Source organism: Variovorax sp. YR634, assembly GCF_900106655.1.
Classification (GTDB): domain Bacteria; phylum Pseudomonadota; class Gammaproteobacteria; order Burkholderiales; family Burkholderiaceae_C; genus Variovorax.
Window position 1 is genome coordinate 1 of the sequence record NZ_FNOL01000009.1, and the last position, 54,933, is coordinate 54,933.

54 protein-coding genes and 1 tRNA gene (1 of these 55 only partly in view) are annotated in these 54,933 nt (G+C 65.4%); 25 read left to right on the forward strand and 30 right to left on the reverse strand.

Going from position 1 to position 54,933, the window contains the following annotated elements; all coding sequences use genetic code 11:
* Nucleotides 1–132: 132 nt before the first annotated feature.
* Genes BLV60_RS16710 through BLV60_RS16730 form a run of 5 tightly spaced genes read right to left on the reverse strand, consistent with a single transcriptional unit; the run spans nt 133 to nt 3,540 of the window.
* The gene (locus tag BLV60_RS16710; protein ID WP_093056401.1) at nt 133–924 is read right to left on the reverse strand and encodes a M90 family metallopeptidase; all 792 of its coding nucleotides are present in this window, start codon (nt 922–924) and stop codon (nt 133–135) included.
* Between the two features lie 14 nt (nt 925–938).
* On the reverse strand, nt 939–1,715 hold the full coding sequence (locus tag BLV60_RS16715; protein ID WP_093056402.1) for a UDP-2,3-diacylglucosamine diphosphatase: 777 nt from the start codon (nt 1,713–1,715) through the stop codon (nt 939–941).
* A 19-nt stretch (nt 1,716–1,734) separates the two neighbouring features.
* A complete protein-coding gene (locus BLV60_RS16720) occupies nt 1,735–2,247 on the reverse strand; it encodes a peptidylprolyl isomerase (RefSeq protein ID WP_093056403.1) in 513 nt (170 codons plus the stop codon).
* A gap of 33 nt (nt 2,248–2,280) precedes the next feature.
* Nucleotides 2,281–2,889 carry a peptidylprolyl isomerase gene (locus tag BLV60_RS16725; protein ID WP_093056404.1) on the reverse strand — a complete coding sequence of 203 codons (609 nt, stop codon included), beginning with the start codon at nt 2,887–2,889 and terminating at the stop codon, nt 2,281–2,283.
* Nucleotides 2,890–2,949: 60 nt separating this feature from the next.
* Nucleotides 2,950–3,540 (reverse strand): tetratricopeptide repeat protein, encoded by a 591-nt coding sequence (locus BLV60_RS16730; RefSeq protein WP_093056405.1) that lies wholly within the window; start codon nt 3,538–3,540, stop codon nt 2,950–2,952.
* Between the two features lie 204 nt (nt 3,541–3,744).
* Between BLV60_RS16730 and cysS the strand changes: the two genes are divergently transcribed.
* From cysS to BLV60_RS16760, 6 genes are all read left to right on the forward strand, one after another.
* Nucleotides 3,745–5,121, forward strand: a complete 1,377-nt coding sequence (gene cysS, locus BLV60_RS16735) for a cysteine--tRNA ligase (protein WP_093056406.1) — start codon at nt 3,745–3,747, stop codon at nt 5,119–5,121.
* Nucleotides 5,122–5,138: 17 nt separating this feature from the next.
* Nucleotides 5,139–5,789 (forward strand): DNA-3-methyladenine glycosylase family protein, encoded by a 651-nt coding sequence (locus BLV60_RS16740; protein WP_093056579.1) that lies wholly within the window; start codon nt 5,139–5,141, stop codon nt 5,787–5,789.
* A gap of 16 nt (nt 5,790–5,805) precedes the next feature.
* Entirely contained in the window at nt 5,806–6,786 is a 981-nt protein-coding gene (locus BLV60_RS16745) for an acetyl-CoA carboxylase carboxyltransferase subunit alpha (protein WP_093056407.1), read from the forward strand.
* Nucleotides 6,787–6,801: 15 nt separating this feature from the next.
* On the forward strand, nt 6,802–7,779 hold the full coding sequence (gene tilS / locus BLV60_RS16750; RefSeq protein WP_093056408.1) for a tRNA lysidine(34) synthetase TilS: 978 nt from the start codon (nt 6,802–6,804) through the stop codon (nt 7,777–7,779).
* A 55-nt stretch (nt 7,780–7,834) separates the two neighbouring features.
* Nucleotides 7,835–9,103 carry an aspartate kinase gene (locus BLV60_RS16755; protein WP_093056409.1) on the forward strand — a complete coding sequence of 423 codons (1,269 nt, stop codon included), beginning with the start codon at nt 7,835–7,837 and terminating at the stop codon, nt 9,101–9,103.
* Between the two features lie 27 nt (nt 9,104–9,130).
* A tRNA-Ser gene (locus BLV60_RS16760) sits at nt 9,131–9,223 on the forward strand.
* A gap of 76 nt (nt 9,224–9,299) precedes the next feature.
* Here the strand turns inward: BLV60_RS16760 and BLV60_RS16765 are convergent.
* From BLV60_RS16765 to BLV60_RS16810, 10 genes are all read right to left on the reverse strand, one after another.
* Nucleotides 9,300–10,631, reverse strand: a complete 1,332-nt coding sequence (locus BLV60_RS16765) for an MFS transporter (protein WP_093056410.1) — start codon at nt 10,629–10,631, stop codon at nt 9,300–9,302.
* Entirely contained in the window at nt 10,628–11,767 is a 1,140-nt protein-coding gene (gene argE, locus BLV60_RS16770; RefSeq protein WP_093056411.1) for an acetylornithine deacetylase, read from the reverse strand. The genes BLV60_RS16765 and argE overlap by 4 nt, the downstream gene beginning before the upstream one ends.
* Entirely contained in the window at nt 11,764–12,867 is a 1,104-nt protein-coding gene (locus BLV60_RS16775) for a Leu/Phe/Val dehydrogenase (RefSeq protein ID WP_093056412.1), read from the reverse strand. The genes argE and BLV60_RS16775 overlap by 4 nt, the downstream gene beginning before the upstream one ends.
* Nucleotides 12,868–13,147: 280 nt before the next feature.
* Entirely contained in the window at nt 13,148–13,825 is a 678-nt protein-coding gene (locus BLV60_RS16780; protein WP_093056413.1) for a Rieske 2Fe-2S domain-containing protein, read from the reverse strand.
* Between the two features lie 12 nt (nt 13,826–13,837).
* Nucleotides 13,838–14,563: an alanyl-tRNA editing protein gene (locus tag BLV60_RS16785; RefSeq protein ID WP_093056414.1), complete on the reverse strand. Its 726-nt coding sequence runs from the start codon at nt 14,561–14,563 to the stop codon at nt 13,838–13,840.
* Nucleotides 14,564–14,586: 23 nt separating this feature from the next.
* Nucleotides 14,587–15,501, reverse strand: a complete 915-nt coding sequence (locus tag BLV60_RS16790) for a DMT family transporter (protein ID WP_093056415.1) — start codon at nt 15,499–15,501, stop codon at nt 14,587–14,589.
* A gap of 88 nt (nt 15,502–15,589) precedes the next feature.
* A complete protein-coding gene (locus BLV60_RS16795) occupies nt 15,590–15,883 on the reverse strand; it encodes a DUF1330 domain-containing protein (protein WP_093056416.1) in 294 nt (97 codons plus the stop codon).
* A gap of 25 nt (nt 15,884–15,908) precedes the next feature.
* Nucleotides 15,909–16,727: a hypothetical protein gene (locus tag BLV60_RS16800; protein WP_093056417.1), complete on the reverse strand. Its 819-nt coding sequence runs from the start codon at nt 16,725–16,727 to the stop codon at nt 15,909–15,911.
* 47 nt (nt 16,728–16,774) lie between these two features.
* A complete protein-coding gene (locus BLV60_RS16805; RefSeq protein WP_093056418.1) occupies nt 16,775–17,767 on the reverse strand; it encodes a class I SAM-dependent methyltransferase in 993 nt (330 codons plus the stop codon).
* 229 nt (nt 17,768–17,996) lie between these two features.
* On the reverse strand, nt 17,997–18,836 hold the full coding sequence (locus BLV60_RS16810) for an AraC family transcriptional regulator (protein ID WP_093056419.1): 840 nt from the start codon (nt 18,834–18,836) through the stop codon (nt 17,997–17,999).
* 279 nt (nt 18,837–19,115) lie between these two features.
* On the opposite strand from BLV60_RS16810, the gene BLV60_RS16815 reads away from it, so the two are divergent.
* On the forward strand, nt 19,116–20,828 hold the full coding sequence (locus tag BLV60_RS16815; protein WP_371127377.1) for an acyl-CoA dehydrogenase family protein: 1,713 nt from the start codon (nt 19,116–19,118) through the stop codon (nt 20,826–20,828).
* A 9-nt stretch (nt 20,829–20,837) separates the two neighbouring features.
* Here the strand turns inward: BLV60_RS16815 and BLV60_RS16820 are convergent, their stop codons facing one another.
* Nucleotides 20,838–22,781 carry a sensor histidine kinase gene (locus tag BLV60_RS16820; protein WP_176928816.1) on the reverse strand — a complete coding sequence of 648 codons (1,944 nt, stop codon included), beginning with the start codon at nt 22,779–22,781 and terminating at the stop codon, nt 20,838–20,840.
* Between the two features lie 220 nt (nt 22,782–23,001).
* Here BLV60_RS16820 and BLV60_RS16825 point away from each other — a divergent pair, with 220 nt between their 5' ends.
* Nucleotides 23,002–23,670: a hypothetical protein gene (locus BLV60_RS16825; protein WP_093056421.1), complete on the forward strand. Its 669-nt coding sequence runs from the start codon at nt 23,002–23,004 to the stop codon at nt 23,668–23,670.
* A 43-nt stretch (nt 23,671–23,713) separates the two neighbouring features.
* Here BLV60_RS16825 and BLV60_RS16830 read toward each other — a convergent pair whose 3' ends face one another.
* The 4 genes from BLV60_RS16830 to BLV60_RS16845 all read right to left on the reverse strand — a co-directional run bounded on the left by BLV60_RS16830 (nt 23,714) and on the right by BLV60_RS16845 (nt 27,167).
* On the reverse strand, nt 23,714–24,520 hold the full coding sequence (locus BLV60_RS16830) for a PPK2 family polyphosphate kinase (RefSeq protein WP_093056581.1): 807 nt from the start codon (nt 24,518–24,520) through the stop codon (nt 23,714–23,716).
* 64 nt (nt 24,521–24,584) lie between these two features.
* A complete protein-coding gene (locus BLV60_RS16835; RefSeq protein WP_093056422.1) occupies nt 24,585–25,022 on the reverse strand; it encodes an RNA-binding S4 domain-containing protein in 438 nt (145 codons plus the stop codon).
* Nucleotides 25,023–25,041: 19 nt separating this feature from the next.
* Nucleotides 25,042–26,487, reverse strand: a complete 1,446-nt coding sequence (locus BLV60_RS16840) for a sensor histidine kinase (RefSeq protein ID WP_093056423.1) — start codon at nt 26,485–26,487, stop codon at nt 25,042–25,044.
* On the reverse strand, nt 26,484–27,167 hold the full coding sequence (locus tag BLV60_RS16845; RefSeq protein ID WP_093056424.1) for a response regulator transcription factor: 684 nt from the start codon (nt 27,165–27,167) through the stop codon (nt 26,484–26,486). Before BLV60_RS16845 ends, BLV60_RS16840 begins: the two co-directional genes overlap by 4 nt.
* Nucleotides 27,168–27,303: 136 nt before the next feature.
* Here BLV60_RS16845 and BLV60_RS16850 point away from each other — a divergent pair, with 136 nt between their 5' ends.
* The 3 genes from BLV60_RS16850 to BLV60_RS16860 all read left to right on the forward strand — a co-directional run bounded on the left by BLV60_RS16850 (nt 27,304) and on the right by BLV60_RS16860 (nt 30,465).
* The gene (locus tag BLV60_RS16850) at nt 27,304–28,263 is read left to right on the forward strand and encodes a tripartite tricarboxylate transporter substrate binding protein (RefSeq protein ID WP_013541867.1); all 960 of its coding nucleotides are present in this window, start codon (nt 27,304–27,306) and stop codon (nt 28,261–28,263) included.
* 140 nt (nt 28,264–28,403) lie between these two features.
* Complete coding sequence (locus tag BLV60_RS16855; protein ID WP_093056425.1) at nt 28,404–28,940, forward strand: tripartite tricarboxylate transporter TctB family protein; 537 nt, start codon at nt 28,404–28,406, stop codon at nt 28,938–28,940.
* A 1-nt stretch (nt 28,941) separates the two neighbouring features.
* Entirely contained in the window at nt 28,942–30,465 is a 1,524-nt protein-coding gene (locus tag BLV60_RS16860; RefSeq protein ID WP_093056426.1) for a tripartite tricarboxylate transporter permease, read from the forward strand.
* A gap of 75 nt (nt 30,466–30,540) precedes the next feature.
* Here BLV60_RS16860 and BLV60_RS16865 read toward each other — a convergent pair whose 3' ends face one another.
* From BLV60_RS16865 to BLV60_RS16880, 4 genes are read right to left on the reverse strand one after another with little or no spacing between them, the layout of a single operon-like run.
* The gene (locus BLV60_RS16865) at nt 30,541–33,657 is read right to left on the reverse strand and encodes an efflux RND transporter permease subunit (protein ID WP_093056427.1); all 3,117 of its coding nucleotides are present in this window, start codon (nt 33,655–33,657) and stop codon (nt 30,541–30,543) included.
* A 21-nt stretch (nt 33,658–33,678) separates the two neighbouring features.
* A complete protein-coding gene (locus BLV60_RS16870) occupies nt 33,679–34,875 on the reverse strand; it encodes an efflux RND transporter periplasmic adaptor subunit (RefSeq protein WP_093056428.1) in 1,197 nt (398 codons plus the stop codon).
* A complete protein-coding gene (locus tag BLV60_RS16875) occupies nt 34,872–36,368 on the reverse strand; it encodes an efflux transporter outer membrane subunit (protein ID WP_093056429.1) in 1,497 nt (498 codons plus the stop codon). Before BLV60_RS16875 ends, BLV60_RS16870 begins: the two co-directional genes overlap by 4 nt.
* Nucleotides 36,368–37,072, reverse strand: a complete 705-nt coding sequence (locus BLV60_RS16880) for a TetR/AcrR family transcriptional regulator (protein WP_093175908.1) — start codon at nt 37,070–37,072, stop codon at nt 36,368–36,370. Before BLV60_RS16880 ends, BLV60_RS16875 begins: the two co-directional genes overlap by 1 nt.
* 138 nt (nt 37,073–37,210) lie before the next feature.
* Here BLV60_RS16880 and BLV60_RS16885 point away from each other — a divergent pair, with 138 nt between their 5' ends.
* The 12 genes from BLV60_RS16885 (at nt 37,211) to BLV60_RS16940 (ending at nt 48,843) form a co-directional block, all read left to right on the forward strand.
* The gene (locus BLV60_RS16885) at nt 37,211–38,737 is read left to right on the forward strand and encodes a sigma-54 interaction domain-containing protein (protein WP_093056583.1); all 1,527 of its coding nucleotides are present in this window, start codon (nt 37,211–37,213) and stop codon (nt 38,735–38,737) included.
* Nucleotides 38,738–38,855: 118 nt separating this feature from the next.
* Nucleotides 38,856–39,800, forward strand: coding sequence for a dioxygenase family protein (locus BLV60_RS16890; RefSeq protein ID WP_093056430.1), 945 nt, complete (start codon nt 38,856–38,858; stop codon nt 39,798–39,800).
* 55 nt (nt 39,801–39,855) lie between these two features.
* Nucleotides 39,856–40,119: a hypothetical protein gene (locus BLV60_RS16895; protein WP_093056431.1), complete on the forward strand. Its 264-nt coding sequence runs from the start codon at nt 39,856–39,858 to the stop codon at nt 40,117–40,119.
* A 156-nt stretch (nt 40,120–40,275) separates the two neighbouring features.
* Nucleotides 40,276–41,463, forward strand: a complete 1,188-nt coding sequence (locus BLV60_RS16900) for a substrate-binding domain-containing protein (RefSeq protein ID WP_093056432.1) — start codon at nt 40,276–40,278, stop codon at nt 41,461–41,463.
* Nucleotides 41,464–41,642: 179 nt separating this feature from the next.
* Complete coding sequence (locus tag BLV60_RS16905) at nt 41,643–43,094, forward strand: extracellular catalytic domain type 2 short-chain-length polyhydroxyalkanoate depolymerase (protein ID WP_093056433.1); 1,452 nt, start codon at nt 41,643–41,645, stop codon at nt 43,092–43,094.
* Nucleotides 43,095–43,142: 48 nt separating this feature from the next.
* The gene (locus BLV60_RS16910) at nt 43,143–43,907 is read left to right on the forward strand and encodes an ABC transporter ATP-binding protein (protein WP_093056434.1); all 765 of its coding nucleotides are present in this window, start codon (nt 43,143–43,145) and stop codon (nt 43,905–43,907) included.
* Nucleotides 43,904–44,632 carry an ABC transporter ATP-binding protein gene (locus BLV60_RS16915; protein WP_093056435.1) on the forward strand — a complete coding sequence of 243 codons (729 nt, stop codon included), beginning with the start codon at nt 43,904–43,906 and terminating at the stop codon, nt 44,630–44,632. The genes BLV60_RS16910 and BLV60_RS16915 overlap by 4 nt, the downstream gene beginning before the upstream one ends.
* On the forward strand, nt 44,629–45,612 hold the full coding sequence (locus tag BLV60_RS16920) for a branched-chain amino acid ABC transporter permease (RefSeq protein WP_093056436.1): 984 nt from the start codon (nt 44,629–44,631) through the stop codon (nt 45,610–45,612). The genes BLV60_RS16915 and BLV60_RS16920 overlap by 4 nt, the downstream gene beginning before the upstream one ends.
* Nucleotides 45,613–45,625: 13 nt before the next feature.
* Nucleotides 45,626–46,693 (forward strand): branched-chain amino acid ABC transporter permease, encoded by a 1,068-nt coding sequence (locus tag BLV60_RS16925; RefSeq protein WP_093056437.1) that lies wholly within the window; start codon nt 45,626–45,628, stop codon nt 46,691–46,693.
* Complete coding sequence (locus BLV60_RS16930) at nt 46,690–47,574, forward strand: alpha/beta fold hydrolase (protein WP_093056438.1); 885 nt, start codon at nt 46,690–46,692, stop codon at nt 47,572–47,574. Before BLV60_RS16925 ends, BLV60_RS16930 begins: the two co-directional genes overlap by 4 nt.
* 57 nt (nt 47,575–47,631) lie before the next feature.
* Nucleotides 47,632–48,138 (forward strand): DUF1993 domain-containing protein, encoded by a 507-nt coding sequence (locus BLV60_RS16935; RefSeq protein ID WP_093056584.1) that lies wholly within the window; start codon nt 47,632–47,634, stop codon nt 48,136–48,138.
* A gap of 141 nt (nt 48,139–48,279) precedes the next feature.
* A complete protein-coding gene (locus BLV60_RS16940) occupies nt 48,280–48,843 on the forward strand; it encodes a thioredoxin family protein (protein WP_093056585.1) in 564 nt (187 codons plus the stop codon).
* Nucleotides 48,844–48,858: 15 nt separating this feature from the next.
* On the opposite strand, the gene BLV60_RS16945 is transcribed toward BLV60_RS16940, so the two are convergent.
* Genes BLV60_RS16945 through hemH form a run of 3 tightly spaced genes read right to left on the reverse strand, consistent with a single transcriptional unit; the run spans nt 48,859 to nt 51,847 of the window.
* Nucleotides 48,859–49,959 (reverse strand): hypothetical protein, encoded by a 1,101-nt coding sequence (locus BLV60_RS16945; RefSeq protein ID WP_093056439.1) that lies wholly within the window; start codon nt 49,957–49,959, stop codon nt 48,859–48,861.
* Nucleotides 49,956–50,804: a class I SAM-dependent methyltransferase gene (locus tag BLV60_RS16950; RefSeq protein ID WP_093056440.1), complete on the reverse strand. Its 849-nt coding sequence runs from the start codon at nt 50,802–50,804 to the stop codon at nt 49,956–49,958. The genes BLV60_RS16945 and BLV60_RS16950 overlap by 4 nt, the downstream gene beginning before the upstream one ends.
* Nucleotides 50,801–51,847, reverse strand: a complete 1,047-nt coding sequence (hemH, locus tag BLV60_RS16955) for a ferrochelatase (RefSeq protein ID WP_093056441.1) — start codon at nt 51,845–51,847, stop codon at nt 50,801–50,803. The genes BLV60_RS16950 and hemH overlap by 4 nt, the downstream gene beginning before the upstream one ends.
* A gap of 15 nt (nt 51,848–51,862) precedes the next feature.
* On the opposite strand from hemH, the gene BLV60_RS16960 reads away from it, so the two are divergent.
* Nucleotides 51,863–52,594, forward strand: a complete 732-nt coding sequence (locus tag BLV60_RS16960) for an HAD family hydrolase (protein ID WP_093056442.1) — start codon at nt 51,863–51,865, stop codon at nt 52,592–52,594.
* A 4-nt stretch (nt 52,595–52,598) separates the two neighbouring features.
* Here BLV60_RS16960 and BLV60_RS16965 read toward each other — a convergent pair whose 3' ends face one another.
* Nucleotides 52,599–52,904 carry an NIPSNAP family protein gene (locus BLV60_RS16965; protein WP_093056443.1) on the reverse strand — a complete coding sequence of 102 codons (306 nt, stop codon included), beginning with the start codon at nt 52,902–52,904 and terminating at the stop codon, nt 52,599–52,601.
* Nucleotides 52,905–53,032: 128 nt separating this feature from the next.
* On the opposite strand from BLV60_RS16965, the gene BLV60_RS16970 reads away from it, so the two are divergent.
* The gene (locus BLV60_RS16970; RefSeq protein ID WP_093056444.1) at nt 53,033–53,674 is read left to right on the forward strand and encodes a LysE family translocator; all 642 of its coding nucleotides are present in this window, start codon (nt 53,033–53,035) and stop codon (nt 53,672–53,674) included.
* 12 nt (nt 53,675–53,686) lie between these two features.
* Here the strand turns inward: BLV60_RS16970 and BLV60_RS16975 are convergent, their stop codons facing one another.
* Nucleotides 53,687–53,995, reverse strand: a complete 309-nt coding sequence (locus BLV60_RS16975) for a hypothetical protein (RefSeq protein ID WP_093056445.1) — start codon at nt 53,993–53,995, stop codon at nt 53,687–53,689.
* Nucleotides 53,992–54,933 carry the 3' portion of a hydroxysqualene dehydroxylase HpnE gene (gene hpnE / locus BLV60_RS16980; RefSeq protein WP_093056446.1) on the reverse strand. It continues 321 nt past the right edge of the window, so 942 of the gene's 1,263 nt are visible here — the last part of the coding sequence; its start codon lies off the right edge, out of view; it ends in the stop codon at nt 53,992–53,994. Before hpnE ends, BLV60_RS16975 begins: the two co-directional genes overlap by 4 nt.

The window sequence follows — 54,933 nt, forward strand, 5'->3', positions numbered from 1 at the left end:
AAAACGCCCGATGAGGTCCATCGGGCGTCTCTGGCCGGCTTGAACAGGCCGGCTCTGTGTCCCTCATAGGTGTCAACCTATGGCAGGACGGGTCAGGCAGCAGCTGCAAATTGACTGCCCCCTGTTCAGGTGTCAGGGCCTTCTGGGCAGAAAGAATTCATCGAAGAGCGCGAGCACGCCGGGGAAGTCGCGAGCGAAGTTGGGACGGCTCACGAAGTAGGCCTCACAGGCTACCGCGAAGAATTCGCTGATCGACGTGGCGCCATAGGCGTCGAGCCACGGCGGCTCGGTGCCGAAGCGCTCAGCCTTGATGGTCTGCTCGCGGAAGTCGTCGTAGGCGGACTGCAGCACGGCGAGCCAGGCTTTGCGGGCCGCGCGCGCGTTGCGCTGGCCCGCAAAGCCGGGCGGCAGCGGCGGGCAGCCGTTGGCGTCGCCGCTGCGCATGTCGATCTTGTGGGCGAACTCGTGGATCACGACGTTGTAGCCGCGCTCACTGGTGACGCTGCTCGCCAGCACGTCGTCCCAGCTCAGCATGACGGGGCCACGCTCCATCGCTTCGCCAGCCACGACTTCGCCGTACTCGTGCACCACTTGGGCTTCATCAACCACTTTGCGCCGCGCTACTACCTCGGAGCGGTGCACGACGATGCCGACGAAATCGTCGTACCAGTTCAGCCCGCCCTTGAGGTGCAGCACCGGCAGCACGGCCTGGGCCGCGATGGCCAGCGCCACTTCGTTGGTGATGGTGAAGCCCTTGGCGCCGTGGAATTCCTTGTCGCGCAGGAACTCGGCCGTCAGCGTGCGAAGGCGTTGCCGGTCGGCGTCCGGCAGTGCGCCCAGGAAGGCGTAGCGCCTGAGCGCGGCCTGCCAGGCGGCTTCAGGAATCGGGGGCAGGGCGCGCAGGCGGCGCAGCCACTTGAACATTGCTGGCGGCGCGGCTAGCGCAGATCAACGCGCTGCGCGCCGGCAGTGGAGAGGCACAGCAACTGCGCGCGCGGCGGATGCGCGGCAGCATCCCAGTCGCTCAGCACGACGCGGCGCAGGCCGTTGCCCATGTCGTGATCGGCGGGGCGATGCGTGTGGCCGTGCACCAGCGTGGGGGCGTTTGCCTGTTGCAGCCACTCGCGTGCCGCTGCGGTGTCGACATCGGCCCAGACGGTCGACGGATTGCGCTTGCGGTCTTCGCTCTGCACACGCATGGAGCGCGCGAGCGCGCGGCGCTCTTCCAGCGGCCTTGCGAGGAACGCGGCCTGCCACTCGGGCGTGCGAACCTGCGCGCGGAACTTGAGGTACTCGGTGTCTTCCAGGCAGAGGATGTCGCCGTGGCTCAGCAGCCAGCGCTGACCGTGCAGCACGAGCACCGTCGGGTCGTCGAGCAGCGTGAGGCCGCACTGCGTCGCAAACGCCGGGCCGACGAGGAAGTCACGGTTGCCGTGCATGAAGAACACCGGCAGCCGCTGCGCGGTGCGGCGCAGCAAGTCGGCGCACTGAGCCTCGAAGCCGGGGAGGGTGGCCGAATCGTCGCCGACCCACACCTCGAACAGATCGCCGAGGATGATCAGTGCGTCGGCAGGCGTGGTCTGCAGATAGCCCTGCCAAGCCTCGAAGGTGGCGGGCTCGCCGGCCTGCAGGTGCAGGTCGGAAATCAGGTCGACGGTGCGCCACGCGGGTGGCGCCACCAGCTCGGTAAAAGCCGGGTTCGCCACAGTCGTCATGCCGCGTCGCGCCTGTTCGTCATTCAGCGGTGACAACGGCCTTTTCGATCACGACGTCTTCGAGCGGCACGTCGTCATGAAAGCCCTTGCGGCCCGTCTTCACGGCCTTGATCTTGTCGACCACGTCGGTGCCGTTGATGACCTTGCCGAACACGGCATAGCCCCAGCCCTGGGCCGAAGGTGCGGTGTGGTTCAGGAAGCCGTTGTCGGACACGTTGATGAAGAACTGCGCGGTGGCCGAGTGGGGCGCGCTGGTGCGGGCCATTGCCACGGTGTAGTTGTCGTTCTTCAGGCCGTTGTTGGCTTCGTTCTGGATCTCGGCGTCGGTGGGCTTTTGCTTCATGCCGGGCTCGAAACCGCCGCCTTGCACCATGAAGCCGGGGATCACGCGGTGGAACACCGTGTTGTCGTAGTGACCCTTCTTCACGTACGAGACAAAGTTCTCGACCGACTTCGGCGCCTTGGCGGCGTCGAGTTCGAGCGTGATCACGCCGTAGTTCTTGATGTGCAGTTCGACTTGGGGGTTGCTCATGAGGGCTCCTGCTTGAGAAAAGGGGGAAAGGGATTACTTCGCCAGCAGCGTGGCGGACTTGATGGTGACGGCTTCGAGCGGCACGTTCTGCATGCCGCCCTTGTTGCCGGTGGCCACCGTGCGGATCTTGTCGACCACGTCGGTGCCGGCAACGACTTTGCCGAACACGGTGTAGCCGTAGCCGTCGGGGTTGGGCGCGTTGAGCGAGTCGTTGTTCTTCACGTTGATGAAGAACTGCGAGGTCGCGGAATTCGGATTGCCGGTGCGGGCCATGGCGATCGTGTACTTGTCGTTCTTCAGGCCGTTGCTCGCTTCCAGAGGAATGGGCGCACGCGTGGGCTTTTGCTGCAGGTCGGCCGTGAAGCCGCCGCCCTGGATCATGAAGCCGTCGATCACGCGGTGGAACACCGTGCCGTCGTAGTGCTTGTCCTTGACGTACTGCAGGAAGTTCTCGACCGACTTGGGCGCCTTGGCTGCATCGAGCTCGACCACGATGTCGCCGGCCGAGGTGGCGAGCTTGACGCGCGGTGCCGCGGCCGTTTGTGCATAGCCCGTGGCGGCGAACGTGAGTGCGGCGGCCAGAACGAGGGCGCTGCGGCGGCTGAAACGGGAGAGGGTGTGAGTCGTCAAACGGGGCTCCATGTGCGGATGAAGGGACGGGGCTGCGCGGCAGGCACCCTGGGGCGCCCGTGCCGGCAGCGATTACTTGCTGGTGCGGCCGACCGGCTTGCGGATGACCACCGGCGGCGCGGGCAGGGCGGCCGCTTCGGCTTCGGCCTTCGAGCTGAAGATCTGGCGGATCAGCGCGAGCTTGGGCGCGACGCTGGCGTTGGTGCTGGCGAACTGCTGCGCGCGCACGTATTCCTGTGCCGCGAGGCGGGCGTACACGTCGCCGAGGTTCTCGTGCGCCGTGGCGTAGTTCGGGTTGAGCTTGAGGGCTTGCTCGAGGGCGTTGCGCGCCTGGTCGAACTTGCTTTGCGAAGCGTACAGCGCGGCCAGGTTGTTGTAGGGCTCGGACAGCTCGGGGAAATCTTGCGTGAGCTGCGTGAAGGCGGTGATGGCCTCGGCCTGCTTGTTCTGCTCGGTGAGGATCACGCCGCGCAGGAAGCGCATCTGCGGGTCGCGCGGCTTGCCGGCGATGTAGGTGTCGGCCTTGGCGAGCGCTTCGTTCGACTTGCCCTGGCGCAGCAGCGCGTTCACGTCGTCGTATTCGTTGGCGTGCACGGCGGAGCCCCACAGGCTGAACAGCAGTGCGAAGGCAATGGAGAGTCTGGAGAATGCGGCGTGCTTCATGAAGCCTCGGCGGAAATGGGGGGAGATGCAGGCTTGCGGGCTTGGGGAACACCCGAACGCTGCGCGGTGGCAGCCGTTTATACTTGGTTTCATTGTAGCCGAGGGGCCATGTCCAACCCCTCGCGACCACAGTCCCCGTCACCCCTGAAAAACACCGTCGTTCGCCCGTGCCGTACGTGCGCGAAGCGACGCTTTCCGAATCTCATGAGTCTGCGCATCTACAACACGCTGTCGCGTGAATTGGAGGAATTCTCCCCATTGCAACCGGGACAGGTGCGCATGTACGTTTGCGGCATGACGGTCTACGATTTCTGCCACATCGGCCACGCCCGCATGATGATGGCGTTCGACGTGGTGCAGCGCTGGCTGCGCGCCAGCGACTACGCCGTGACCTACGTGCGCAACATCACCGACATCGACGACAAGATCATTGCCCGCTCCGTGCAGCGTGGCATCACCATCCGCGAGCTGACCGACGAGGTGATCGCGGCCATGCACGAGGACATCGGTGCGCTCGGCATCGAGCCACCCACCATCGAGCCGCGCGCCACCGAATACGTGCCGCAGATGCTCGGCATCATCGAGAAGCTGGAGCAAAAAGGTCTGGCCTACCGCTCGGACAACGGCGACGTCAACTACGCGGTGCGCAAGTTCCCGGGCTACGGCAAGCTGTCGGGCAAGTCGCTCGACGAGCTGCATGCGGGCGAGCGCGTTGCCGTGCTCGACGGCAAGCAGGATCCGCTCGACTTCGTGCTCTGGAAGGCCGCAAAGCCGACCGAACCCGCCGACGCCAAGTGGGAAAGTGCTTACGGCACAGGCCGGCCGGGCTGGCACATCGAGTGCTCGGCCATGAGCTGCGCCACCCTGGGCGAGACCTTCGACATCCACGGCGGCGGGGCGGACCTCCAATTCCCGCACCACGAGAACGAAATCGCCCAGAGCGAAGGCGCCAACGGCAAACCGCTGTCGCGCTTCTGGGTGCACAACGGCTTCGTGCGCGTGGACAACGAGAAGATGTCCAAGAGCCTGGGCAACTTCTTCACCATCCGCGAAGTGCTGCAGAAGTACGACGCCGAGAGCCTGCGCTTCTTCCTGGTGCGCACGCATTACCGCAGCGCGCTCAACTACAGCGACGCGCACCTCGACGACGCGCGCAATTCGCTCAAGCGCCTGTACACCGCGCTCGACCTGGTTGCCCCGGCCGACGTGGCCATCGACTGGGCCGATCCCCATGCGGCGCGCTTCAAGGCCGCCATGGACGAGGACTTCGGCACGCCCGAAGCCATCGCCGTGCTGTTCGAGTTGGCCGGCGAGGTCAACCGCACAAAGTCCGCCGAGACCGCCGGCTTGCTGAAGGCGCTGGCCGGCTCGCTGGGGCTGCTGCAGGGCGACCCGCGGGCCTTCCTGCAGGCCGGCAGCACGCTGGACGATGCTGCCATCCAGGCCCGTATCGCGGAGCGCGCCGCCGCCAAGGCCGCGAAGAACTTCGCCGAAGCCGATCGCATTCGCCAGGAACTCCTCGAGCAGGGCATCGTGCTCAAGGATTCGCCCGCGGGCACGACCTGGGCGGCTGCGCAGTGAACGGAACGACGAACCCCATGCCCGCCAGCAAGAAGACCAGCGTTCAGATCTACACGCCGGACTATTGGGAAGAGGCATGCAAGCACCTCTCGCGGAAAGACCGCGTCATGAAGCGGCTGATTCCGAAGTTCGGCGACGCGTGTCTCGAATCGCGCGGTGATGCGTTCACCACGCTCGCTCGCAGCGTCGTGGGCCAGCAGATCTCGGTGAAGGCCGCGCAGTCGGTCTGGGACAAGTTTGCCGCGCTGCCGCGCAAGCTGACGCCGGCCAACGTGCTCAAGCTCAAGGTCGACGACATGCGCGGGGCGGGGCTGTCGGCGCGCAAGATCGAGTACCTGGTCGACCTGGCCCTGCATTTCGATTCGGGCATGGTCCACGTCGATGCGTGGAAGGACATGTCGGACGAGCTCATCATCGAAGAACTCGTGGCCATTCGCGGCATCGGCCGCTGGACGGCCGAGATGTTCCTCATCTTTCACCTGATGCGCCCGAACGTGCTGCCTGTAGACGACCTGGGGCTGCTCAACGGCATCAGCGTCAATTATTTTTCGGGCGATCCGGTCAGCCGAAGCGATGCCCGCGACGTCGCCGTGGCCTGGGCACCATATTGCAGCGTGGCGACTTGGTATATTTGGCGATCGCTGGACCCGGTTCCAGTCGCGTACTGAACAACAGGAGAAGACGTTGGCGAAACGAACCTTCCTCGACTTCGAGCAGCCCATTGCTGAACTCGAAACAAAGATCGAAGAATTGCGCTATGTGCAGACCGAATCCGCGGTCGACATCTCTGAAGAAATCGATCAGCTCGGCAAGAAAAGCCAGCAGCTCACCAAGGACATCTACAGCGACCTGACGCCCTGGCAGATCACCAAGATTGCGCGGCATCCGGAGCGCCCCTACACGCTCGACTACGTCAATGAAATCTTCACCGATTTCGTCGAACTGCACGGCGACCGGCATTTCTCGGACGACCTGTCGATCGTGGGTGGCCTAGCGCGCTTCAACGGCGTGCCCTGCATGGTGCTCGGCCACCAGAAGGGCCGCGACACGAAGGAGCGCACCGCGCGCAACTTCGGCATGAGCAAGCCCGAGGGCTACCGCAAGGCCTTGCGCCTGATGAAGACGGCCGAGAAATTCAAGCTGCCGGTGTTCACCTTCGTGGACACCCCCGGCGCGTACCCCGGCATCGACGCCGAAGAGCGCGGCCAATCGGAAGCCATTGGCCGCAACATCTTCGAGATGGCGCAGCTCGAGGTGCCGATCATCGTCACCATCATCGGCGAAGGCGGCTCCGGCGGCGCGCTGGCCATCTCGGTCGGCGACCAGCTGCTGATGCTGCAGTACTCGATCTATTCCGTGATCAGCCCCGAAGGCTGCGCTTCCATCCTGTGGAAGACCAGCGAAAAGGCGCAGGAAGCGGCCGATGCGCTGGGCATTACCGCGCACCGCCTCAAGGCGCTGGGCCTGGTCGACAAGATCGTGAACGAGCCCGTTGGCGGTGCGCATCGCGACCATCGCCAGATGGCTGCGTTTCTCAAGCGCGCGCTCAATGATGCCTTCCGCCAGGTCAGCGACCTGAAGCCGAAGGAGCTGCTGGAGCGCCGCTACGAGCGCCTGCAGAGCTACGGCCGCTTCAACGACACCAAGGCCGACACCGGCAGATAACGCGCAGGCGCTGTCATGAACTCCGCTTTCGAACGCGCCGTTGCCGCGTTCGAGCCGGCGCATTGGCCGCTGGCGGTGGGGTTCAGCGGTGGTGCTGATTCAACCGCCTTGCTGGCCGCCTGCGCGGCGCGCTGGCCGGGGCAGGTGCTTGCCTTTCATGTGCATCACGGGCTGCAGGCTGCGGCCGACGGCTTCGAGCAGCATTGCCGTGTAGTGTGCGAGCGCATGGCCGTGCCGCTGGTTGTTCATCGCGTCGACGCCCGGCATGCGCCGGGCGATAGTCCTGAAGACGCGGCCCGCCGTGCTCGCTATGGGGCGTTTGCCGAGATGGCGAGCGCTAATGGGGCGAGGGCGGCTATCAAATCCATAGCGCTGGGGCACCATGCCGACGACCAAGTCGAAACCCTGCTGCTGGCGCTGTCTCGCGGTGCGGGGCTGCCGGGGCTGGCGGCCATGCCAGTGCATGCGCAACGCCACGGGCTCGACATCTACCGGCCGCTGCTCGCGGTTGCCGGCGCCGATATCCGTGAATGGCTGGCCGGCCGCGATCTGCCGTGGATCGAAGACCCGACCAACGGCGACGCGCGCTACACCCGCAACAAAATCCGCTCCGTGCTGCTGCCCGCGCTGGAGCAGGCATTTCCGCAGTTCCGCGCCACCTTTGCGCGAAGCGCCGGCCACGCCGCGCAGGCGCAGCAGTTGTTGAGCGAGCTGGCGGCGCAAGACCTGGACGCCGTAGGCGACCCGCCGCGCATGGCGACGCTGCAGACGCTGTCGCGCGCCCGCCAGGCCAACGTGCTGCGCCACTGGCTGATGCAGTCGCACGGCTGCGCCCCCAGCGCCGCGCAGCTCGACCAGCTGCTGGACCAGGTCCGCGCCTGCACCACGCGGGGCCACCGCATCCACCTCAAGGTGGCCGCCGGTTTCGTCCAGCGGCAGGGCGATTTCCTGCATTGGTACAATGCTCCGCCCTCGCCAAAGACTTTGCTCTGACAGCTTGCAGGGCGCCGCCTTTCAAGCGGCCCTTTCCTTTTCTCTGATTTCACCCATGGCATTGATCGTTCACAAATACGGCGGTACGTCGATGGGCTCGACCGAGCGCATCAAGAATGTCGCCAAGCGCGTCGCCAAGTGGGCGCGCGCAGGCCACCAGATGATCGTGGTTCCGAGTGCCATGAGCGGCGAGACCAACCGCCTGCTCGGCCTGGCCAAGGAACTGGCGCCCAGCAAACCCGGCGTGGCCCACAACCGCGAGCTCGACATGCTGGCCTCGACCGGCGAGCAGGCGTCGTCGGCGCTGCTGGCCATTGCGCTGCAGGCCGAGGGCGTCGAGTCCGTGAGCTATGCGGGCTGGCAGGTGTCGGTTCGCACCGACAACTCGTACACCAAGGCCCGCATCGAAAGCATCGACGACGAGCGCGTGATGGCCGACCTGAACGCCGGCAAGGTGGTGGTCATTACCGGCTTCCAGGGCGTGGACGACGACGGCAACATCACCACGCTGGGCCGCGGCGGCAGCGACACCTCGGCCGTGGCCATCGCCGCGGCCATGAAGGCGCACGAATGCCTGATCTATACCGACGTCGACGGTGTCTACACGACCGACCCGCGCGTCGAGCCCGATGCGCGCCGCCTGACGACCGTGAGCTTCGAAGAGATGCTCGAAATGGCGAGCCTGGGCTCCAAGGTGCTGCAAATCCGCTCGGTGGAATTCGCCGGCAAGTACAAGGTGCCGCTGCGTGTGCTTTCGAGCTTCACGCCGTGGGACATCGACATCAATGAAGAGGCCAAGTCCGGCACGCTGATCACTTTCGAGGAAGACGAAAACATGGAACAAGCCGTCGTATCCGGCATCGCATTCAACCGCGACGAAGCCAAGATCTCGGTGCTCGGCGTGCCCGACAAGCCCGGCATCGCGTATCACATCCTCGGTGCTGTGGCAGACGCCAACATCGAAGTCGACGTGATCATCCAGAACCTCAGCAAGGACGGCAAGACCGACTTCAGCTTCACCGTGCATCGCAACGAGTACGCGAAGACGATCGACCTGCTGCAGTCGAAGGTCATGCCCTCGCTGGGCGCGACCGAAATCGTCGGCGACACGAAGATCTGCAAGGTCAGCATCGTCGGCATCGGCATGCGCAGCCACGTGGGCGTGGCGAGCAAGATGTTCCGCGTGCTGAGCGAAGAGGGCATCAACATCCAGATGATCTCGACCAGCGAAATCAAGACCTCGGTCGTGATCGACGAAAAATATATGGAACTGGCCGTGCGAGCGTTGCATAAAGCGTTCGATCTCGACCAACCGAGCGCCTAAGTGATGGCATAATCTCGGCTTCTTTCAGGAACTGTGACCGAGTGGCCGAAGGTGCTCCCCTGCTAAGGGAGTATGGGGTGTAGAGCCTCATCGAGGGTTCGAATCCCTCCGGTTCCGCCAAGACAAGAGCCCCTGTAGTTGTGAGACTACAGGGGCTTTTTTCTGTCCGAGCCCATGGCAGAAAAGAACTTTGGCACTAAGCCTTGCTGCGCAGAGCCGCCCCTCCGACCAGGAGCGCCACCAGGCTGGCGGCCGCGGCGAACATCACGTACCAGGCAGGGGCGAGCGGGCTCCCGGTCCGGGCGATCAGCGCCGTGGCAATGAATGGCGCGAAGCCGCCGAAGATCGTGACAGCAAAGTTGTACGCAATCGAAAGCCCCGTGGACCTCACCTGCGGTGGATAGAGCTCGGCCATGGCGGCGGGAGCGGGGCCGGTGAACCCGGCGATCAGCACGGCAAATACGACCAGCACAGCCGTCAAGGTCGCGGCACTCGGAAAGGCCGTGAGCAGCCAGAGCGCCGGATAGGCAAGCACGAGGATTGCCGCAGCGAACCCGACCAGCAGCGGCCGGCGTCCGATCCGGTCCGAGAGCCCACCGAAAACCGGCGCCAGCACGACCAGCACCAGGAGCCCGGCGCCATTTGCCCACAGCGATGCGCTCTGCGGCAACTTCAGCGTGCGCACGGCGTACGTCGGCATGTAGACCAGGAAGAAATACGTGCACACCGTCCACACGATGGTGACGCCGAACCCGGCGACGATTTCCTTGCGGTACGAGCCCATCACCTGCCTCAGCGGGGACGCCTGTTGGTTGGCGGCCTTGGCCCGCTCGAAGGTTGCGGGCTCCCGCGTCTTGGCGCGGATGTACCAGCCCACCGGGCCGATGACCAGGCCGAACAGGAATGGAATCCGCCAGCCCCACGCTTCCAGTTGCTGGGGGCTCAGAACCCCCGTCAGCGTCGCGCCAAAGAGCGAACCGAGCAGGAGTGCACCGGCTTGGCTCGCCTGCTGCCAGCTTGCGAAGTAGCCCTTGCGATCTTTCGGCGCGTGCTCGACGAGAAACGCCGTCGCCCCTCCAACCTCGCCGCCGGCGGAGAAGCCCTGGATCAGCCTCGCCAGCACGATCCACGCGGGCGCCCAGAGGCCCGCATCGGCGTACGTCGGCGCTAGGCCGATCATTGCCGTTCCAAGCGCCATCAGCAGGATCGTTGTCGACAACGCGGCTTTGCGCCCATGTGTGTCGCCGAGCGCGCCAAGAATCACAGCACCGATCGGCCGCATCACGAAGCCCACGCCGAAGGTCGCCACGGTCAGCAGCAGTGAAGAGGTTTCGTCGCCCGTGGGGAAGAACAGTTTGGAAATAGTGATCGCGAAGAAACCGTAGACGGCAAAGTCGAACCACTCGAGCGTGTTGCCGATGACCGCCGCGGGAATCATCCGGCGCGTTGCATCGTGGGGCTCGTTGGAGGCAAGGGTGCCGAAGGCGCTGGTGGCATCAGCCACCGTGGCTGCGTCGAGGTTTTTCATGCTGTCTTGAGAGAGGGGGCGGGTGAGACATCGGCTTCGGCGAGTGCCCATGCGCCGGCCGATTGCATGAAGCGATCGGCCGCCTGCAGCTGGGCTGCGGAGATCCATTCGTCCGGCTGATGGGCCTGCGCGATGGAGCCGGGGCCGCATACCACCGTTGAAATGCCGACCTGCTGGAAGAAGCCCGCTTCGGTGCCGAACGGCAGCTCCGCCTCCGGCCAGAGCGCGCCGAGTTCGCGCGCGACCGAGACTGCCGCGTCGTTGTCGCGTGCCGACAGCGCCGGCACGCCCGCTACCTGCACCGCCTCGACCGTGACGCCAAGGGGAAGGTCCATCAGCGCATCCCGGACCGTATCGCGCACGAGTTCCGCAGCCGCTTCGTCTTGCGGACGAAACTCCCACAAGACCTCGCAGCACCCCGGCACGATGTTGATGGCGGTGCCCCCGTCGATCCGGCCGATGTTGATGGTGGCCTCGCCACCCCGGCTGGCAAAGCTGCGCCGCAGCCCGGCCAGGCAGGTGACCAGGTAGGCGGCGGGCTCGATCGCGCTGGCGCCGAGCGACGGGTCGCTCGAATGCGCGGGAAGCCCGCTGAAGAGCGCCCTATGCCCGAAGAAACCCCGGTGCCTGACGCCGATCCGCATCTCGGTCGGCTCGCCGATGATGGCCAGCGCGGGGGCTTCCACTTGCGTCTTCAAGCGGTTCACTAGCTCCGGAACGCCGAGACACCCGATCTCTTCGTCATAAGAGAAAGCAAGGTGGATCGGACGGCCCAGGGGGCGCCGCTGCCAGGCTGGCACGGCCGACAGGCAGGCGGCGATGAAGCCCTTCATGTCCGCCGCGCCGCGGCCGTGGAAGCGGCCGTCGCGTTCGACCAGCGTGAAGGGATTGGCGCTCCAGTTCTGGTCGGTCACGGGCACGACGTCGCTGTGCCCGGAGAGCACCATGCCGCCCGCCATGTCGGGGCCGATGCTGGCGAGCAGGTTCGCCTTCCGCTTGTCCTCGCTGTGCACGAGGTGCACCTTCACCCGGTGTCCCGCGAGGTAGTCGGCGATCCAGTGGATCAGGTCGAGGTTCGAGCGATGCGAGGTCGTATCGAATGCCACCAGGGTTCTGAGGATCTCGATGGTGGTCATGCGACACGCTCGGCCAGGGCATTGCTGGCGCTGTTGTTGCCGTTGTTCGCGCTTCTGCTGGAGTTGCCGCCGCCGAGCCGCTCCTGCACGAGCTGCATGGCCGCGGATTGGGTCGGTGTGCCGGTGCGCCCGGCGAGTTCGAAGATCCGGTGCAGGGTGGCGCCGATGGCTTTCACCTGAGAATCCACTTTTGTGGAATTGAAACCCTCGTGCTCCGACGCCACGCGGATCAGGCCGCCCGCGTTGATCACGAAGTCCGGCGCGTACAGGATTTCCTTGTCGCGCAGCTGCCTGCCATGTTCGTCGCCGGCCAGCTGGTTGTTGGCGCCGCCGGCGATCACCCGGAACTTCATCTGCGGCAGGGTTCGATCGTTCACGACGGCGCCCATCGCGCAAGGAGAAAACACGTCGGCTTGAACGGCATAGATCTCGTCGGGCTCGACCGCCTGCGCATCGAACTCGGCGCAGGCCTTGCGCGCGAGCGCCGCATCGACGTCGGATACCGTGAGGCGTGCCCCCGCGCCGGCGAGCAACCGGCACAGGTTCCAGCCGACGTTGCCCAGGCCTTGCACTGCCACGGTCAGCCCACGCAGGTCGCGATCCAGCCGATGCGCGACGCTGGCCACGATGCCGTGATAAACGCCCAGTGCCGTGGTCGGCGAAGGATCTCCGGTGCCGCCCAGTTCTTCCGGCAACCCGACCACGTGCCGGGTGTTCTGTCGCACCCAGGCGAAGTCGGCGACAGTGGTGCCCACGTCTTCGGCGGTGATGTATCGGCCCCCCAGGCGGTTGACCGCCACGCCCATCGCCCGCAGCAGTTCGGGCGTCTTGCTCTTGCGCGGGTCGCCGAGGATCACCGACTTTCCTCCACCCAGGCCGAGTCCCGCGGCCGCGGCCTTGAAAGTCATTCCACGCGACAGGCGAAGCACGTCGCGCAGGGCGGAAGCTTCGTCGGCGTAGGGATACATGCGGCATCCGCCCAGGGCCGGCCCGAGCCGGGTGCTGTGAATGGCGATGATGGCCCGAAGCCCGACCCGATCGTCGGATACGAAGACCACCTGTTCATGGTCCGCAAAAGACTCGGTAGAGAAGACGGTCATTTATTTATCTGTTTTTTGAGTTTCGATGTGAACGAATGCGGACGCGGCCTGCTCCAGGGCCGCTGCCGCATCAATGCCCGGGAGTGCAGGCTAGAAACAGCAGCAAGCGGTGTAGATATAGCGATAGCTCTACTGGAGGAACGTCGAGCACCGCATCGGTGAGCGACAGAACTTCAGGGCTTGCTTGGCGGAATGATTGCGTCATGTGATGGCCTCGCTGTTGGGCACAGCATGACATCGGGAGACGCGGTGATATTGGTGAAAATTTGGCGCCGCAAGATCAGGCGCGGGACGGCTGCAATGCGGGCGCTGTCGTGATCAATCCCATCTCGCTGAACAGCCTTTGGTACTCGTTCAGCGCGAGATCCTGCAGCGACTGGTGATGCTCGGGGTCGATTGTTATTTCGCCGCCGGAAAATTCGAATTTTGCCGAACCTATCCAATCTTCATATTGAAGTTTGATTGGCGATGCCGGACGCTCCGGATCGGAGGCTTCGATCGTCGAATGAATATCCGGTATTCCCGGCTCGCCTTGGGGGATCAGGCAAGTCCAGACAAGGCCATGGCGTTCAACAGCAGGAAACATCGTGATCCTGAAGCATTCCACCGTCTTGAGTGCAAGCTTCTCCGGGGCCTTGCGGCATTGCCCATCGGACCCGTAGCGCAGGCCGTGGTAGGCGCAGACCAGTTCGTCGTCTTCGATGCGCCCCGTGCTCAATGGCAGTCCGCGGTGCGGGCACATGTCCCGGCCAATGCGAATGCCATCCGGCATGCGATAGATGGCCAACCGCAGATTCAGCAAGATCACCTGCCTAGGCTTTGCCGGCACCTCGTCGACGCGTGAGACCGGAAACCATTGCCTGGCCAGAACCGGCCAGTCTTGCTCGGAGGACGTGCAGTTCGGAGGCAAAAAACCCTCGGGCAGAGGGCGCGAGGGGGGCGGTTCAACGGGCGGCATGGCTCGCTCGTCTTATTTGACCAGGCCGATCCGGATCCTCCGGTTGTGCTGCCCCTTGTTCTCGATCTTCAGGATGCGCAACGGTGCCGATTGCGAAGTCTTCGAAAGATGCGTTCCACCGCAGGCCTGCCGGTCGAGTCCCACGATCTCGATGATGCGCGTGGTGCCGTCGTCCTGGCTCGGTGGTGCTACGGACCGGCTGCGTAGCACCCCAGGTTCGCGCGAGAGTCCGGCGGCGTCGAGGTACACCGCATTCACCTGCAGCCCGTCGGAGATGAGGGTGTTGAGCTCGGGCTCGAGCTTGCGCAACTCGTTGTTGTCGGCCGCGGGCAAGTCGAAGTCGATGCGGGCCGTGCCGTCGGCCGCCATTTGCACGCCCGTTACCAGCGAGCCCTCGAAGCGCTGATAGACGAGCGCATTGAGGATGTGCAGGCCCGTGTGCAATTGGCTCATCATGAAGCGGAAATCCTGATCCACTTTGGCGACGACCTTGTCGCCGGGAATGGAGGCGGTTTCAGCTTCGTCGAAGACGTGCCACGCATTGCGACCCTCCGTTTCGACCCGGCCGATCTTGATTTCGCCACCATTCCATTGCAGCGTGCCGCGATCCGCCAATTGCCCGCCACCGCCCGGATAGAAGAAAGACCGGTCGAGAAGAACCGCATTCGGGCGGCGCGCTATGACATTGGCTTCGAATTGAAAGCAATCGGGTTCGATATGGCAGAGATAAGGAGACATGAATTCCTCGGTTGGCGAAACGCTTATGAAAATCGTCGTGCGGTAACGATGCCGATCAGAATGATCACGGCCCCCGCAAACTCGGTGGCGCTCAGATATTCGTGGAACAGATAGGCGCCGAGCACGGTTGCAATGACAGGCTGTATCAGCAGGGTGATTGAAGAAAGCGCGGCCGGGAGCTTGGCCAGCGCATAGGCAATGAGGCCCTGGCCTCCGACATGCGACACGACAGCCAAGGCCAGCAGCATCAGCATTCCGTTGATCGTGTGCGGAACAAGCGACTCACCGCGCAGGATCGTGATGGGCAGGAGAATGATCAACGTACCGACGCTGCTCCACGCCATGACGGTCATCGTTCGATAGTTCGAGCGTACGAGGCTGACTGCCAGAAGATACGAGCCATAAAAAACTGCGGTCAAAAGGCCTAACAGATTTCCTGCCATGTAGGTCGAACCAAAATCCAGCCGATGCCCGATCAGGATGAATGCGCCGGCCAGCGCAAACAGCATTCCGAACAGAAAGCCGGGCTTGAATTTCTTCCCCAGAAACAGGTTGGACCCAAGCACCACGAAGATCGGCGCAAGGTTGGCAAGAAGATTGGAATTGGCCAGCGTGGTCAGCGTCATCGACCAGTGATAAAGCGCCAGATTTCCAGAAAAAATGAATCCGACAAGAATTAGCTTAATCGGAATGGCCGGCATTTTTTCAGTGGGCGAGCCGGTCGTGCGCACGGGCTCGGCTCTTGCCGCAAGCATGTCGAGCAGAAAGAAAATCGGAATTGCCAGCGCAACCCGATAGACCGCGCTCGCAGTCGGAGGCAATTCGCTGTGGCGAAGAAAAACGCCGCCCAGCGCCAACGCCGCCGCGCCAAGCAGAAGCGCAACGAAAGAAAAGAAGTTTTTGCTTTTTGAAGCAACAGGTAGGGCAATAGTCGTCATATTTCGTTCCGGCACGACCGGGTCTCCATCGGTCGTGCCAGCCAGTTTGTTTTTTAAAGCATCAAAAGGGCAAGGCAAAAAGCTATCGCTATTCAAATCCCTCGATCACCATGAGCTGCATATCGGCTGCAGCATCCTTTCGCAATTCCTTTGCAAAAGTGTATTCCGGCGATTCGTAGAATTTTCTCGCCGCATCGGCAGATTTGAATTCGACAAGAACCACGCGCCGATCATCCAGAGCGCCTTCCAAATGCATGCGCTCGCCTCCCCGCGTCAGAAACCTGCCTCCGAACTTTTCTATGATCCCGGGCGTGAGTTGCTTGTATTGGTTGTATTGATCCGGGTCCACAATGGACATCCGGCCAATCAGATAGGCGACCATATGACAACCAGGCTTGGCGCCGCCGTTATACGTAAGCCACTTTTCTTTGCTCCGCGGCGACACCGGATTGCAGCAATGCCGCATCCAGAACGTCCCAGAGGCCGGTCAGCGAATCGAGAAAATCGTCCGCGCCTTCGATGACCAAGTGGGCGTATTCGGTTTTCAAGGCGAGTTCGACCGCGGTGCGGGCGTTTTGCTCGTGGTGCTGCTCGGCGCCGACTTCGCCCCAGTGCTCCAGCAGGTAGTGCATTTCAGGCACTTCGAGGTCGGCGTTGTAGATGCCGCTGTCCACCAGGCAATACTTTTCGCCCGGAATCAATTGCTGGTTGGAGATCATTTCCAGCGCCAGCGTGGTGCCGAGATTCCGGTAGGTGTTTTCGATGTCCGTCATCTTGCGGTGATCGAAGACGCCGATGGCCTTGCGGACTTGCGCGGTCAACCCGGTGTCCATGTCGTAGCCGGGCAGGGAGCCGAGCAACTGGTTGGAAAAGTCCTTGAGCTTCGCTTCGACCTTCTCCTGGTTGTAGAGGTCTGCAAACACGGGCTTTTCGGCCGACTGGTTGACGATGTATCCCGCCATCGTCGCCAGTTCAGGACCGTGGCCAGATTCGCTCTCGACGATTTCTTCCAGCAGCTCGCTCTGCCTGTGCAGCCCGTGCTCCTTGAGCGCATCCGGAAAACTCCATCCAGGACGCGTGGACGCGCAGAAGCTCTGGATCTGGTGGAAAAGGGCTCCCACAACAGGAGGCTCCGGTTCAATCTTGACCCAATTCTTGAAAATCGGGTGGGAATAGCAACGATGACTTTTAACTCTCTCAACCAGATCGGAAATGGTAACGCTCATTTCGTGCTCCTAATTACAGTTGGTTAAAAAATGCCGTGAAAATTCAATTATTTACTGGCCATCAACATTCGCCCTCCAGGGTGATCAAGTATTTCAACCCGCACATTGGAAAAGCCCGCGCGGAACAATTTTTCAGTCCATTCATCTTCACTGAGAAGCTTTCTGGACATGAAATGATTGTGCAAATGATTGAATGCCGCGGCGAACGGCTTTTCCCAGCTGGATTGAGCAACAGGAATCGCATCGACGATGATCAGCGTGCCCTTGATTGCATTGGCGCAGCAGGCACGCAGCAACGAGTCGAGCGTTTCTTCTTCGGCAGGAAGAAGATCGTGCATGACAAATCCTGCGTGGATGATGTCCGCGTCCCTGATGAGAGAGGCATCTTCCGTGAGGATCTGGATGGGGGCAGTCACGAACTGGAGCCTGTCGCTCATTCCTGCTTCACTGGCTGCGCGAATGGCCTGTTCGGTGGCCGACGCGCTCAGATCAATTCCAACGCCTTTTGAGCCCGGAATTTTCCTGAGCATGCGGATCAGGAATCCTCCGGAGCCTGATCCAAGATCTACGATTTTCTTTGGTGCCATCGCTACGATGGCGTTTTCCGGCTGCGGATAGAAGGATTTTTCGCCCATCCATTTCGATGTGCGGGCGACCAGACCACCGCTGCGTGGGTATTTGAGTTGCGCCTCTTCGTTGTTTTCCGAAAACTCTTTCGCGTTGTTGATCAAGGGGGCGCAAGCGCGGAGCGCCCAGGAAAGATATCCGACTTCATTGATCAATTCGTCGAAATTGCTGCCGGCCTTGTAGGTGGCGGGTGCTTTTTCATCCAACACCTCGATGATTCCGGCCTTGCTCAGGGAGTCGAGGTAGGCGGAAATTACCGATTCCTTGATTCCGCAGGATCGGGACGCCGTTGCAGCGTCCACGACCGGCGATTTCTGGAGAAATTCAATGATTCCGTACTCTGCACCTATTTCCAGCAGGATTGCGGAGCCTGCGAGGGAGGAACCAGTAATGCCGCGATCAACATTTTGCATGGGTCACCTGTGGGTTAAACACTATTGAAAACGAACTGATTACTTTGCGCTGGTCGAAACCATTTAGTTGCACGATAGTCAGCGCGGAGAAACCCGTATTGGTAAAAATTGCGGCCGGAAGCAATCGCGCCAAAAAGACGAATCCGAATTCCGCGCGAGCCGAGCGGAAACAAGAAGCGGAGGAAAGAAGGCCCTCAGCGCATGGCTCGAGGGCGGGGGGAGCGGCTTCTCAGCAGGTCCGGGCGCGGACGTACTGGAGAGGCGTCATGCCGAAGGTGCGCTTGAAATGCCTGGTGAGCGCGCTCTGGTCGTAAAAGCCGCTCGCAACGGCGGCTTCGATCAGCGGCCGGCCGGCAGTGAGGTGACTGATGGCGGCCCTGAGCCGCAACTGCGTGAGGTACGTGTGGGGCGTCAATCCGATCGTGCGGTTGAATGCGCCGATCAGCTGGAAGGGCGTCAGGTCGGCGGCCGCCGCCATCTGCTCGAGGGCCAATCGCTCTGCAAAAGAGTCGCGCAGCAGTTCCAGCACTGGCGCGAGCACGTTGGCATCTGCCGGCACCGGGAGCACGCGTTGTCCCGGCTGTGCGTGGCTCTGGAAGAGCGTTCCGAAGCTATGAACGAACAGCTCCTGCTGCCGCAGAGGGTCCCATTGATCGCTGTTTCCGTCGTAGGCGCGATGAAGCTCCAGAAAGCTGCCGATGAGCTCCTGGTCGCAATAGATGTTCGATCCGAAGTACCGGGTCTGATCGATGCCCAGTGTCGTCATCAGATGCCTGATGCCCGGCTCGGCCAGATAGAGGGCGCGGTACCGCCACCGGGCACTGCCGCCCATGCGGCCTGAATGGGGTTCGGCCGGGTTGAAGACGAGGAGCGCCTGCTGATTGGCAATGCCCGTGCGGCCGCGGCTCTTGAATTCGGCGCCTCCAACCTCGGTGACCGCGATCACGAAGGAATGGTGCACGTGGGGCGCGTATTCATGCGTCGTGAAGTCCGCATGCAGCATGTCCATGCCCGGCATGCCGGGCACATGCCAGTAGCGCGATGTATTCAGAGGGTCCAGCTTGGCCAACGAAGCCTCCGTTTGGATCAGCGGTTGTAACGCTTTCAGCGTCCAACCGGTTGCATGGCACCTGAATGGTGAGCAAGGCTGTCTATTCCAGTGACTACGGCGCGATCTGGGGAGCGGGCGGGGCGGCGCCAGGTCGCTGTAGCTTGAGCACGCAAAGACTGTGCCATTTTGCGGTCCTGGTGTGTCGGGTGCCCGGCCCGGGAAAGAACGGATTCAGGTTCACGAATCGCGAAGAATGATTCACTATGCCTGTAGCGCGGCGAACTTCTGGAGACCTTCATGAACATGCCCCTCGAAAGTACGGCTCTGGCGTTTCAGTTTCCCCTGGCCGATGGCGTCGAGACACACAGGGTATTCAACCAGGCCAGTGCTTGCACCGGCCACAACGCGTTCACAGGCGATGTGGCTCTACGAGAGCTCGTGGAGCGTCATGCGGCCTGGAGCATTCCCGATGCAACGGCGGTCGGCGCATTGGCGGGCAATGAAGAGGTGCAGGACCTCGCACGATTGGCCAACGAACACAGCCCGCAACTGCGCACGCATGATCGGTTCGGCAATCGTCTGGACTGGGTCGAGTTTCATCCCGCCTGGCATCAACTCATGGCCCTGGGTTTCGCGCATGGCGTACCGAGCCTTGCATGGACAACCAATGAGCCGTCGGGCCACTTTGCGCGTGCGGTGCTGAGCTACCTGTGGAACCAGGTCGAGAACGGCACCGGATGCCCCACTGGCATGGCATACGCTGCCTGCGCCGGTTTTGCGGGGCGGCCGGAGTTCGCAATCTGGCGGGAGAAGACGCTCTCCGGTCGCTACGACCCGCGCCGCCTGCCGCTCCCGCAGAAAACGGGCGCCGTGATCGGCTACGCCATGACCGAGAAGCAGGGCGGCTCCGACCTGCGCCAGACGCAGACCACGGCCACCTTCGTCGGAACCGAGAACGGTGCTCGCATCTACAACGTGACGGGCCACAAGTGGTTCTTTTCGGTTCCGACTTCCGACGGCTTCTACACGCTGGCTCAAACCAATTCGGGCGTGAGTTGCCTCTTCGTTCCGCGCTTCCTGCCGGACGGCAGTGCCAATCGCGTTGCCGTGCAGCGCCTGAAGGACAAGTGCGGAAACCGCTCCAACGCATCGAGCGAGGTCGAGTTCAACAAGACCTGGGCGATGCTGGTCGGCGAAGAGGGGCGAGGCATCCGCGAGATCCTGTCGCATGCACACCTGACCCGCCTCGACTTCGCAGTGGGTTCTGCGGGCCTGATGCGCCAGGCGCTCACGCTGGCGATCAACCACGCATCGACACGCGACGGCTTCGGTCGCCGGATGGCCGACCTGCCCATGCAGACGAATGTGCTGGCGGACCTGGCGCTGGAAAGCGAAGCGGCCATGCTGTCGGCGATGCGTGTCGCACGCGCAACCGACAGCATGGAATCGAACGAACGCGAGCGGCTTCTTGCCCGCGTGGCAACGCCCGTGGTCAAGTACTGGAACTGCCAGCGTGCGACGTACTTCGTCTACGAGGCATTGCAGGTTCACGGCGGCAACGGCTTCATCATGGAGAACCCCATCGCGCGGCTGTACCGCGAGGCGCCGCTCAATTCGATCTGGGAAGGCACGACGAACATGATGTGCATGGACGTGGTGCGCGCGCTCGGCCGCGAGAAGGGCTCGCTCGAAGTCTTTCTCGATGAAGTCTCCCAGCCGGGAGTTGCCAACGCGGCGTATGCGAAGTTCATCGCCGGCCTGCGCGACGATCTTTCTGCGGGTGCAGTCGATGAGGGCAATTCGCGCGCCATCGTGACGCGCATGGCCCTTGCGCTCCAGGCGAGCGAGATGCTCAGGCACAGCGATGGCGCGGTGGCACAGCGCTTCGTCGAGTCGCGCCTGGGCGGTCAGCACGCCGGAGTGATGGGGACTCTGGCCACTGGGGCGGATCTGCGCGGAATCGTCTCTCGCGCCGATGTGTCTGAGGCGGCGCAGTCGGTATCCATCTGAAGGCTGGCCTCAAGCCGCCTGCTTCTCCCGCTGCAACGGCAGCCACAACACGAACCGCGTTCCCGTCGGTTTGGACTCCCACTGCACCACGCCTTTGATCGCCTGCGCTCGCCGCCGCTGGTTCTGCAGGCCTCGGCCCCCCGCGGACTGATTGCCCATCACCTTCTGGACGTCGAAGCCCTGGCCGTTGTCCTCGATCGTCACCTGCACGCCCGCGCCTTCAAGCGAGGTGCCCACGCGAATTTCCGTCGCGCGCGTGTGGCGCAGGATGTTCGAGATGCTTTCCTGCACGATGCGCAGGATGTGCAGCGCACTCGACGGGTCGAGCCAGTCGAGGGCCGGCAGCTCCTGCACTTCCCACCGCAGCGAAACACCGGTGCCTTCGAGCCGCGGTTCCAGCCGGTAGCGCAGCGTGGCCAGCAGCAGCAGCAGGTCGGCCTCGATCGGCTCCAGCGAGTCGAGCGTGAGCTTCAGGTCGTCCAGGCAGCTCTTGAGAATCTGCGAGACCTTGTCGTCGCTCATGCCGCCGCCTTCGACCGAGCGGATGGCGCTGATCAGCGAAGAGCCGAGGCCGTCGTGCATGTCCTGCATCAGGCGCTGGCGTTCGTCGCTGATGGTCTGCAGGCGCTCGACCTCGCGCAGCCGCCGGTGGCTGAGCTCGAGTTCGGCCTCGCGCTTCTGCAGGCGCTGCGCAAGGCTCGCATTGAGCTGCTCGACTTCGCCGATGGCGTGCATGTAGCGGCGGTACATCAGCGCGCCGAAAACGCTGAAGGTGACGGCGTTGGTGTACGCCCCCAGATACCAGCCTTCGGGGCTGATGAAGTTGTTCTGCAGCAGCCAGTCGGTCATGCCCAGCAGCACGCAGATGCCGATGCCGACCGCGACCAGCCGGCCTTCGGTGGAGCGGCGCCATGCGCTGACGCTACCCACCAGGCAGACCAGCGTGCCCATCAGCGCCGCGACAGCGTAGATCAGGGGCGTTACCTGCGGCGTGTTCTGCACGATGTTCAAGCCGGGCAGGGTGACGAGGCCGATGGTGGTGGTCGCCACGACCACGCCGACGGTCAGCCACTTGAGCTGCAGGCCGTGCAGCTGGCGCAGGAAGAAGTGCACCACCATCACCAGCCAGAAGAGCGAGTTGACGGTCAGCCACGCGAACCAGTCATTGGCGACGGGCAGGCTCACGTAGAAGTGCAGTCCCCGCATGAAGGAAGTGGCCGCGAGGTTGAAGAACAGCAGGTAGCCCGTCTCGTCGCGGCGCCTGAACCACACGAACAGCGCGAACACGCCCACGGCCATGAATGCCGCGCCGAGCATCGCGGGCAGCTCCTGCTGCAGCCACTGGCGCATGCCATGGCGCCCCCTGAGTGCGTCGATGGGGCCGATCCACAGCGACGACAGCGCCACCTGGGCGTTGCGGGTGTGCTCCAGGCGCAGGAGGATCTCGCTGGGCGGCTTGCTGTCGGCACTGTTGTCCAGCTGGACCCACAGCGGAGTGCGGGTGCTGTTCCACAACGGACCCGACTGCTGCGCGCGATGGACCAGTTGCCCGTCGGCATAGACCGCGATGGTGCCATCGGTCTTGATCCGGATGCCGTACAACGCCAGCGGCCCGGCGTCGGGCGGCAGGCCGCGCGTGGACAGCCTGATCCAGGTCGTGCGCGTCGTCCTGGTGGAGGAGGCCTCCGCCTGGCGCAGCAGCGCGATGGGAAGGGCCAGGGGCAGTTCGACCCGCTTCCAGGTGTCCGGCAGGGCGCCGCTGTCCTGCTTCAACGGCGGAGTGCTGAAGCCCGGGGCTTCATCGACCTGCCAGTCGGCGCGCGTCAGGTGCAGCAGCGAGTCGGACTGCTGCAGGCCGGCCGTCCCGCCCAGGAAGGCACCGATGGCACCCAGCAGTGCCATCGACAGGACGAGCACCACGTTGGCGAAGAAGGGTGCGGGACGGTAGTTCAAGGGGTGTTCGGATGAGTCGCGCCCAAAGCTGATGCGGCAGCGCTTATGTAACCTATTTTCTCATTCTGTAACCATGCGCGCGATGTTGCTCGCACAGGGCTTCTCGGTATGGCCCCACTGATCCAGGTCGGCCGTAGTGCATTCACGACAAATGCGGTTCAAGAGTAACTATATGTATGGTTAAATCCCCGCAACTATCGCGAAGAAGACGAGGGATTGCATGAAGCTGCTGCTGAGCATTGCGTTCGCTGCCGTGGCCCTGGCCGGTTGCGCCAGCGCACCGACTACACCCACCGAGCCCGGAACGGGCAGGGGCACTTCCTATGTGCCCATGGTCGCCATGGAGGGCGTGGACAAGGTCCGCTACGACAACGACGTGGCCGAATGCCGCACGGCATCGAACCGCATCACGGCGCGCAGCGAAACCGGCGACGCCATGTGGGGCGCGCTGGGCGTTGGCCTGATCACGGTGTACGGGCAGGGCATCGTCGCCGCGGCGTCGTACACCGGCATCACCGCCGCCGTCATCGACTGGAACGGCCGTCCCGACTCGGAGCTGATTGCCGAGCACCAGCAGATCGCCATCGTGCATTGCATGGCCAAGCGCGGCTATCGCAACCTCGACCCCAACGTGCGCGACTCGTTCTATGGCAACACCTTCGACCCCGGCGTCGTCATGAAGCCGCGCCGCACCGGCGTCGATACCTACAACGTCGAAACGCTGGCCAAGGCCAGCCGCTGCAACCTTCAGCCGCGCGCCGAACTCACGGCCAAGGGCCCCGGCTACGAAACCTACAACGTGCCTTGTGACAACGGCGGAACCTGGGCGGTGCGCTGCGAGTTCGGCAAGTGCCGCGTGCTGGCGCAGGCGTTGATCCGCCGTTCCTGAGCTTTCGATGGGCCCGCGAGGGCCCTGCCTGCTCAGCTGTCGCTCACTTGACGATCATTCCCTTGAGCGCCGGGTCCGGCGGCGGAGCCTTGAGCTTCATCTGACGCATCGTCTTCACCAGCAGCTGCGCGATCATCACGTTGCGGTGCCGCTTGCTGTTGGCTGGCACCACGTACCACGGCGCATGGTCGGTCGAGGTGGCGCCCAGCGCGTTCTGGTAGGCCTGCTGGTAGGCGCTCCACTTGGTGCGCACCTCCAGGTCGTCCATGCTGAACTTCCATTGCTTGCCGGGCGTGTCGATGCGGGCCTGCAGGCGTTCACGCTGCTCGTCCTTGTCGATGTGGAGCATGCACTTGACCACCACCGTGCCTGTCTCGGTGAGCAGGCGCTCGAAGTCGTTGATCTGCGCGTAGCGGCGCTTCGCCTCGGCCTTGTCGATCCAGCCCTCGACCACGGGCACCAGCACGTCTTCGTAGTGGCTGCGGTTCCACACCATGACCTCCCCGGTGCGCGGCACGACGGCGTGGCAGCGCCAGAGGTAGTCGCGCGCGCGTTCGTCCACGGTCGGCGCCTTGAAGGCTGATACGCGCACACCCAGCGGCGAGGTGCGCGAGAACACCCAGCGCACGGTGCCGTCCTTGCCGCTGGTGTCCATGCCTTGCAGCACCAGCAGCAGCTTGCGCCGTCCCTCGGCGTGCAGCAGGTCCTGCAGCTCGTCGAGCTCGACGGCCAGCGCATCGACTTCGGCGCGCTGAGAGGCTTCGTCGCCCTCGCAGAAGGGCGTGTCGCCGGGGTCGATGTGCGAGAGCTTGAACTTGCCGCCGACGCGGTATTTCTTGAAGCTGGCCATGAAGCGGGACTCCGTGAAGAACAACGAAGCCGACAGCGTAAGCGATCGACCCGACGGATGGTCGTCAGCGGTCGTCGTCTTCAGGGGGCAGCGAGGCGCTCCAGCGGTTGTCCCAATCGGCATGCTGGCGCACTGCGCCGTCGAGATCGCGCCGGTCGCGCTTGGTGGGGCGGCCCTGCTCGATGGCCAGCGCCGGTTCGCTGCCCATGCGGCGCAGCTCCCGGAAGGCGGCCTGCGCCGCCACGCTTTCGGCTGTTTCCTCGTAGAGCTGCTGCGCGACCGGTGCCGGTCCGCGCTGGCCGCTGAGGCCGAGCACCTTCACGGTCCGCGTCAGCGGGCCCATGCGCATGGCCACGGTGTCGCCCGCCTTGACCTCGCGCGAGGCCTTGGCGACGTCGCCGTTCACCTGCACGCGGTTCTTGCCGATTTCCTCCGCGGCCAGCGAGCGCGTCTTGAAGAAGCGGGCGGCCCAGAGCCATTTGTCGATGCGCAGACGGTCCATGGAGTGTCGGAAGTGGATTTCAGGAATTGTGCCGCGAGAGTGGCACCGACGACAGCGGCAGGCGCACGACGGCGTCGAGCCCGATCACCTGTTCGGCGCCATCCTCTCCGGCCGGCGCACTGCGGTTGTCGAGGCTGATGCGCCCGCCGAGCGCCAGCACGATCTCGCGGCAGATCGCCAGCCCCAGCCCCGAGCCGCTCGACGTGCTGCCGGCGGAGAAGGGCGCGAACAGGCGCTGCCGCAGCTCGGGCGAGATGCCGGGGCCGCTGTCGCGCACCGTGAGCACCGCGTCCCCGCCTTCGGAGCGCAGCGAGACCGACAGCGCAGCGCCCGCGGGGCTCTGCTTGATCGCGTTGTGCAGCAGGTTGCGCGTGAGCTCCTGCAGCATCCAGTGATGGGCCTGCACCGGCACGGGCTCGTCGATGGCGAGTTCGAAGTCGAGCGCCTTGTCGGCCACCAGCGGCGACAGGTCGAGCGCGATCTGCCGGGCCACCTCGCCGAAGTCGAGCGTTACCGACTCCGGCTGCTGGCGCAGTTGCTCCACCTTGGCGAGCGACAGCATCTGGTTGGCCAGCGTGGTCGCGCGCTCCACCGTGTGGCTGATCTCGCCCAGCGCCTGCTCGGGCGCCACGTCGCCGCGCTGCGCCGACTGCACCTGCGCCTTCAGCACGGCCAGCGGCGTGCGCAGCTGGTGGGCGCTGTCGCGTACGAAGCGCTTCTGGTGGTCGAGCAGCTGCTGCAGCCGGCCCATGACCTGCGTGGTGGCGTCGATCAGCGGCCGCAGCTCGCGCGGCGCGTCGGGCGCGTCGATGGGCGAGAGGTCGTCGGCCTGGCGCTTCTCGATGGCTTCGCCAAGCTCGCGCACCGACCGCGTGGCGCGCTGCACCACGAACACGGTGACCAGCGCGATCACGCCCATCAGCAGCAGCTGGCGCCACAGCGTGTCGATCAGCAGCTTGCGCACCAGTGTCTCGCGCAGCTCCAGCGTCTCGGCCACCTGCACCACGGCCATGCCGCGGCCGGTTGCGCTTGCTACAGGCTGCAGCAGCACCGCGACGCGCACCGGCTGGTTGCGGAACTGCGCGTCGTAGAAGTCGACCAGCGCTGCGTACGCGCTGCGGTCCGGAATGCGGCCGCGCCAGAACGGCAGCTCGGCAAAGCCCGAGATCATTTCACCGTCGAGCGCCGAGACCCGGTAGAACAGCCGGCTGCGGTTGTCGGCCTCGAAGGCCTCGAGCGCGGAATAGGGCACGATGGCCCGCAGCTGCGCCAGGTCGTCGTAGCCCTCCACGTCGAGCTGTTCGCCGATGGTCTTGGCCGAGGCGAGCAGCGTACGGTCGTAGGCCGTGGTGGCGGCCGCGAGGCTCTGGCGGTACAGGCTCACGCTGTTGATCACGATGAACACGGCAATCGGCGCGAGGATGCCGAGCAGCAGCCGCGCACGAAGCGAGGAGACGCGGGTCATGCCTCGGGGCGCAATAAATAGCCGAGGCCGCGCATGGTCATCAGCACCGCGCCGGTGCCCGCGAGCTTCTTGCGCAGGCGGTACACCACCACCTCGATAGCCTCGTACTGCACCTCGGTCTCGCCCGGAAACACCAGCTCGAACAGGCGCTCCTTGGTCACGGCGTGGCCCGGCTTCATCATCAGTGCCTTCAGCAGCGCCAGCTCGCGCGGCGTGAGTTCGAGCAGTTCGGCGCGGTTGTAGATGGCGCCGTTGTCGGGCTCGAAGCGCAGCCCGCCTATCTCCTGCGGGTTGAGCCCCGCGTCCGGTCCGGCAACGCCGTGGCTGCGCCGGCGCAGCGCGCGAATGCGGGCTTCGAGTTCGTCGAGGTCGAAGGGCTTGGGCAGGTAGTCGTCGGCACCGGCGTTCAGGCCGACGATGCGGTCGCCGACCGTACCGCGCGCCGTCAGCAGCAGCACCGGCGTGCGCAGGCCCTCGGCGCGTGCCTGGGCCAGCACCTGCAGGCCGTCGAGGTTGGGCAGGCTCAGGTCCAGGGCAACCACATCGGGCTCGATGGCGCGCCACTGGGCCACGGCTTCGGCCCCGTCGCCGCAGACGCGCACGTCGATCCGGCGGCGCCCGAGGGTTCGCTGCAGGGTGATTTGCATCGAGGGGTCGTCTTCGACCAGCAGCAGCTTCATACGGTGGCGGCGGGCGTGTTTACTTTGGTGTTTTCCCCAGTCTGGCGGACAGCCAACTGACAGCAGGGCGGCGCATGATAGCGCTCAGCTAAAAGTCAGCTTCCTTTCAAGTTCCTTTCAATTCCAGGAGACACGCATGCGTCGCGACACCTTTCTGAAGTCTTTGGCCGCACTGGCCGCCGCCGGAGCGCTGCCGCTCTCGGCACGTGCTGCAGCCAACGTCAAGATGATGATCCCCGCCAACCCGGGCGGCGGCTGGGACACCACCGGCCGTGCGCTGGGCAAGGCGCTGAGCGACGCCAAGGTGGCCGACACCGTCACCTACGACAACAAGGGCGGCGCTGCCGGCGCACTGGGCCTGGCCCAGTTCGTGAACGGTTCCAAGGGCGACGCAAACGCCCTGATGGTCATGGGCTCGGTCATGCTGGGCGGCATCATCACCGGCAAGCCGCCGGTCAAGCTCGAGCAGGCCACGCCCATTGCGCGCCTGACCACCGAATACAACGTGTTCGTGCTGCCGGCCAATTCGCCACTCAAGACCATGAAGGACGTGGTCGACCAGCTCAAGAAGGACCCGGGCAGCGTGAAGTGGGGCGGCGGTTCGCGCGGGTCCACCGAGCACATCGCCGCGGCCATGATCGCGCAGAAGGTGGGCGCCGATCCTTCCAAGATCAACTATGTGGCATTCCGCGGAGGCGGTGAAGCCACCGCTGCCATCCTGGGCGGCAACGTCACCGTCGGCGGCAGCGGCTACAGCGAATTCGCCGAATACATCGCCGCCGGCAAGATGAAGGCCATTGCCGTCACCTCCGCGCAGCGCCTGCCGGGCATCAACGTGCCCACGCTGAAGGAGCAGGGCATCGACGTCGAAATCGGCAACTGGCGCGGCGTGTACGGCGCCCCCGGCATCTCGGCCGAGCAGCGCAAGGCGCTGACCGACATGGTGCTGGCCGCCATGAAGAGCTCGTCGTGGGCCGAATCGCTCAAGAAGAACGACTGGACGCCGGCCGTGCTGTCGGGCGAAGCTTTTGCCAAGTTCGTCGACGACGACTTCGCCAGCCTGCGCGCCATCATGACGAAATCCGGCATGGTCTGAAATCGGCTCGCCCCCAGGCTGCGCGCACTTCGTGTCGCGCGCGCCAACCCCCTACCCGGGGGCAACACCTGCGGCCCGGCAAAGCCGGTTCCGCGGTGTTTCTGGAAGGGGCACCCGTACTCCCACCCCAGGACAAAAAAATGACAACTCCAGAATCCTCGGCCCCTGCGCAACCCGCAGCCACGTGGCCGCAAACCCTGGTCGGTGTCGGCGTGCTGCTGACCGGCCTGGCGCTGGCCTTCGGCGCCATCGGCATTTCTTCCGAAGCCGGCTACGGCGGCGTCGGCCCCAACTTCCTGCCCTGGCTGGTGTCCGTGGTGCTCGTGCTGTGCGGCGGGTGGATCCTGTGGGAGGCACGCACCGGCGGCTTCCGCGAGCTCGATGCGCCCTCGGGCGCGGAGCATGCCTACTGGCCCGGCTTTGTCTGGGTGTCGGCGGGGCTGCTGCTCAACGCGGCGCTCATCACCACGCTCGGCTTCATCGTGAGCTGCACGCTGTGCTACCTGCTGGCCGTGCAGGGCCTGCGGCGCGCTAGCGGACAGGGCGGCGTCAACTCACCGCGCACCTGGCTCATCGACATCGTCACCGGCGCGCTGATCGCGGCTCCTGTGTTCTGGATGTTCACGCAATTCCTGGCCATCAACCTGCCTGGCCTCACTTCCACCGGGTGGTTCTGACATGGAAATCTTCAACGCACTCATGGCGGGTTTCGCCACGGCGATCACCCCGATCAATCTGCTCTGGTGCCTCGTCGGCTGCGCCCTGGGCACGGCCGTGGGCGTGCTACCCGGCATCGGCCCGGCCGTGGCGGTGGCCATGCTGCTGCCCATCACCGGCAAGGTCGACATCACGGCCTCGATGATCTTCTTCTCGGGCATCTACTACGGCGCCATGTACGGCGGCTCGACCACCTCCATCCTGCTGAACACGCCCGGCGAAACCGCCAGCATGGTGACGGCGATGGAGGGCAACAAGATGGCCAAGAGCGGAAGGGCGGGCGCGGCGCTCGCAACGGCCGCCATCGGCTCTTTCGTGGCCGGCACCATTGCCACCGTCATCGTCACGCTGTTCGCGCCCTTTGTGGCCGAGTTTGCGGTCAAGCTCGGCCCGCCCGAGTACTTCCTGCTCATGCTGCTGGCCTTCACCACCGTGAGCGCGGTGCTCGGCAAGAGCACGCTGCGCGGCATGACGGCGCTGTTCGTCGGCCTGGCGGCCGGCTGCGTCGGGCTCGACCAGATCTCGGGCCAGGGCCGCTACACCGGCGGCGTGCCCGAGCTGCTCGACGGTATCGAGATCGTGCTGGTGGCCGTGGGCCTGTTCGCCGTGGCCGAAGTGCTGTACGCCGTGCTGTATGAAGGCAAGGTGGTCGAGGGCCAGAACAAGCTCAGCCGCGTGCACATGACCAAGCGCGACTGGAGGCGATCCATTCCCGCCTGGCTGCGCGGCACCGCCATCGGCACGCCCTTTGGCTGCATTCCGGCCGGCGGCACCGAGATTCCGACTTTCCTGAGCTATGCGATGGAAAAGAAGCTCGCCAAGGACAAGGACGCCAAGGCCGAGTTCGGCACCACCGGCGCCATCGAAGGCGTGGCCGGCCCCGAGGCCGCCAACAACGCCACGGTGACGGCCGCGTTGATTCCGCTGCTCACGCTCGGCATTCCGACCTCGAACACCACCGCCATCCTGCTGGGCGCGTTCCAGAACTACGGCATCCAGCCGGGCCCGCAACTCTTCACCACCTCGGCCGCGCTGGTGTGGGCGCTGATCGCCTCGCTCTACATCGGCAACGTGATGCTGCTGGTGCTGAACCTGCCGATGGTCGGCCTCTGGGTCAAGCTGCTGAAGATTCCGAAGCCCCAGCTCTACGCCGGCATCCTGATCTTCGCGACGGTGGGTGCCTACGGCATGCGCCAGAGCGGGTTCGACCTGTTCCTGCTGTACGCCATCGGCCTGCTGGGCGTGGTGATGCGTCGCTTCGACTTTCCGACCGCGCCCGTGGTGGTCGGCATGATCCTCGGCCCGCTTGCCGAAGCGCAACTGCGCAACGCCATGTCGATCGGCGAGGGCAGCGCAGTGGTGTTCTTCCAGCGCCCGATGTCGATCGCGCTGGTCGTCATCGTGGTGGCCGTGCTGGTGCTTCCGCGCCTGGCCAAGCGCATGAGCGAACGCAAGCTGAAGCGGCTGGCACAGCTGGACGCCTGATCCGCTGAGCCGCCTTGGGGCACGAAAAAAAAGCTGCGGCAATGCCGCAGCTTTTTTTATTTCCGCCGGGGCGCCTTACCGCCCCGCCGCAGGCGTCTCGACCAGGTCGTCGTCGATATGCGGATCCGCCGGCTGCCCGCGCAGCTTGCGCACGGTGCGACGAATCCAGTGCTCGATGTCGTCGATGTAGGTGAACACGGCAGGCACAACCAGCAGGCTCAGCACCGTCGAGGTGATCAGCCCCCCGATCACCGCCATCGCCATCGGAGAGCGGAAGCTCGAATCTGCCGCGCCGAAGCCGACCGCGATCGGCAGCATGCCCGCGCCCATGGCGAGCGTAGTCATGATGATGGGCCGCGCGCGCTTGTGGCAGGCGTCGCGCAGCGCGTCCCAGCGGCTCATGCCGTGGTCGCGGCGCGCGACGATGGCGTACTCCACCAGAAGAATCGAGTTCTTGGTGGCAATGCCCATCAGCATGATGAGCCCGATCAGCGAGGGCATCGACAGCGCCTTCTGCCCGATCAGCAGCCCCACGAATGCACCGCCCAGGGCCAGCGGCAGTGCGCACAAGATGGTGACCGGGTGCAGGAAGTCCTTGAACAGCAGCACCAGCACGATGTAGATGCACAGCACGCCCGTCAGCATCGCGAGCCCGAAGCTGGCGAACAGCTCGGTCATGACTTCCGCGTCGCCTATCTCGGCGATGCGCACGCCCGGTGGCAGGTTCACGATCGACGGCAGCTTCGTCACCGCATCCTTGGCGTCGCCCAGGCCCACGCCCGACAGCTCGATCTCGAAGTTCACGTTGCGCGAGCGGTCGTAGCGGTCGATGACGGCCGGGCCGCCTTCCATCGTGAGCGAAGCCACCTGGTTCAGCATGACCGGCCCGCGCGTGCCTGGCACTGCCAGGCGTCCGAGCAGGTCGATGTCTTTTCGCGCCGAGTCTTCCAGCTTCACCACGATCGGCACCTGCCGCTGCGCGAGGTTGAGCTTGGCCAGCGACTGGTCGTAGTCGCCCAGCGTGGCCACGCGCAACGTTTCGGCAATGGCGGAGCTGGTCACGCCCAGGTCGGCGGCGCGTGCGAAGTCGGGGCGCACCGCAATCTCGGGGCGGATCAGGCTCGCGGTGGAAGTGATGTTGCCCAGGCCAGGAATGGTGCGCAGGTCTTTCTCGACCGCGCTGGCGGCGCTGGCCAGCGCCACCGGGTCTTCGCCGGTCAGCGCCAGGATGTACTTCTCGCCCGAGCCGCCGAGGCCCACGGTGCTGCGCACGCCGGGCAGCGTTTCGAGTGCGGCGCGAATCTGGTTTTCGATCACCTGCTTGCGCGGCCGGTCGCCGCGCTCATCGAGCTTGATGGTGAGCGTGGCCTTGCGCGTCTCGGGCGTGCCGAAGTTCGCGAACGGGTCGCCGCCCGCACTGCCGCCGGCCACCGTGGTGTAGACGCTCTTCACGTGGTTGATCTGCATCACGCGGTTGCGGGTTTCCTCGGCGGCCGCGGTGGTTTGCGCCAGCGTGGAGCCGGGTGCGAGCGACAGGTAGATCTGCGTCTGCGAGTTGTCGTCCGGCGGAATGAAGCCGGTCTTGAGCAGCGGGATCATCGCCAGCGAGCCGAAGAAGAAGAGGGTGGCCAGCACCATCGTCTTGAAGCGGTTGTGCGTGCTCCACGTCACCGCGCGCATGTACCAGCGCAGCCAGCCGGGTTCCTTCTCGGCGCCAACGACGGGCTTCAGGATGTAGGCCGCCATCATGGGCGTGAGCACCCGCGCGACCACCAGCGAGGCGAACACCGCGAGCGAGGCCGTCCAGCCGAACTGCTTGAAGAACTTGCCGGCCACGCCGCTCATGAAGGCCGTGGGCAGGAACACCGCGATCAGCGTGAAGGTGGTGGCGATCACGGCCAGGCCGATTTCATCCGCCGCCTCCATGGCCGCCTGGTAGGGCGACTTGCCCATGCGCAGGTGGCGCACGATGTTCTCGACCTCCACGATCGCGTCGTCCACCAATATGCCGACCACCAGCGACAGCGCGAGCAGCGAGATCACGTTGACCGAGAAGCCCAGAAGGTGCATGCCGATGAACGCCGGAATCACCGACATCGGCAGCGCAATCGCCGAGACAAAGGTCGCGCGCCAGTCGCGCAGGAACAGCCACACCACGATCACCGCGAGGATGGCGCCCTCGTACAGCAGGTGCAGCGAGCCGTTGTATTCCTCTTCCACCGGGTCGACGAAGTTGAAGGCCTCGGTCAGCTCGATGTCGGGGCGCTGCGCGCGCATGTCGGCCAGCGCCTTCTGCACCGCGTGGCCCACTTCCACTTCGCTGGCGCCGCGGCTGCGCGCCACTTCGAAGCCCACCACCGGCTTGCCGTTGAGCAGCGCGGCCGCGCGCGGCTCGGCGATGGTGTCGCTCACGCGCGCCACCTGGTCGAGGCGGATGCGCCGGCCGTCGGTCAGCACGATCTGCATGTCGGCGAGCTGGTCGGCCGACTTCACGGTGGCCATGGTGCGCACCGGCTGTTCGCTGCCGCCAAGGTCGAAACGGCCCCCAGCGCTTTCGGTCTGCACCTGGCGCAGCTGGCGCGAGATGTCGGCCGCCGAGGCGCCCAGCGCCTGCAGCTTGCTCGGGTCGAGGTCGATGTGCACCTGGCGCGTGACGCCGCCCACGCGGTTCACCGCGCCCACGCCGGGCAGCGCGAGCAGCTTCTTGGTGACGTCGTTGTCGACGAACCAGCTCAGTGCCTCGCTGTCCATGGCCGACGAGGCAATGGTGAAGGCCAGCACCGGCTGGGCCGCGAAGTCGAGCTTGGTGACGACCGGGTCGCGCACGTCGGCCGGCAGGTCGGCGCGCACGCGCTGCACCGCGGAGCGCACGTCGTCCACGGCTTCCTGCACCGGCTTCTCGAGGCGGAATTCGACGATCAGCGTGGCGGCGCCGTCCTGCACCTTGGTGGTGATGTGCTTCAGGCCCTGCACCGTGGCAATGGAGTTCTCGAGCTTGCGCGCGACGTCGGTCTCAAGCTGCGAAGGCGCGGCGCCGGGCAGCGACGCCGAGACCGTCACGGTCGGCAGGTCGATGTCCGGAAAGTTCTGCACCTTCATCGCGTTGAACGACAGCAACCCACCGAAGGTGAGCAGCACGAACAGCATCACCGCCGGAATCGGGTTGCGTATGGACCAGGCGGAAACGTTCATGGGCGTGTTCCTTTGAATTGCTTACTTGGCCGCGGCAGCGGAGGCCGCAGACCTGGCCGGCTGCGCCGCGGATGCGGGTGCATCCACCACGCGCACCAGGTCGCCGTCGTTGAGGAAGCCCGCGCCTTGCACGATCACCTGGGCGCCGTCGGGCAGCGCGCTGGTGATCTCGATGCGGTCGTTCAGGCGCCGGCCGATCTGCACCTTCAGCTGGGTCACCTTGTTGTCGGGCTTCAGCAGAAAGACGTTGTTGAAGCCGTCGCGCGGCACGATGGAGGCCTGTGGCACCGTCGGCGCGGTGCTGCGGCCCAGCTCGAAGTCGCCGCGCGCGAACATGCCGGCCTTGATGCCGGTGTTCTGCTGCACGTTGGGCAGGTCGACGTACACCAGCGCTGCGCGCGTCTGCGGATCGACCGTGGGCGCGATGCTGCGAACCTTGCCGCGCACCTGTGCGCCGCTGGCACTCACCACGAAGGCGGTGGTGCCGACCGCGACGCGGCTGAGTTCGGCCGAGGTCACTTCGGCGCGCCATTCGAGCCGGCCCTGGCGGATCAGCCGGAATAGCTCGGTGCCGGCCGACACCACGCTGCCCACCGTGGCGGTGCGTGCCGAGATCACGCCGTCGTCGGGCGCCAGCACCTGCGTGTTGCGCCCGCGCACCTGCTGCGCGGCCAGCACGGCCTCGGCTGCCTCGACGCGTGCCTTGGCGGTCTGCTCGGTGGTCTGGTACTGGTTGATCTGCTGCTGGCTCAGTGCGCCGGTGGCCTGCAGCGTGCGGGCGCGTGCGGCATTGCCTGCGGCGTCGGCAGCGGTGGCGCGGGCTTCGGCCAGGGAGGCGCGCGATTGCGCAATGTCGGCCTGCACCGTCTCGGGCGAGAACACCGCGAGCACCTGGCCCTTCTTGACCAGGTCGCCCACGTTCACGCGCACCTCGGCCAGCTTCAGGCCGTTGGACTCGGAGCCGACCACGGCCTCCTGCCAGGCGGCCACGTTGCCGTTGGCTGCGAGCGTGAGCATCAGCTCGGTGGCTTCGGGCTTGGCGACGGTGACGGTCAGCGCGGGCTTGGGCGAGTGGGCGCCGTCCTTGGTCTTGGCTGCTGCGGCAGGATCGGCCGACTTGTCCGACGGCTTGCCGCGCGTCATGAAGAAGATCGCCGCGATGACGACGACCAGCGCAATCAGCGCGATGACGAGGGTGGAACGCTTCATTGATTTCATGGCGACGTCGCGACCTTGGTGGCCGGGGTGGAGGTCAGTGAGGACGATTCGGAAGATGGGGCCGAGGCCGACTGGCGGTTCCAGCCGCCGCCCATCGAGCGGTACAGCGCAACCCATGCCTCGGTGCGCTCGCGCTGCAGCGTGACGCGCGCGGTCTGCGCGGTGAACAGCGTGCGGCGCGAGTCTTCCAGCTCGAACAGGCTTGCGAGGCCGCTGCTGTAGCGGGCCTGCGTGGCGTCGAAGGAGGCCTGGTAGTTCTTCACCGCGGCGTCGGCATCGGTGGTGCGGGCGTCGGTGGCGTCGAGGTTGACCAGCGCTTCCTCGACTTCGCGCACGGCCTGCCGCACGTTGGAGCGGTAGAGCGACACGGCTTCGGCGTAGCGCGCCTTGGCTGCATCGATGTTCGCCTTGCGCGAGCCGCCGTCGAGCAGCGGCACGGTCAGCGAGATCGGGCCCACCGTCCAGGTCTCGAGCGACTGGCGCAGGCCATCGACGCGGTACTGCGTGCGCCCGATGGAGCCCGACACCGTGAGCTTGGGGTAGCGCTCGGCCTCGGCCGAGCCCACGTCGGCGCTGGCCGAGGCCACGCCGAGTTCGGCCGAGTACACATCGGGCCGCTGCGAGATCGCCTCGGCCGGCACGCTGGCGATGCTGCCCACGACCGGCAGCGCGCGCTGCGCGGGCGAGGCGGCGAGCTTCTGTTCGAGCGTGGTTTCGTCGATGCCGCTGAGCGCCACCAGCGCCTTGCGCTGCACCGCGCACTGGGCACGCTGCTGCGTGAGCCGGCCCGAGGCGTCGGAGGCGCTGGCGCGCGCCAGCGCGGCATCGGCCGGCGCGGTGAAGCCGGCCTTCGCGGAGAGGTCGTTGAGCCGCGCGGTTTCCGAGCGCGAACGCGCGTCCGCTTCGGACACGCGCAGTTGCTGCTGGCAGGCGCGCTCTGAAAAATAGGCGTTGGCCGTTTCGGCTGCCACCGCCACGCGGGCGTCGTGCCACTTGGCGTTGGCGCTGTTCTGCTTGGCTTCGGCGGAGTCGCGGTCAGCGCGCAGGCGGCCGAACAGATCGACTTCCCACTTCGACTGCAGGCCGGCCTGAAGCGTGGTGATTGGCGTGCTGGCAGAGAGGCTGCTGCTCGAACTGCTGCTGGAAGAAAAGCCCGAGGTGCCGCGGCTGGCCGATGCCGTGCCGTCCAGGCTCGGCAGCAGCGCGGCGCCGGCCTGCACGCGCGTGGAGCGCGCTTCGGCCACGCGCGCCGCGGCGCTGGCGACGTTGGGGCTCGCAGCCTCGGCGGCGGCGATCAGCTCGACCAGCAGCGGATCGTCGAGCTGGCGCCACCAGTCGGCCAGCGACGCGAGCGAGCCGCCATGGGGCAGGGGAGCGTGCCATTGCGCGGGGACGGGCGCTTCCACCTGTGTCGGCGGGCGTGTCAACGAGCAGCCTGCCAGGCCGATGCCCAGGCAGAGAGTGACGATCAATTTCAGTCGGAGTCTTCTCATCATTTCTTCAGCTTTCTCTCGGCGCGGCGGCGGGCCGCTTCGGCTTCCACCAGCGCCAGCGCATAGCCCGTGAGGCGGTCGGCCCAGGTGTCGATGGCGCGCGGCGTGCGCAGCAGCGAAGGGCGGATGGCCTCGATGAAATCCTGGCTCACGTAGAGCTGCATCGACAGCCCGGTGATCGCGAAGGTCAGGCGGTGGATGTCGTCGTCGGCCCGTTCCACCTTCAGGTGGCGGCACAGCAGGTCGGCAATGGCGCGGTGCGGGCCCTTGATGTCGCGCTCCAGCTCCTCGGCCCAGCGGCTGGTGGGCTCCAGCATCTCGCGCATGTGCAGCTGGATGCATTGCCGCACGATCTCGCCCTGCTTGAGCGGGTCGATCATGGACACCATGCACAGGCGCAGCGTGGTTTCGAGCGACTGGCCGGGCGCGTTGCAGGCGACGATCAGGTCGCTGGAGTCGCCGCCCATCGGCTCGCAGAAGGTGGCCGTGTACAGCCCTTCCTTGTCACCGAAGTAGTAGCTGATGGCCGAGATGTTGACTTCGGCCTCGCGGGCGATCTCACGCGTGGAGGTCTTGGAAAACCCCTTTTGCGCGAACAGCCGCAGTGCGGTGTGGAGCAGCCGGTGGCGTGCCTCGGCGCCATCGCTGCGCGGTGCGCGGCGCGGGGCCTGGGTAATCGGGTCTCTCGCGTTCATGCCCGGCATTACACCACGCATGAAATCAAACGATTGATTTACTTAAGGTTTGCTGAAGGGTTTTGTCCTGGGGCCGGATTCTGAGCATTTCCTGAAGGCATTTGATGCCCGATTTGTTGCGGTTTGATGCGCGCTACGATTCGCGCCATGCCTGCCGCCCCCACCGCACCGCCCACATTGCCCCTCGATGCCGAAGGGATCCTCGCGCTGGCCGCGCGCTCGATGTTTCATTTGTTTTCAAGCATCAGCCAGGGCATGTTCCTCGTGGACAGCAGCGGGCGCATCGTGTGGGTGAATGAAGGCTACCGGCGCTTCCTGCCGGCGCTGGGCTTTTCTTCCATCGACCAGTTCATGGGGCACATGGTGGAAGACGTGATTCCCAACACGCAGATGCGGCGCGTGCTCGAGACCGGCGAGCCGATATTGATCGACCTGCTCACCAACAAGGCCGGCACCTTCGTGGTCAGCCGCATCCCATTGCGCGAAGAACGCGGGGGCGGCGAAGGAGGAATGGGAGACGTGATCGGTGCCATCGGCATCGTGCTGTTCGACCAGCCCGAGACCACGCTGCAGCCGCTCATCAGCAAGTTCGCGCTGCTGCAGCGCGACCTCGACGATGCGCGGCGCGAGCTCGCGAGCCAGCGCAACAACCCGCTGTACCAGCACGCGCCCGACGGCCAGCGCCGTTCCAAGTACACCTTTGCGAGCTTCATCGGCAGCAGCCCGGCGGCGGTGGAAGTGAAGCGGCACGCGCGCCGCGCGGCGCAATCGGCCAGTCCGGTTCTACTGCTGGGCGAAACCGGCACTGGCAAGGAGCTGCTGGCGCATGCGATTCATGCCTCGTCTGCGCGCGCGAAGGGGCAGTTTGTCAGCGTCAACATCGCGGCCGTGCCCGACACGCTGCTCGAAGCCGAGTTCTTCGGCTTCGCGCCCGGCGCCTTCACCGGTGCCGACCGCAAGGGTCGCGAAGGCAAATTCAAGCTGGCCGACGGCGGCAGCCTTTTCCTCGACGAGATCGGCGACATGCCGCTCGGCCTGCAGGCCAAGCTGCTGCGCGCGTTGCAGGAAGGCGAGATCGAGCCGCTGGGCTCCAACAAGCTCGTGCCCTTCGACGCGCGTGTGATCGCCGCCACCTCGCGCGACCTGCCCGAGCTGGTGCGGCGCGGGCAGTTCCGCGAAGACCTCTACTACCGCCTCAATGTGCTGCCGCTGCGCGTGCCGCCATTGCGCGAGCGGCGCGCGGATATTCCCGCGCTCGTCGAAGCGCTGGGCGAAGACATGGCGCTGCGCAGCGGCGAGGCACCGCCCGAGCTCACGCCCGACGCGCTCGCTCTGCTCGCGGGCCAGCACTGGCGCGGCAACATCCGGGAGCTGCGCAACGTGCTGGAGCAGGTGACCATGCGCAGTGACTCGCAGCGTATCGACGCCGTTCAGCTCGAACGCATCCTGCGAGAAGCTGGGCTCGACCAGATTGCGCCGCCTGACGCCATGCAGCTGTCGGGCGACGAAGAGGGAGCGCTGCTGCGGCCGCTGGCCCAGCAGATTGCAGAGCTGGAGCACAAGGCCATTGCCGCCGCGCTCGCGAGCACGGGCGGCAACAAGCTCGCCACTTCGCGGCTGCTCGGCATTTCGCGCGCGACGCTGTACGAGCGCATGACGAATCCGCTCCGCTGAAGAGGAAGCGCCCGGGCCCGCGGGCCGGCCGTGTTCAGCAACAAAGCTGCAACACGGTGAAATTTGCGCGCAAAGCAGCTTGCGGAAGCTGCGGGTTTTAACCTGCAAGAAACCCCGCATGAAAACCTTCGGCGCCCACCCCGAATCGCAACACCACGGCCATAGCCTGGCAGAAGACCTTCCGCGCATGGAGGCGCAACTCCTGGAGCGTCGCCGAGCTTTGCTCTGGCTTTCTTCCTCGGCGCTGCTGGCCAGTTGCGGCGGGGGCGGCGGCAGCGATTCGAGCGGCGCCAGTGCGCTGACCGCTGCCGCCGTAAGCGCCGCGGCGTCGTCGGGCACCACGGCCGCCAGCACGAGTACGACCTCCAGCACGTCGACCAGCACCACTACGAGCACCAGCAGCAGTGCCTGCCCCGCGTTGCCCGCCGAGACCTCCGGCCCCTATCCCGCGGACGGCACCAACACCGCCTCCGGCTCGACCTCCGACGTGCTCACCGCCAGTGGCATCGTGCGAAGCGACATCCGCAGCAGCTTCATCAGTTCGAGCACCGTGGCGCAGGGCGTGGCCCTGACGATCACGCTGACGCTGCAGAACACCAACGCCAGCTGCGCCGGGCTGGCGGGCTATGCGATCTACCTGTGGCACTGCGACCGCAGCGGCAACTATTCGTTGTACACGGCGTCGGCCGAAAGCTACCTGCGCGGCGTGCAGGTCACCGACAGCGCGGGGCAGGTGAGCTTCACGACCATCTTTCCGGCCTGCTACTCGGGCCGCTGGCCGCACATGCATTTCGAGGTGTTCACCGGCCTGTCGGCCGCTACCACCGGTAAGAACTCCGTGCTCACCTCGCAGCTGGCCATGCCCAGCGACGTCTGCAATGCGATCTACCCGAACGTCACCGGCTACAGCGCGAGCGTGGCCAACCTGGCGGCGGTGTCGCTGTCCACCGACAACGTCTTCGGCGACAACACGGCCGCGCAGATTGCGGCGATGACGCCCACGATGTCGGGCAACGCCAGCGCTGGCTACACCGCGCGTGCCGTCATCGGCCTCGCGGTGTAGGCGATCCGGGTGGTCCGAGAATGGGGGCATCGCATCACCCCATTTCGTATCACCCATGAGCGTGCAAGCACTCAGATCGTCTTTCGGATCCAACTGTCACTGGTGCGGCTTGCCGATGGATTTCGAAGAACCGCGCGACAAGCCCGATTCGGCGACCATCGAGCATCTTTTCGACGCGACCCTGGGCGGCGTTCGAAAACCAAAGTACCGGCGGCTCGCGCATGCCATCTGCAATCACACGCGCAACGAATTCAGGCTGCAGGCGCAGCGCCAGTTCGAGCAGTGGATCGCGCAGCGTCAAACCTCTGGCAAACCCTGACTGCAAAAAATACACTTGTCTGAATTTCAGGCAATACAAGTGTTTTGAATTCAGGCGAAAGGCACATCTTCCGAGTGAAGAAGCCTTTGTTATCAACGAGTTGGCGCGTGGCACGAACTGTGCAATATTCAGTCACCAATATCAGGAGACATGAATATGAATCGTCGCCACCTCGTCGCGCTGGCTGCGCTCGCCACGTGTGCCGCTGCCGCCCCCGCATGGGCCCAATCCAACGAAATCCGCATTGCCCACATCTACAGCAAGACGGGCGCGCTGGAGGCCTACGGCAAGCAGACCCAGACCGGTTTCATGATGGGCCTGGACTACGCCACCGGCGGCACGATGACGGTCAACGGCAAGAAGATCGTGGTCATCGAGAAGGACGACCAGGGCAAGCCCGACCTCGGCAAGTCGCTGCTGGCGGCGGCCTATTCCGACGACAAGGCCGCGCTGGCCGTGGGCCCGACCGCTTCGGGCGTGGCGCTGGCGATGCTGCCCGTGGCCGAGGAATACAAGAAGATCCTGCTGGTCGAGCCCGCGGTGGCCGACTCGATCACCGGCGACAAGTGGAACAAGTACATCTTCCGCACCGGCCGCAATTCGAGTCAGGACGCGATCTCCAACGCTGTGGCCGTCGACAAGGCCGGCGTTACCGTCGCCACGCTGGCGCAGGACAACGCTTTCGGCCGCGACGGCGTGAAGGCCTTCGGCGCCGCGCTCAAGAAAGCCAAGCTGGTCCATGAGGAGTACCTGCCGCCCACCACCACCGACTTCACGGCCGGCGCGCAGCGCCTGATCGACAAGCTGAAGGACCAGCCGGGCCGCAAGATCATCTGGATCGTCTGGGCTGGCGCGGGCAACCCGTTCAAGATCGTCGACCTTGACCTGAAGCGCTACGGCATCGAGATCGCCACCGGCGGCAACATCCTGCCGGCCATGGCGGCCTACAAGTCGCTGCCGGGCATGGAAGGCGCGGCGTACTACTACTTCGGCATTCCGAAGAACCCGGTGAACGAGGCCATGGTGTCGGCGCACTACAAGCAGTTCAAGACGCCGCCGGACTTCTTCACGGCCGGCGGCTTCTCGGCCGCGATGGCGGTGGTGACGGCGCTGAAGAAGACCAACGGCGACACCAACACCAACAAGCTCATCAGCACCATGGAAGGCATGAGCTTCGACACGCCCAAGGGCAAGATGACCTTCCGCAAGGAAGACCACCAGGCGATGCAGTCGATGTACCACTTCAAGATCAAGGTCGACCCGGCGTTCGCCTGGGGTGTGCCGGAGCTGGTGCACGAGATCAAGCCTGAGGAAATGGACATCCCGATCAAGAACAAGCGCTGAACACGACAGCGCCGATCACCCCCTGACCCGCGCGGCGCTCGAGGAAGCGCTGCACCCCTTTCGCCCCGGATGGCCGCCGGGCGAAGCGCCAGCCTGCGTCCGCGCAGCCTGCCGCGACCTACGGCCGATTCGTCAGTCTGCAAGCAAGCGTTCGATACCCACAACACAAGGAGACAGCGATGCCAGCGATGAAATGGAACTGGAAGGGACTTGCCGCGGCTGCGGCAATGGCGGTGGCGGCGCATGCCGCGACGGCGGCGGTGCCGCTGCCGGCGCTCGGCGCCAACCCGGCGGAGGTGAGCGTGTCAGGCCTGTCGGCCGGCGGCTTCATGGCAGTGCAACTGCACGTGGCGTACTCGGCCACATTCAAGCGCGGCGCCGGCGTGGTGGCGGGCGGACCGTTCTATTGCGCCGAAGGCTCGGTGGTCAACGCCACCGGGCGCTGCATGACGCACAGCACCAGCATCCCGGTGTCGACGCTCGTGAGCACCACCAACAGCTGGGCGGCCAGCGGGGCGGTCGACCCGGTGTCGAACATGAGCGGCTCCAAGGTGTACCTGTTCTCGGGCACGTCCGACAACACCGTCAAGCAGGCGGTAATGGACGACCTGAAGACCTACTACCAGAGCTTCGTGCCTGCGGCCAACACGGTCTACAAGAACAACATCGGTGCGGGCCACGCGATGGTCACCGACGACTACGGCAGCGCCTGCAGCACCACTGCGGCGCCTTACATCAACAACTGCGGCTTCGATCTTGCGGGCGAGATCCTCACGCAGCTCTATGGGCCGCTGAACCCGCGCAACAACGGCACGCTGGGCGGCACCTTCACCGAGTTCAACCAGTCGGAGTTCGTCACCGGCCACGGCATGGCCACCACCGGCTGGATCTACGTGCCGCAGGCCTGCACCACCACCTCATGCCGCGTGCACCTGGTGCTGCACGGCTGCAAGCAGAACTACACCGACGTGAGCGACCAGTACGTGCGCAAGACCGGCTACAACCGTTGGGCCGACACCAACAACATCGTGCTGATCTACCCGCAGACCAGCACGGCAGCCACCAACAGCTGCTGGGACTGGTGGGGCTACGACAGTGCCAACTACGCGAAGAAGTCGGGCCCGCAGATGGCGGCGATGAAGGCCATGATCGACCGCGTTACCGGTTCTGCGGGCGGCGGCGGCCTGCCCGCGCCCACCGGCGTGGGCACATCGGGCGCGACCAGCAGCAGCATGGTGATCGGCTGGGCCGGCGTGACGGGTGCCAGCGGCTACAACGTGTACCGCGGCGGCAGCAAGGTCAACGCCGCGCCCGTCGCCGCCACCAGCTACACCGACACCGGCCTGGCCGCGTCCACCACCTACAGCTGGACCGTGGCCGCGCTGGACGCCAGCAACGTGGAGGGCGCCATGTCGACCGCAGCCACGGGCGCGACCACCGCGGGCTCTGGCGGCGGCGGAACGTGCTACACCGCGAGCAACTATTCGCACACCGTCGCCGGGCGTGCCTATGCACTGTGGGGCCTGACCTATGCCTACGGCTCGGGACAGTCGATGGGCCTGTGGAACATCTACGTCACGACCACGCTGAAGCAGACGGGCCCCAACTACTACGTGATCGGCACCTGTTGAGGCAGGCCGCTCTTCGTTTCTCTTTTCGATTCGCAATGACCAACAACGATGCTTGAGACCCGAGATCTGACCATCCGCTTCGGTGGGCACGTGGCCGTCAACAGTGTGAGCTGCGCTTTTGCGCCGGGCACGCTGACGGCCATCGTCGGCCCCAACGGCGCGGGCAAGACCACTTACTTCAACCTGATCTCGGGCCAGCTCAAGGCGAGCGCGGGCACGGTGTCGCTCGACGGGAAGTTGCTGTCGGGCCTGTCTCCCTCCGCGCGCACGCACGCGGGGCTGGGGCGGGCCTTTCAGCTCACCAACCTGTTCCCGAACCTCACGGTGCTGGAGAACGTGCGCCTCGCGGTGCAGGCCACGCGCGAGGGCGCGCATCGGCGCGGGCTCAACCTGTGGAGCATCTGGAGCGACCATAAGGCGCTGACGGAGCGCGCCGACCAGATCCTGGCCGACGTGGCGCTGAAATCGCGCGAGCACGCGACGGTGGCGAGCCTGCCGCACGGCGACCAGCGCAAGCTGGAAGTGGCGTTGCTGATGGCGCTGGAGCCCAAGGTCTTCATGTTCGACGAACCCACGGCTGGCATGAACGCGGCCGAGGCGCCCGTCATCCTCGACCTGATCCGCAAGCTCAAGCAGGACAAGAGCAAGACCATCCTGCTGGTCGAGCACAAGATGGACGTGGTGCGTGAACTCGCGGACCGCATCATCGTGCTGCACAACGGCACGCTGGTGGCCGACGGCGAACCAGCGGAGGTGATTGCCTCGCCGGTGGTGCAAGAGGCCTACCTGGGCGTCGCGAAGGAGGCCGCATGAGCACCCAGAATCTTTTGACGCTCGAAGGCGTGCACACGCACATCGGGGCGTATCACATCCTGCATGGCGTCGACCTCGCCGTGCCCAAGGGCCAGCTCACCATGCTGCTGGGCCGCAACGGCGCGGGCAAGACGACCACGCTGCGAACCATCATGGGCCTGTGGCACGCGTCGCAGGGCAGGGTGCGCTTCGGCGACAGGGAAATCACCGCGCAGCACACGCCGCAGATCGCCGGCCTGGGCATTGCCTACGTGCCCGAGAACATGGGCATCTTCTCCGACCTCACGGTGAAGGAGAACATGCTGCTCGCCGCGCGTGGCGCCAAGAACGCAGCGCAGATCGACGACACGCGCCTGAAGTGGATCTTCAAGCTCTTCCCCGCGGTCGAGAAGTTCTGGAACCACCCGGCGGGCAAGCTCTCGGGTGGGCAGAAACAGATGCTGGCCGTGTCGCGCGCCATCGTGGAGCCGCGCGAGCTGCTCATCATCGACGAGCCCAGCAAGGGCCTTGCGCCCGTGATGATCAACAACATGATCGACGCCTTCGCCGAGCTCAAGCGCAGCGGCGTGACCATCCTGCTCGTGGAGCAGAACATCAACTTCGCCCAACGCCTGGGCGACAACGTCGCGGTGATGGACAACGGCCGCGTGGTGCACAGCGGCTCCATGGCGGCGTTCTCGGCGGACGCGCAATTGCAGCAATCGCTGCTCGGACTGGCTTTATGAAGAAACTCGACTTCGACTGGAGGCCGCTGCTGCTGGCCCCGATCCTCGCGCTCGTCGCGCTGCCGCTCACAGGTTCGTTCTCGACCTGGCTCACGCTCACGGTCGCGGGGCTGGCGATGGGCATGATCATCTTCATCATCGCCTCGGGCCTCACGCTCGTATTCGGGCTGATGGACGTGCTGAACTTCGGCCACGGCGTGTTCATCGCGCTCGGCGCCTTCGTGGCGAGCAGCGTGCTCGGGCTGATGGGCGACTGGACCGGTTCGGGCGAACTGTGGCGCAACCTCGTGGCGGTGTTCCCGGCCATGCTGGTCGCGATGGCAGTCGCCGGGGCGGTGGGCCTGGCCTTCGAGCGCTTCATCGTGCGGCCCGTGTACGGCCAACACTTGAAGCAGATCCTCATCACGATGGGCGGCATGATCATTGGCGAAGAGCTCATCAAGGTGATCTGGGGGCCGGCGCAGATTCCGCTGCCTTTGCCTGAGGCGCTGCGCGGCTCGCTGCTGATCGGCGACGCGGCCATCAGCAAGTACCGCCTGCTCGCGGTGGCTGTGGGCGTGGTCGTGTTCGGTGTGCTGGCATGGACGCTGGGCCGCACCAAGATCGGCCTGCTCATTCGCGCCGGCGTGCAAGACCGCGAGATGGTCGAGTCGCTCGGCTACCGCATCGGCCGGCTGTTCGTCGGCGTGTTCGTGGTGGGCAGCGCACTGGCTGGCCTGGGCGGCGTGATGTGGGGGCTGTTCCAGCAGAACCTGGTGCCGCAGATGGGCGCGCAGGTCAACGTGCTGATCTTCATCGTGATCATCATCGGCGGGCTGGGCTCGACGGGCGGGGCGCTCATTGGCGCGCTGCTGGTGGGGCTGATGACCAACTACATCGGCTTCCTGCTGCCCACGCTTACGCAGTTCGCGAGCATCTTCCTGATGGTGGCCGTGCTGCTGTGGCGTCCGCAGGGCGTGTACCCCGTGGCGAATCGTTGAGGAAGAAGACGACATGTTCCTGAAACGACTTCTCTCCAACGACATGCCGAAGAGCCGCCTGCTGGCGCTGCTGCTGGTGGCGCTGTTCATCGCCCTGGCGTTCGCGCCGTTCATCTTCCCGGGCGTGAAGGCGCTGAGCGTCGCGGCCAAGATCCTGGTGTTCGTGGTGCTGGTGGCCAGCTTCGACCTGCTGCTGGGCTACACAGGCATCGTGAGCTTTGCGCACACCATGTTCTTCGGCATCGGGGCCTACGGCATCGCGATTTCGGCAACGCGGCTCGGGCCCAGCTGGGGCGCGGTGCTGGTGGGGCTGGGCGCATCACTGGCGATCTCGCTGGTGCTCTCGTTCGCTATCGGCTTGTTCTCGCTGCGGGTGCGCGCGATTTTCTTCGCGATGATCACGCTGGCCGTGGCCTCGGCCTTCCAGACGCTGGCCTCGCAGCTGTCGGACTTCACCGGCGGCGAAGACGGCCTGACCTTCAAGCTGCCCGAGCTGATCTCGCCGAGCTTCGAGTTCTCGGAAGAGCCTTTCCTCGGCGTTTCGCTCGATGGCCGGCTGCTGTGCTACTACCTGCTGTTCGTGGCCGCGGTGGTGCTGGTGCTCGCGCTGCTGCGCATCGTGAACTCGCCCTTCGGCCGTGTGCTGCAGGCCATTCGCGAGAACGAGTTTCGCGCTGAAGCCATCGGCTATCGCGTGGTGGTGTACCGCACCACGGCCGCCGTGCTGTCGGCGCTGTTCGCCACGCTGGCCGGCGCGATGCTTGCGATCTGGCTGCGCTACAACGGGCCGGATACCTCGCTGAGCTTCGAGATCATGATCGACGTGCTGCTGATCGTGGTGATCGGCGGCATGGGCACGATCTATGGCGCGGCGATTGGCGCGGTGCTGTTCGTGGTGGCGCAGAGTTATCTGCAAGACCTGCTGCGCCTGGGTAGCGAGGCTGCGAGCGGGCTGCCGTGGCTGGCCGCGCTGCTGTCGCCCGATCGCTGGTTGTTGTGGCTGGGCGTGCTGTTCGTGCTGTCGGTCTACTACTTTCCGACCGGCATCGTGGGCAAGCTGCGGGCGAGGGCGGCGCGATGAGCGACAACAACATTCCACTCTCCCGCTACGCGCAGCTCGCGGGCCGCGAAGTCCATTGGCTCGAATGGGGTGCACCCGAGGCGCCGGTGGTCATTGCCTGGCATGGCCTGGCGCGTACCTGCCGCGACATGGACGAACTGGCGCAGCACTTCGCGTCGCGCGGCTTCCGCGTGATCTGCCCCGACACCATCGGCCGCGGCCTGAGTCAGTGGAGCCCGCTGCCCGACGAGGAATACAAGCTCGCGTTCTACGCGCGCATCGCCAATGCGCTGTGCGACGAGTTGCGCCTGGGGCGCGTGCACTGGGTCGGCACCTCGATGGGCGGCGCCATCGGCACCGTCTGCGCGTCGGGCCTGTTCGAGCCGCGCATGAAGGCGCGCATCGCGAGCCTGGTGCTGAACGACAACGCGCCCGAACTGGCCCAGCCCGCCATCGAGCGCATCCGTGCCTATGCGGGCCAGCCGCCCGCGTTCGACACGGTGGCCGAGCTGGAGGCTTTCTTCCGCACCGTCTACAAGCCCTACGGCTGGCTCAGCGACGCGCAGTGGCGCCGCCTGACCGAGAGCTCCACGCGCCGCCTGCCCGACGGCCGCGTCACGCCGCACTACGACCCGGCCATGGTCCGCCAGTTCAGCGCGCACGACAACGACTACCTGATCTGGCCGCACTACGACGCCGTCGAGGTGCCAGTGCTGTGCCTGCGCGGCGCCGAGTCCGACCTGGTGCTGCCCGGCGTGATCGAGGAGATGGAGCGCCGGGGCCCCGGCGCGGCCGGCAGGCTGCAGGTCATTGAAGTGCCTGCCTGCGGTCACGCGCCCGCGCTGAACGTGCCCGAACAACTGGAGCCGATCGAAGGGTTTATTCGGGCGGCCGGTCGTTGAAGGAGCGGCGGCGTGACAATCGCCGCCGATTCCAACCACAACAAGGCCTCGAACACCATGACGCTCTCTCTGTACGACCTGTCAGTGCCCGTCTTTACCCGCGGACTCGGCCAACTCACCCACCTGCTCGATAAGAGCCTTGCGCATGCCAAGGCCAACGGCATCGACCCGGCCACGCTGGTCGAGGCGCGCCTGGCGCCCGACATGCTCACGCTGGCCGGCCAGATTCAGCGCGCGAGCGATGCTTGCAAGCTGGGCACGGCCCGCATCGCGGGCATCACCGCGCCGAGCTTTCCCGACGAAGAAAAGACCTGGGACGACCTGCTGGCGCGCATCGTGAAGACGCAGGACTTCCTGAATAGCGTCGAGCGCGCGCAGATCGACGGCCAGGAAGAGCGCCCCGTGACCATCAAGGCGCGCGAAGGCGAAGCACATTTCACCGCTCAGCGCTACCTGCTGCAGTTCGCGCTGCCCAACTTCTTCTTCCACGTGACCACGGCCTACGACGTGCTGCGCCACAAGGGCATGCCCATCGGCAAGATGGACTATCTGGGCAAGTTCTGAGGCATTGAAGGCCGGCGGCCTTCACACCGCCGGGACAAACTTCAAATTGCCGTGACACATGCGCACGCACGGCGTGCGCCGCAAACAATCGCGCCAGACCGCTGTCGGTCTGACACACGAACGAGGTTTGCGATCATGAAGATGTTGTCCAGAAGGGCGTTCTCGGCGCTTGCGACAGGGGCTTCCGCGTTCGTGGCGGTCGCAGGCGGCGGATGGCCGGTGCGCAGCGCGCTGGCCGCCTCGCCGGGCCTGCGGGACTACGGCAAGGCCCCCGAGTTCGCAGGCATCGACAAATGGCTCAACTCGCAGCCGCTCACGATGCAGGGGCTGGCCGGCAAGGTGGTGCTGGTCGACTTCTGGACCTACTCCTGCATCAACTGCATTCGCACGCTGCCGCACGTGGTGCGCTGGTACGAGAAGTACAAGGACCAGGGCTTCGTGGTGATCGGCGTGCATTCGCCCGAGTTCGCATACGAGAAGTCGACGCGCAATGTGCAGGACGCGATCGAGCGCTTCAACATCCACTATCCGGTGGCGCAGGACAACAGCTTCACCACCTGGAAGGCCTACAACAACCAGTACTGGCCGGCCTTCTACCTGGTCGATAGCAAGGGGCAGGTGATGCGTCAGCATTTCGGCGAAGGGGAATACGCCGAGATGGAGGCCGCGATCGAGGTGCTGCTGGCGCGCAGGCCGGCAGCCTGAGCCAAGGCTACGGGGCTAATTCGGCGATTCGACGATGCGTCGTACCGCCGCCTTGCCCGCGGGCGTGAGCACCGGGCCGAGGTCGGCGTAGGGCACTTCGATCTCGATCGCGCAGCCGTTGCCGAAGTCGGGCTGCGCGAAGCGCATGCCCTTGGCTTCCAGAGTCAGGTCGTAATAGGCGTCTTGCCTGTAGTTGAACTCGCAGTTCTCTTCGGCCTTCGACGGATCGATGCCGGCGTGGCGGAACAGGAAGCGGCGCAGTTTCGGCGTCATGGAGCCGCCGCTGGTGGCGATGGGGCCCGGCCCGGGAGCGTTCGGCGACGGCTGGCGAGAGGCGAACCATGTCCACAGGTCGACCTGCTTGCCCGTCTGCAGGTCCCAGGTGCGATAGAACCACGAGATGCCGGCACGGCCCGTGCCGGCCGTCCAGGTGTAGTTGCGGATGCTCAGCCACTGCGAGGTCCAGTAGGACGGATCGGCGGTGTTCTCGTCTTCCGCCGGCACGCCGACCCGTCCGAGGAACTCGCGGCGCTTGTCGAAGTACTCCTTGATCGTGTCTTTGCTGGTGTCGAAGTCGCGGCGCAGCTCGCGGTTGATGGCCGCCAGCGTGGGCTCGGGGCCGGAGAGTTCGATGGTTTCCTGCCCGGCGAAGCGCAGGCGGCGAAAGCTGCGGCCGGCCGCGAATTCCTCTTTCTTCCCGGTCTCGATCTTCGGCGGTGCTTCGAGCAGGCCTGCATAGCCGTCGCTCGCGCAGGCCTTGTCGCCGCCCGTGGCATCGGACAGGTTCAACTGGATGGGCAGCGTCACTGGCGTGCCCTTCACGTTCTTCCAGGTGCCGGTGAGCGTCGTGCCTTTGCCCGGGCCGAGCGCCCACAGGCCGGTCTCGCCGCCTTCGTGCCAGAAGCTGTCCTTCTCGGAGCGGCCCAGCGCGATGGCCTTTCTGTATTGCTTGTAGAAGTAGCTGCCGCTCGGATATTCGGCGTTGAAGCAGGCCACGATGGCCTTGGTGTCGAGCGTGCCTTCCCACACGCCCTTGGGCACTTCGACGGTTCCAGTCGCGCTGGCCAGGAAGGGCGCCAGCAGAAAAAGGCCACCGAGGGTGCGAAAGACTTTCATGGCTTGCGTGCGGAGATCGAATACATGAGCGGAATGCGCGGCATGCCCTCGGGCGGCGCCATGCGGCGCCCACCGATGTCGCGCATGCCTTCGAAGGGCTTCCAGCCGTTGGCGTACGGGTACTCGTCGAGCCGCTCGATGACGAGACCGGCCAGCGACAGCGCGGTCGTCACTTGGCCCACGCCCCATGTGAACTCGAAGCTCGGATGCGGGTTGCTGAAGTTCTCCACGCCGCGCTCGTAGCCCTCGCGCACGAGGCCGTCGCCGGACTCGGCCACGTAGTCGCCCACGCCTTCCTCGGGCACGGGAGCTTCGTTGAAGTAGTCGTAGTGGAACTTCCAGGCGGGGTCGAACACGAGTGCGAAAGGATGGAACTCGATGAAGACGAAGCGGCCACCGGGCTTGAGCAGCTGCGCCACGCCGCGCGCCCAGGCGCCGATGTCGGAGAGCCAGCACAGAGTGCCGTACGAGCAGAACACGATGTCGAAGCGCTCGCCGCGCGCCTGTGCATCGCGAAAGTAGTCGTAGACATCCGAGCGCACGAAGCGCGCCGCGATGCCCGATTGCTGCGACAGCCGCGTCGCGAAGTCGATGGCCTCGTCGGAGATGTCCACGCCCGTCACTTCGGCACCCAGGCGCGCGATGCTCAGGCTGTCCTGCCCGGCATTGCACTGCAGGTGCAGCACCGACAGGCCCGTCACGTCGCCGAGCAGGCCGGCTTCCTCGGGAAAGAGGGTGGAGCCGCCCTTGCGGAAGAAGGCGGCCTGGTCGCCCTTGTGGCTGTTGTGCGCGACAGTGGCCGCGTTCCACGAGAGCCGGTTGGCTTCGTGCAGGTCCGGCTTCATGGAGTGGTGCTTGTTCTTTGCGTAGGCCAGCCCGCCAGATTGCGTTCGGCGATGCCCGCGAGCGCGGTGATCCATGCCGGGCTGTCGTTGAGGCAGGGGATGTAGCTGAAGGCTTCACCGCCTGAGTGCAGGAAGGCTTCGCGGCCTTCCATGGAGATTTCTTCGAGCGTCTCGAGGCAGTCGGCCGGGAAGCCCGGGCAGACCACGTCCACGCGCTTCACGCCGGAGGCGCCGAGTTCGCGCAGCGTGGGCTCGGTGTAGGGCTCCAGCCACTTGGCGCGGCCGAAGCGCGACTGGAAGGTCACGCGGTACTGGGTGCTCGAAAGGCCCAGCCGTGCCGCGAGCAGGCGTGCGGTTTCGAGGCACTGCGCCTGGTACGGATCGCCCAGCGCGATGTTGCGCGCGGGAATGCCGTGGAAGCTCATCAACAGCACCTCGCCGCGGCCGTCGGTCTTCCAGTGCTTCTCGATGCTCTGCGCCAGCGCCTCGATGTAGGCGGGGTCGTCGTGGTAGTCGTTGACGAAGCGGAATTCGGGTACTCGGCGCTGCCTGCTGCTCCAGGCGTTCACCGCGTCGATCACGCTCGCGGTGGTGGTGCCCGAGTACTGCGGGTAGGCCTGCAGCACCAGCACGCGGGTGGCGCCTTCGGCCTGCAGCGCGTCGAGCCGGGAGGCGATGGATGGGCTGGCATAGCGCATCGCGTCGCGCACCGTCACGCGGTGGCCGCGCTCGCCGAGCCAGCCGGCCAGCAGCGTGGCCTGCTTTTGTGTCCACACCTTGAGCGGCGAGCCTTCGGGCATCCAGATGCTCGCGTACTTGGCTGCGGACTTGGCTGGCCGCGTGCGCAGGATGATGCCGTGCAGGATCAATGCCCAGATTGCCCTGGGGATCTCGACCACGCGCGGGTCGCCCAGGAAGTCGGCGAGATAGGGGCGTACGGCGGCGGCGGTGGGGGCATCGGGCGAGCCCAGGTTGCACCAGAGCACAGCGGTGCGCGGGGTGTGCGGGGTACTTGGAGAAGTGGTCTCATGGCTTGGAGGCATGCGATATTCTCGGGCATGACTTCCGCTCCCACGGCCTCCGCAAGCGCCGCGCCTCTCGATCTCAAGCGCATCTCGGCGATCTCTCTCGACCTCGACGACACCCTGTGGCCGATCTGGCCGACCATTGAACGCGCCGAGGCCGTGCTGCATGAATGGCTGTTGCGCGAAGCGCCGAAGACGGCCTCGCTGTTGATGACGCCGGGCATCCTGCGCGAACTGCGTGAAGCCACGGCCAAGGAGCGTTCAGACCTCGCGCACGACCTGAGCGCGCTGCGCCGCGAATCGATTCGCACCGCACTCACGCGAGCGGGAGAAGACCCGGCGCTTGCCGAGCCGGCCTTCGATGCCTTCTTCGCAGAGCGCCAGCGCGTGACGCTGTATGACGACGCGCTGCCGGCGCTGAAGTGGCTCAGCGAACGCTATCCGCTGGTGGCGGTCTCCAACGGCAACGCCGACATCCACAAGACCGGCGTGGGCCGCTGGTTCCGCACCGGCTTCAACGCACGCGCCTTCGGCAGCGGCAAGCCGCACGCGCCCATCTTCCGCGCGGCCGCCGCGTCGGTCGGCCTGCTGCCCAAGGATGTGCTGCACGTGGGCGACGACGCCGAGCTCGACGTGGTCGGCGCGCTCAACGCCGGCATGCAGGCGGCCTGGCTGGTGCGCGACGAGCGGCCGTGGGTGCATGGTGCGCGGCCGCAGCTGATCGTGCCGAACCTGCACGCGCTGTGCATGGCGCTGGGCGCCTGAGGCACTATTTGAAGACGGGGCGGAAGAAGCTGCGCTCGTAGCTGAGGATGCAGCGGGTTTCTTCCGCGTACTTGAACGCGGCCTGGCACTCCGGGTCTTGCATCGAATCGGCGCGGTACTTTTCGTAGGCGGCCAGGCTGGGAAACGTGAACATTGCCAGCGCTACGTCGTTCGCGCCCTCCGACGGCAAAAAGTAGCCATGGTGTTGGCCGCCGAACTTCTCGACCAGCGGAATCCAGAGCTTGCCGTAGTGCTCGAATTCCTTGAGCTTGTAGGGATCGACGATGTAGCGCAGGTAGCAGGTGACCATGGGTGCTTGTTCCGTGAGGTGGGCTGATGAGGGGTATTGGCGCGGCGTCTGCAGCGATTCGCCGGGCTGACTATAGTTTCCCGTCTGTCTCAACGTCTTGCGGCCTCACGCCGGGCAGGAACCCCAAAGTGCATTTCTCCAACTGGCTCATCTTCTGCGGCGTCACGCTGCTCGTCGCTTTCACACCTGGACCGGCGGTGCTGCTCGCGGTCTCGAATTCGATGAGCGTGGGCCCGCGACGCGCAATGATCAGTTCGCTTGGCAATGCAATGGGCCTGTTCATGGTGTCGGCCGCTGCGATGGCCGGGCTGGGCGTGGTGCTCTCGACCTCGGCTCATGCCTTCATGGTGCTGAAGCTGGCCGGCGCGGCCTACCTGATCTACCTGGGCATCAAGCAATGGCGCAGCCAGGGCAGCGTGTTCGCCGACCTGCAGGGCTCGTCGGCAGGGGCCTCGCCGCGTTCGAGCTGGCGCTTGTTCGGTCACGGCCTGACGGTGGCGCTGAGCAATCCCAAGGGCATTCTTTTCTTCTCGGCGCTGTTCCCGCAGTTCCTCACGCAGGACGCGCCGCTCGCCATGCAGTTCGCGGTGCTGACGACCACCTTTGCGGCTGCCTCGGTGCTGTCGCATGCGTTCTACGTGCTGCTGGCGCGTCTGCTGCGCAAGCAGCTGTCGGACCCGCGTCGCACGCGGCTGTTCAACAAGCTGTCGGGTGGGGCGTTCGTGTTGCTGGGGCTGAGCCTGCTGCGCTTGCCCAACAAGACGGCCTGATTCTTTTCTTCTTCAGTCGAGCGCGAACTGCTCGCGCAGTGCCGCGCAGAAATCGGCTGTGCCGCTGAGCGAGAGGGTGTGCGTGACGAAGCGGGCGTCTTCTTCCTGCATCTGCTGCAGGTCGTAGTCCCACATGGCACCTTCTTCGAGCGCGCCGCGCGCATCGGGGAAGGTGGCTTCGGCCCAGGCGAGCACCTGCGCGATTTCGGCCTGCACCTCGGGCGTCTTGTCGGGCGTGGTCGATGCCATCGCATCGAAGGTGCCGTGGCCTTCGGTATCTTCGCTGTAGTCGAAATCGAGATAGCGCAGTTCGGTCGTCATGAGGTCGCCAATGCTTTCGCGGCTGCCAGCCCACTGAGCACCGCGCCTTCGAGCGTGGCGGGGTAGGCGCCTTCGGTGTAGTCGCCGCAGGCCTGCAGGCCGGGGGCGATGGCCGAAGCGGGTCTCGAAAGTGCGGGCGTGCAGGCGAAGGTGGCGCGCTTCTCGACCACTGTCTGCACGAGCTGCAGGTTTGTCTGGCCCAACTGTGCGGCCGCCTGAGCGACTACCTGTTCTTCCAGCACTTCGCGCGGTGTTTCATTGGCGCTCACGACCATCGCGAGCACGCCTTGCAGGCCGGTGAGCTGGCCGCGGTCGAACGCGAATTGCGCCGGTGCCGTGGCCGGGTTGCTGCGCAGCGCGAGCATCGGTTCCGCAAGTGGTGAGGCGCCGCGCACGTAGATGGTGGCGATGGCTTCGAAGCGCAGGGCTTCGGTGGTGTCGCACCAGGCATCCGCTTGCAGGCCGGACGCACGTACGAGCCGGGCGGCGTCCCACGGCGCGCAGGCCAGCACGACCTGGTCGAAGGATTCATCGTCGACGCGCCACCGGCCGCCCTCGGATGCGATGGCACGCACGCGGGTGCCGATTCGTACTTGCGCGCCCTGTGCCGTCAGCCATCGGATGGCCGCGTCGGGAAGCAGCGCGCCCAGGTCGGCACGGGGCAACAGCAAGTCGGCGGCGCCACTGCCGCTGAAGAGTGCGTCCTTCAGCACGCGCAGGAAAACTTCGCCGCTCGACTGCCCCACCGGCGTGTTGAGCGCCGACACGCACAATGGCTCGATCAGTTCCTTCATCACGCGTGGGGTGAGGCCGGCGCACAGGTCGGCGACCGTGGTGGCGCCGGCGCAGCGAAAGCCCGCAAGGCGCCATCCGATGGCAGTGCGCAGCAGCGACGACTTGTCGCGCCACGTCCAGCCGCGCGCGGTGAAGATGCCGGC

Excerpts from the sequence above, each read along its gene's own strand:
- BLV60_RS16710 (WP_093056401.1), bottom strand. The coding sequence starts at position 924 with ATGTTCAAGTGGCTGCGCCGCCTGCGCGCCCTGCCCCCGATTCCTGAA.
- BLV60_RS16715 (WP_093056402.1), bottom strand. The coding sequence starts at position 1,715 with ATGACGACTGTGGCGAACCCGGCTTTTACCGAGCTGGTGGCGCCACCC.
- BLV60_RS16720 (WP_093056403.1), bottom strand. The coding sequence starts at position 2,247 with ATGAGCAACCCCCAAGTCGAACTGCACATCAAGAACTACGGCGTGATC.
- BLV60_RS16725 (WP_093056404.1), bottom strand. The coding sequence starts at position 2,889 with ATGGAGCCCCGTTTGACGACTCACACCCTCTCCCGTTTCAGCCGCCGC.
- BLV60_RS16730 (WP_093056405.1), bottom strand. The coding sequence starts at position 3,540 with ATGAAGCACGCCGCATTCTCCAGACTCTCCATTGCCTTCGCACTGCTG.
- cysS (WP_093056406.1), top strand. The coding sequence starts at position 3,745 with ATGAGTCTGCGCATCTACAACACGCTGTCGCGTGAATTGGAGGAATTC.
- BLV60_RS16740 (WP_093056579.1), top strand. The coding sequence starts at position 5,139 with ATGCCCGCCAGCAAGAAGACCAGCGTTCAGATCTACACGCCGGACTAT.
- tilS (WP_093056408.1), top strand. The coding sequence starts at position 6,802 with ATGAACTCCGCTTTCGAACGCGCCGTTGCCGCGTTCGAGCCGGCGCAT.
- BLV60_RS16755 (WP_093056409.1), top strand. The coding sequence starts at position 7,835 with ATGGCATTGATCGTTCACAAATACGGCGGTACGTCGATGGGCTCGACC.
- BLV60_RS16765 (WP_093056410.1), bottom strand. The coding sequence starts at position 10,631 with ATGAAAAACCTCGACGCAGCCACGGTGGCTGATGCCACCAGCGCCTTC.
- argE (WP_093056411.1), bottom strand. The coding sequence starts at position 11,767 with ATGACCACCATCGAGATCCTCAGAACCCTGGTGGCATTCGATACGACC.
- BLV60_RS16775 (WP_093056412.1), bottom strand. The coding sequence starts at position 12,867 with ATGACCGTCTTCTCTACCGAGTCTTTTGCGGACCATGAACAGGTGGTC.
- BLV60_RS16780 (WP_093056413.1), bottom strand. The coding sequence starts at position 13,825 with ATGCCGCCCGTTGAACCGCCCCCCTCGCGCCCTCTGCCCGAGGGTTTT.
- BLV60_RS16785 (WP_093056414.1), bottom strand. The coding sequence starts at position 14,563 with ATGTCTCCTTATCTCTGCCATATCGAACCCGATTGCTTTCAATTCGAA.
- BLV60_RS16790 (WP_093056415.1), bottom strand. The coding sequence starts at position 15,501 with ATGACGACTATTGCCCTACCTGTTGCTTCAAAAAGCAAAAACTTCTTT.
- BLV60_RS16795 (WP_093056416.1), bottom strand. The coding sequence starts at position 15,883 with ATGGTCGCCTATCTGATTGGCCGGATGTCCATTGTGGACCCGGATCAA.
- BLV60_RS16800 (WP_093056417.1), bottom strand. The coding sequence starts at position 16,727 with ATGAGCGTTACCATTTCCGATCTGGTTGAGAGAGTTAAAAGTCATCGT.
- BLV60_RS16805 (WP_093056418.1), bottom strand. The coding sequence starts at position 17,767 with ATGCAAAATGTTGATCGCGGCATTACTGGTTCCTCCCTCGCAGGCTCC.
- BLV60_RS16815 (WP_371127377.1), top strand. The coding sequence starts at position 19,116 with ATGAACATGCCCCTCGAAAGTACGGCTCTGGCGTTTCAGTTTCCCCTG.
- BLV60_RS16825 (WP_093056421.1), top strand. The coding sequence starts at position 23,002 with ATGAAGCTGCTGCTGAGCATTGCGTTCGCTGCCGTGGCCCTGGCCGGT.
- BLV60_RS16830 (WP_093056581.1), bottom strand. The coding sequence starts at position 24,520 with ATGGCCAGCTTCAAGAAATACCGCGTCGGCGGCAAGTTCAAGCTCTCG.
- BLV60_RS16835 (WP_093056422.1), bottom strand. The coding sequence starts at position 25,022 with ATGGACCGTCTGCGCATCGACAAATGGCTCTGGGCCGCCCGCTTCTTC.
- BLV60_RS16840 (WP_093056423.1), bottom strand. The coding sequence starts at position 26,487 with ATGACCCGCGTCTCCTCGCTTCGTGCGCGGCTGCTGCTCGGCATCCTC.
- BLV60_RS16845 (WP_093056424.1), bottom strand. The coding sequence starts at position 27,167 with ATGAAGCTGCTGCTGGTCGAAGACGACCCCTCGATGCAAATCACCCTG.
- BLV60_RS16850 (WP_013541867.1), top strand. The coding sequence starts at position 27,304 with ATGCGTCGCGACACCTTTCTGAAGTCTTTGGCCGCACTGGCCGCCGCC.
- BLV60_RS16855 (WP_093056425.1), top strand. The coding sequence starts at position 28,404 with ATGACAACTCCAGAATCCTCGGCCCCTGCGCAACCCGCAGCCACGTGG.
- BLV60_RS16860 (WP_093056426.1), top strand. The coding sequence starts at position 28,942 with ATGGAAATCTTCAACGCACTCATGGCGGGTTTCGCCACGGCGATCACC.
- BLV60_RS16865 (WP_093056427.1), bottom strand. The coding sequence starts at position 33,657 with ATGAACGTTTCCGCCTGGTCCATACGCAACCCGATTCCGGCGGTGATG.
- BLV60_RS16870 (WP_093056428.1), bottom strand. The coding sequence starts at position 34,875 with ATGAAATCAATGAAGCGTTCCACCCTCGTCATCGCGCTGATTGCGCTG.
- BLV60_RS16875 (WP_093056429.1), bottom strand. The coding sequence starts at position 36,368 with ATGAGAAGACTCCGACTGAAATTGATCGTCACTCTCTGCCTGGGCATC.
- BLV60_RS16880 (WP_093175908.1), bottom strand. The coding sequence starts at position 37,072 with ATGCCGGGCATGAACGCGAGAGACCCGATTACCCAGGCCCCGCGCCGC.
- BLV60_RS16885 (WP_093056583.1), top strand. The coding sequence starts at position 37,211 with ATGCCTGCCGCCCCCACCGCACCGCCCACATTGCCCCTCGATGCCGAA.
- BLV60_RS16890 (WP_093056430.1), top strand. The coding sequence starts at position 38,856 with ATGAAAACCTTCGGCGCCCACCCCGAATCGCAACACCACGGCCATAGC.
- BLV60_RS16895 (WP_093056431.1), top strand. The coding sequence starts at position 39,856 with ATGAGCGTGCAAGCACTCAGATCGTCTTTCGGATCCAACTGTCACTGG.
- BLV60_RS16900 (WP_093056432.1), top strand. The coding sequence starts at position 40,276 with ATGAATCGTCGCCACCTCGTCGCGCTGGCTGCGCTCGCCACGTGTGCC.
- BLV60_RS16905 (WP_093056433.1), top strand. The coding sequence starts at position 41,643 with ATGCCAGCGATGAAATGGAACTGGAAGGGACTTGCCGCGGCTGCGGCA.
- BLV60_RS16910 (WP_093056434.1), top strand. The coding sequence starts at position 43,143 with ATGCTTGAGACCCGAGATCTGACCATCCGCTTCGGTGGGCACGTGGCC.
- BLV60_RS16915 (WP_093056435.1), top strand. The coding sequence starts at position 43,904 with ATGAGCACCCAGAATCTTTTGACGCTCGAAGGCGTGCACACGCACATC.
- BLV60_RS16920 (WP_093056436.1), top strand. The coding sequence starts at position 44,629 with ATGAAGAAACTCGACTTCGACTGGAGGCCGCTGCTGCTGGCCCCGATC.
- BLV60_RS16925 (WP_093056437.1), top strand. The coding sequence starts at position 45,626 with ATGTTCCTGAAACGACTTCTCTCCAACGACATGCCGAAGAGCCGCCTG.
- BLV60_RS16930 (WP_093056438.1), top strand. The coding sequence starts at position 46,690 with ATGAGCGACAACAACATTCCACTCTCCCGCTACGCGCAGCTCGCGGGC.
- BLV60_RS16935 (WP_093056584.1), top strand. The coding sequence starts at position 47,632 with ATGACGCTCTCTCTGTACGACCTGTCAGTGCCCGTCTTTACCCGCGGA.
- BLV60_RS16940 (WP_093056585.1), top strand. The coding sequence starts at position 48,280 with ATGTTGTCCAGAAGGGCGTTCTCGGCGCTTGCGACAGGGGCTTCCGCG.
- BLV60_RS16945 (WP_093056439.1), bottom strand. The coding sequence starts at position 49,959 with ATGAAAGTCTTTCGCACCCTCGGTGGCCTTTTTCTGCTGGCGCCCTTC.
- BLV60_RS16950 (WP_093056440.1), bottom strand. The coding sequence starts at position 50,804 with ATGAAGCCGGACCTGCACGAAGCCAACCGGCTCTCGTGGAACGCGGCC.
- hemH (WP_093056441.1), bottom strand. The coding sequence starts at position 51,847 with ATGCCTCCAAGCCATGAGACCACTTCTCCAAGTACCCCGCACACCCCG.
- BLV60_RS16960 (WP_093056442.1), top strand. The coding sequence starts at position 51,863 with ATGACTTCCGCTCCCACGGCCTCCGCAAGCGCCGCGCCTCTCGATCTC.
- BLV60_RS16965 (WP_093056443.1), bottom strand. The coding sequence starts at position 52,904 with ATGGTCACCTGCTACCTGCGCTACATCGTCGATCCCTACAAGCTCAAG.
- BLV60_RS16975 (WP_093056445.1), bottom strand. The coding sequence starts at position 53,995 with ATGACGACCGAACTGCGCTATCTCGATTTCGACTACAGCGAAGATACC.